Consider the following 57,671-nt stretch of genomic DNA (forward strand, 5'->3'; position numbering starts at 1 on the left):
AGGACCAGGACCGCGCGCCGTTCGAGTGGGTGATCGACGCCAACCCGCAGGACATCAACATGACCGACTACGTCCTGCCCGACGGCACCAAGGTCCCGATCACGATCGGCGACTACCGGCAACTGTCCGACGCGCTCTTCCACGCCGGCACGAACTCCGGCAGCGAGTACGAGTACGTCGACGAGGCGAACCGGCTGCACTTCTACGTCACCAACGTGAAGCGCGACGGCAAGGGCATCCTGTCGTACACGGTCGCCGTCCGCTCGCTCGACGGCTCCGGTCCCGCGAAGCGCGGCGTCCGGCTGCTCCCGACGGTCGGCCTGCCCAGCCGCAGCGGCCTCGCGACCTGCAACTTCCCGCTCACCAACACCGGCAAGGCGGCCGCTCCCCAGGGCCAGCACCCCGAGGACGTCAGCAAGTACCTGAACAGCGACGTGTACCGCCTCACCGCCAAGATCGAGGGCCGCGGCTGGTCGGTCAACCTCCCCAACGCCCTCACCACCGCCAAGGCCGGCGCCAGTGTCGCCGTCCCCGTCCAGGCCAAGTACGACGGCCGCTCGGCCTCGATCGCCAAGGTCACCCTGACCGCGGTCTCCGAGTCCGACCCCACCAAGAAGTCCACCACCCACTGCGTGGCCCTCGCCAAGTAGCCCGCTCTTCCGGCCGGGGTGGGAACCACTGGTTCCCACCCCGGCCTTTCTCTTGCGGGTCCTGTGAAGAGCCTTTGACAGGGTCTCGGCTTTCCCTCAGCGCTCCGGATCGACCCTGACCGGCCCCCCACTTCTCCGGAAAGCCGTTGTGGTGCCCGGTGAGCAGGAGCAGACTCGGCGCAGGGACGGGGACGAACTCGGCTGGGGGCCGCTGATCAGCCGGGAGGGGCACATGATCGGCACGGAAGAACCGACGAACCAAACCACCGGAGTCGTGCAGGCGGACGAACTGGTCCGCGTGTACGGCGAAGGCGACACCGCGGTCCGCGCGCTGCACGGGGTGAGCGTACGGATCGAGCCCGGGCAGCTGACGGCGGTGATGGGACCGTCCGGCTCGGGCAAGTCGACGCTGATGCACATCCTGGCGGGGCTGGACAAGCCGACGACCGGCTCGGTCCGGATCGCCGGTACCGAGATCACCACCCTCGGTGACGACGACCTGACCAAGTTGCGCCGGCAGCACATCGGCTTCATCTTCCAGTTCTTCAACCTGCTGCCGATGCTGACCGCGCGGGAGAACATCCTTCTCCCGTTGACGATCGCGGGCCGGAAGGCCGATCCCGAGTACTTCGACGCGCTCGTCGCGCGGGTCGGGCTCGCCGACCGGCTGACCCACCGGCCGGCCGAGCTGTCCGGCGGCCAGCAGCAACGCGTCGCGATCGCCCGCGCGCTGGTGTCGCAGCCGACCGTGGTCTTCGCCGACGAACCGACCGGCAACCTCGACTCCCGCACCAGCAAGGAGATCCTCGACCTGCTGCGGCAGTCGGTCGAGGAGTACGGCCAGACCACCGTGATGGTCACCCACGACGCCCGCGCGGCCGCGATGGCCGACCGGATCCTGTTCCTGGCCGACGGCATGATCGTCAAGGAGACCGGGCGGATCAGCCAGCACGACATCCTGCAGGTGATCGACACCCTGGACCTGCAGTGATCCGGTTCGCGCTGGCCGGGATGCTCAGCCGCAAGCTCCGGACCGCGCTCACCGCGATCGGCGTCGTGCTCGGCGTCTCGCTGATCTCCGGCACCTACGTGCTGACCGACTCGATCACCAGCGCCTTCGACACGATCTTCTCCGAGAACTACAAGAACACCGACGCCACCGTGACCGGCAAGACCGCGTTCGACACCACGTCGGACTCCGCCGGCGGGGTCGCGCCGCCGTTCGCCGCCAGCGCCCTGTCGGCGATCGAGAAGCTGCCCGAGGTCGACGCGGCCGACGGCAGCGTGTTCGGCGAGGTCCAGATGATCGGCCGCGACGGCAAGGCGATCGTCTTCGGCGGCGCGCCCAACCTCGGCTACAGCGTCAGCCCGGACAAACCGCAGTTCAACGCGCTCACCCTCGTCGGCGGTAGTTGGCCAGGGCCGAACGAGATCGTCATCGACACCCAGACGGCCGAGAAGAAGGGCTTCGCGGCCGGCGACGAGATCGCCGTCCAGGCCCGCGGCCCGGCCCAGCGGATGCGGATCTCCGGGCTGGTCGAGTTCGGCGAGGTGTCGTCGATCGGCGGCGCGACGCTGGCCGGCTTCGACCTCGGTACGGCGCAGAAGCTGCTCGGCAAGACCGGTCAGCTCGACCAGATCCTGATCTCCGCCAAGGACGGGGTGTCGCCGCAGCAACTGGTCGATGCCGTCGGCAAGGTTCTGCCCACCGGCACGCAGGTCCGTACGGCGCAGGAGCAGGCTGCCGTGGACGCCGAGGACACCAGCGGGTTCCTCGACTTCTTCCGGACGTTCCTGCTGGTGTTCGGCGGGATCGCGCTGTTCGTCGGCTCGTTCGTGATCGCGAACTCGCTGTCGATCACGATCGCCCAGCGGACCCGCGAGTTCGCCACGCTGCGGACGCTCGGCGCCTCGCGCCGGCAGATCCTCGGCTCGGTCGTGCTCGAAGCGCTGATCACCGGCGTACTGGCGTCGATCGCGGGGCTGCTGTTCGGGCTCGCGATCGCGACCGGGCTGTTCAACCTGTTCGACGCGGTCGGCTTCACGCTGCCGAACAACGGGCTCGTGCTCCAGACCCGCACTGTCGTGGTGGGCCTGCTGGTCGGCATTCTCGTCACCGTCTTCGCGAGTCTGCGGCCCGCGTGGCGCGCGACGCGGGTGCCGCCGATCGCCGCCGTACGGGAGGGCGCGAAGCCGATCCCGGGGCGTTTCAACCGGTACCGGCCGCTCGGCGCGGCGTTGCTCGCGATCGCCGGGGTCGCACTGGTGGTCGTCGGGCTGTTCGTCGACGGGCTGCCGACGTCGACGCTGCTGACGATGCTCGGCGGTGGCGTGCTGCTGCTGTTCGTCGGGGTCGCGCTGTTCTCGTCCCGCCTGGTCAAGCCGCTGGCCGCGGCGTCCGATCCGGTCGCGCGGTGGTCCGTGGTGACGTTGACGATTCTGGTGTGGCCGCTGCTCGTGCTGTCCTGGCTGATCAAGCGGGCGTTCCGCCGTACGGCGGAGTTCCCGCGCGTGCTGCCGGACGGACCGGCGACCGCGATCGGCGGGCAGAACAGCCGACGCGACCCGGCCCGGACCGCGTCGACCGCGGCCGCGCTGATGATCGGGCTCGCGCTCGTGACGCTGGTCGCGACGCTCGGGGCCGGGATCATCAAGCCGTTCGAGGACGCCGTCGACGGCATCTTCAGCGCGGACTACGCGATCACGGCGCAGAACAACTTCAGCCCGCTGCCGCCGGACGTGGCCGCGGCGGTCGCCGCGACGCCGGGCGTCTCGGCGGTGACCAGCGTGCGCGGTGGGCAGGCGTCGGCGTTCGGCGAAGGGATCCAGATCACCGGGGTCGACGCCGCCGCACCGGAGCTGCTGACCTTCGACTGGCGGTCGGGCTCGCAGCAGGCGCTCGCCGATCTGGGGTCCGACGGCGCGATCGTGGACGCGGACTATGCCGACAAGCACGCGCTCTCCGTGGGCTCGCAGCTCGCGCTGACCACGGTGACCGGCAAGTCGCTGCCGCTGAAGGTGCTCGGGGTGTTCCGGCCGCCGGCCGGCGGGTCGCCGTTCGGCAACGTGACGATCTCGACGCCGACCTTCGACGCGAACAACCCGCAACCGCTGAACGTCTACACGTTCGTCAACCTGACCGGTGGCGTCACGGCGGCGAACACGGCCGCCCTCGAAGGTGCGCTGAGCACGTTCCCGAACGCGAAAGCACTCGACCGCGACGCGTTCAAGAAGTCGCAGACCGACGGCATCAAGAGCATCCTCAACGTGCTCTACGTGCTGCTCGCGCTGTCGGTGCTGGTCAGCCTCTTCGGCATCGTCAACACGCTGGTGCTGACCGTCTTCGAACGCACCCGCGAGCTCGGCATGCTGCGCGCGGTCGGTCTGACCCGCGGCCAGGTGAAGAAGATGATCCGGCACGAGAGCGTGATCACCGCGCTGATCGGCGCCGCGATCGGCATCGTCCTCGGCCTCGGTCTGGCCCTGCTGCTCGCGGCGCGGCTGGAAGAGGTCGCCTTCGCCGTACCGGTCGCCCAGTTGGTGATCTTCGGCGTCTTGTCGATCGTCGTCGGCATCCTCGCCGCCATCTGGCCCGCCCGCCGAGCCGCCCGGCTCAACCCCTTGGAGGCTTTGCAGTACGAGTAGTACGCCCTCAGCGTTCGGCGATGCCTCGGAGTGCGTCCTTGTCCCAAGCCCCGGCGACTCCCCTGGCCTCACTCAGGTAGTCGGCGATCTGCGCCGGATCCCAGCCATGTGCTTCGTGCAGGCCGGTTGCGATCCAGCGCAGGTAGGCGGCGCTCGGAGCGGACGGCTCGAGGTCTGCGGCGTTCACGTCCGTCACGGTGAACATCGGTACGCCGTCCCGCTCCCCCAGGCGCGCGATCGTCTCGTACCGGCCCGGGCCCATCACGCGGACCTGGTCGACCTCGTCGAGCGCCTCGGCGAGATCCTCCGCGAAAGCGCTCCCCGGCTCGCGGTACATCTCCTGCGCGGCGACGTCGCCCAGCTGTTCGACTGTCACCAGGTAAGCCCGCCCGGCGACAACACCCGGCGCCGCCAGGTCGTAGAACGCGCGACCGCCACCCCATGCCGCCGACTCGCCGGAGAAGATCAGACCTCCGGGCACCTCGACCGCGGCAACTCGGCGAGGTTCGCGCGGATCGCGGCAGCCCGGGTAGATCCGGCGTCCACCGGCCGGCTGACCGCCGGCGAGGTAGCACCGGAACCGGTCGCCGGCGAGGTTCGAGCCGTAGGCGACGTACCAGGTCAGCTCGTTCGATCTGCGGCGCGCGACCTGACTCCGCTCCACCATCAGTTCAGGCCGAAGACCCGGCGGGCGTTTCCGGCCAGGAACAGCTCGGTGGTTTCGGTGTCGAGGTCCAGGGAGTCCAAGTCCGCCAGGGCTCTCTCGGCCGTGATCATCGGGTAGTTCGTGCCGAACAGGACCTTGCGACGGCCGTTGGTGCGCAGGTACGCGACCAGCTCGGGCGGGTAGCGTAGGACGGTGTACGCCGAGGTGTCGATGTGGACGTTCGGGTACTTCGTCGCCAGCGCGATCATCTCCGCGGTCCACGGATACCCGATGTGTCCGGCAACGATCGTCAGCTCCGGGAACTCCAGCGCGACGTCGTCCAGGTACGGGATCGGCCGCCCGGTCTCCGACGTCCGCAGCGGGCCGGTGTGGCCGACCTGGGTGCAGAACGGGATGCCGAGCTCCACGCACTCGGCGTACAAGGGGTAGTAACGCCGGTCGTTCGGCGGCAGGCCCCACACCCAGGGCACAATCCGGAGAGCGCGCAGACCGCGCTCTCTCACCGCGCGCCGCAGCTCGCGCACGGCCTTGACCGGCTCCCGCAGGTCGACCGACGCGACGCCGACCAGGCGGTCCGGGTACTGCGCGACGAAGTCCGCGACCTCGTCGTTCGACACGAGCGGGCCTTCGGCGGCGTACCAGGCGCTGATCAGCCCGGTGGTCACACCGCCGGCATCCATCGCCGCGATCGTGCGCTCCAGCGGGAGCGCGGTCGACAGTTCCTCGGTGCCGACCCATCGCCGCAGTGAGGCGAGCCAGTCCTGGGCCAGCATCCGTTCGGTCGGGTGCTGCATCCATGCGTCGACGATGTCCACGACCTCACCGTACCCAGCGACCGGCCGACCAGCGGGTCTGCAATTCACTGCACGTTTAATCTTGTTAACGGACAGTTTCGCGCGTAGCGTCCTGCGCGGCGCTCGTTCACGTGCCGTCCTTCGACTGTTCGTGAGCGGGTGTCTGCGACGCAGTGCTGATGGTGAAAACTCCGACCCGACCCGCCCACGAGGAGATGCAGCATGGCAGAAGTCAACCGTCGCAGGTTCCTGCAGCTGGCCGGTGGCTCCGCCGCCCTGGCCGCGATGTCGAGCAGTATCGAGACCGCCGCCGCGATCCCGGCGTACCGCCGGCACGGCACCATCGAGGACGTCGAGCACATCGTCGTCCTGATGCAGGAGAACCGGTCGTTCGACCACTACTTCGGCTCGCTGCAGGGAGTCCGCGGTTTCGGCGACCCCCGGCCGGCGAACCTGCCGAACGGCAAGTCGGTCTGGCACCAGTCCGACGGCACCCGCGAGGTCCTGCCGTTCCGCCCGGAGGCGAACAACCTCGGCCTGCAGTTCATCCAGGACCTCGCGCACGGCTGGAACGACGGGCACCAGGCGGTGAACAGCGGCAAGTACGACCAGTGGATCCAGGCCAAGACCGCGACCACGATGGCGTACCTGACCCGCGAGGACATCCCGTTCCACTACGCGCTGGCCGACAAGTTCACGATCTGCGACGCGTACCACTGCTCGTTCATCGGCTCGACCGACCCGAACCGGTACTACCTGTGGTCCGGCTACACCGGCAACGACGGGACCGGCGGTGGCCCGGTGCTCGGCAACGACGAGCTCGGCTACGACTGGACGACGTACCCCGAACGCCTGGAGCGCGCGGGCGTCTCGTGGAAGATCTACCAGGACGTCGGCGACGGCCTCGACGCGGACGGCAGCTGGGGCTGGATCGACGACGCCTACCGCGGCAACTACGGCGACAACTCGTTGCTCTACTTCAACAAGTACCGCAACGCCCAGCCCGGGGACCCGCTCTACGACAAGGCCAGGACCGGGACGAACGTCGCCGCAGGCGACGGTCTGTTCGACCGGCTGCGCGCTGACGTCAAGGCGAACAAGCTGCCGCAGATCTCCTGGGTCGCAGCGCCCGAGGCGTTCACCGAGCACCCGAACTGGCCGGCCAACTACGGCGCCTGGTACATCTCGCAGGTCCTCGACGCGCTCACCTCGAACCCCGAGGTCTGGAGCCGGACGGCGTTCTTCGTCACGTACGACGAGAACGACGGCTTCTTCGACCACGTGGTCCCGCCGTTCCCGCCCGCCTCGGCGAACCAGGGTCTCTCGACCGTTGCCGTCGGCCCCGATCTGTTCACGGGCAGCAGCAAGTACACCGCCGGCCCGTACGGGCTCGGCCAGCGCGTGCCGATGATCGTCGTGTCGCCGTGGAGCACCGGTGGGTTCGTCAACTCCGAGGTCTCCGACCACACCTCGGTGATCCGGTTCATGGAGCGCCGGTTCGGCGTCAAGGAGCCGAACATCTCGCCGTGGCGGCGGGCGATCTGCGGCGACCTCACCTCGGCGTTCGACTTCGCCACCGAGCAGGCCCGGCCGGCCCGGCTGCCCGACACCTCGGCGTACCAGCCGCCGGACGGCGACCGGCACCCGGACTACAAGCCGACGCCGCCCGCCGTCGGCAATCTGCCGGTCCAGGAGCCGGGTCGCCGCAAGACCAGGCCGTTGCCGTACGCACCGATCGTCGACGGCACGGTGACGCCGAGCACCGGCAAGTACACGCTCTCCTTCGCGTCCGGGCCGGCCGCGGCCGCGCAGTTCCACGTCGCCGCGCCGAACCGGACCGACGGGCCGTGGACCTACACGACCGGCGCCGGCAAGACGCTCGCGGACAGCTGGAACACGACGTACTCGCACGGCGTCTACGACCTGGACGTCTACGGGCCCAACGGTTTCCTGCGCGGCTTCCGCGGCAAGCCGGTCCCCGGCCCCGAGGTGAAGGCGCGGCACAACGCGCGGACCGGCGACCTCGATCTGACGATCACCAACTCGTCGGCGGTCGACCACCACGTCACCGTCACCAACGCGTACGGCGGCCTTCCGAAGCAGCTCAACGTCCGCGCCGGCACGTCGGCCAAGTACACGGTCGACCTGTTCCACAGCCACAGCTGGTACGACGTGGAGCTGACCAGCAGCGCCGACGACACCTGGCACCGCCGCCTGGCCGGCCACGTGGAAACCGGCAAGCCGGGGCTGTCCGACCCCGGCATCCACACCCGCTGACGCCGATCCCGCCGCACGGTTCCCAACGCCGTGCGGCGGGGTCGCGGCATTACGGATCCACCAACGGACCCAGATCACGTCGGGAGCGGATCTTCAGCTTCCGCATCGCGTTGGTCAGATGGTCCTCGACCGTACTCACCGACACCGACAGCTCCGCCGCGATCCGGCTGTTGCTGAGCCCGCGCGCCGCCAGCCGGGCGACCTCCGTCTCCCGCGGAGAGAGCGCGTTCCCGTACCCTCGCCGGCCTCGCTTCGAGGCCACCGTGACGCCCGCTTCGCGCAACGCGTCCCGGCAGCGGCGCGCGTCCCACCGCGCCCCGAACTTCTCGTACGTCGACGCCAGCGCAACCAGCTGCGCCGGCTCTCCTTCGTCGAGCGCCCGCCGCGCCTTCTCCTCCAGCGCCAGGCACTCGTCGTACGGCCGTCCGATGGCCCGGTACGCCGACGCCACCTCGTCGAACCCGAGGTCGCCGATCACGAACGCCCGCACCAACTTGCTCGCGGCAACAGACGCCGGAGCGTCCCGACCAACCAGGCCGGCTTCGAACTCGGTCAGCAGCCCGAGCGCGTCCTCCCGCCGCCCCACCGCAGCCAGCGCCAGACAAGTCGTCGCCACGAACTCGCTAGCCCACGCCCACCCGTCCTTGCGCCGGACCACCTCGACGAACTCCTCGATCGCCTCCAGCGCCAGGCCACCCTGCTCCGCCGCAAGATGCAACCGCCCCACGGTCGCCAACGCCGCCGCGCGCACCGGCAACTCCCCGCCGACCGACAGCAACAACTCCTTGGCCCCGGCAACATCTCCGTGAGCCAACCGCATCCGCCCGCTGATCAGGTCGAGCTCCGCCTGCACCAAAGGCGCCGACTTCCCCACGGCGGCTGCCCGCAGCAACCTCTCCGGCAACAACTCCCAGTCCCCCGCGAGCCACGCCTGCCACAACCGCGTCCCCACACCCGCCGGCAGCGCGGCACTTCGCCGGTCATGCCCGAGCCACAACAGTCCCCGCGCCGAGTACGCCGAGTCGTCCACCTCCGAGAGGTCCCCCAACGCCAGGCCCAGCCGCACCCGGTTCCGCCGCACCATCGTGCGCGCGACCGCGCTGGAACCGTCGCCTCGGGTCTGTCGACCATCGCCGTCCGCGTCGCCGACCGGCCGGCCGTGAACAGCGCGGTCATTAGCGTCGCCCGCCCGGGCAACGGGCCGAGCGCGGAGGTTGCCGTCCCCCTGACCGACTTGGCCTTCCAGCAACCGCGTCGCCCGGTGCATCCACGCGCGGTGCTCGGCGATCTCCTCCATCCCCGACGTCGGGACCGCCAGCGCCGACATCGCCCAGGCCGCGCTCGCCGGATCGTCCGCGAGCTCCGCGACCGCCGCCGCGAGCTCGCGTCGCGCCGTACCGAGCTCCCCCGCGCGGTCGTGCAGCAGCACGCCCAGCGCCAACCGCAGCCGCCCGCGATCGGCACTTGGTTCGAGCGCCTCGTCCAGCACCAGCCGGATCGCGACCACTGCCTCGGACCACAACGACGACTCGACCGCCGCATGCCCGAGCCGCGTCGCCAGCCGCGCCCGGTCCGTCCACGGCAGCACCTCGACCCGCAGCATCTCCAGCAACTGCGAGATCGCGCTCTCCGCCTCTCCCGCCGCGACCAGCTGCCCGGCCGCGAGCTCGGCCTGCGCCAGCCACACGTCGATCAAGCCACCGCGCCTCGAGTGCTCCGCGATCCGGGCATGCGCCCCGGGCTCGCGCGCCGCCAACGCCTCCGCCGCCCGCCGGTGCAGCCGCCGCAACTCGTCCGGCGGGATCGTCTCGTACACCGCTCTCTGCGCCAACGCGTGTCGCAGGTCGTACAACCCGGGCCGCACCTGCCCGAGCAGCCCGCGCGCCAACCCGACGTCGACCGCCTCGGTCAGTTCCATTCCGTTGACCTCGGCAACCGCTCCGATCAGGCTGTCCGCCGCCGGCGAGTCCAGTACGGCGGCCGCCCACACCACCCGCCGGCAAGCCTCCGACACCTGCTCCAGCTTGATGGTCACCGACGCCCGCAGCGCGACCGGCGCCCGCGTCTCGGCGAGAGCACGCTCCACCGCCGAGATCAGTCCCTCCGGCCCCACCACCACATCCCGCAAGAATTCCTCGACGACGAACGGCAGGCCGCCCGTCCGCTCGAACAACTCACCAGCCAACGCCTCGGGCAACGCGTCCACACCGAGCAACTGCGTAGCCAAGTCCCGTACGGCGGCCGCCGGCAACGGCTGCACCCGCACCTCCGTCGTCCGCGTCCCGGCGCGCACGCACCCAGCGAGCGCCGTGATCTCCGCGGTCGACCGCAGATCCTCCGGCCGGTACGTCGCCACCAGCCGAACCTCGCGCGGCAACCGGCTCGCCAGAAACCGCAGCAACTGCAAGGTCCCCCGGTCGGCCCACTGCAGGTCCTCGACGAACAGCACCGCCGGCCCGAGCGCGCCGAGCACCTCGGTCACTCGCGCGAACACCGAGTGCCGCATCCCCGGCACCAGCTCACCACGCCACGGCGTACCGGTCCCCGGCCGGGCGTCCAGCACCGGGGCCAACGCCTCGAGCACCGGCGTCAGCGGCGCCTGATCCTGCACCGGATGGCACTGACCCGTCAGCCACCGCGCCGGATGGTCCCGCGCGAGCTCGGCGACGAGCCTGCTCTTGCCGGTCCCCGCCTCCCCCACCACCAGCACCAGACTCGGAGCCGCCGCGAGCGCGGCCCGCAACAGCCGCGTCTCGCGCTCCCTGCCGACCAGCCGCGAACCCTCCGGCCGGTCCCCACTCGCCGTACGCACCGCCACTCGCCTAGTACGTCCCCGCCGGGCGACCGATGGCCACCCTCCGTGTCCGTACGCCGGTCCGGTGGCCTTTTGTGTCGTTCAAACTACTCTCAGTCAACCGCATCACGCACATAGTGTGACCGCTCCCTGTTTCCGAGCCCCGCCGACCCCCAGTCGAACTGAGCCGGTTTCACCTTCAATCTCCCCGCCAGTCGCTCCCTCATGCGACCCGATCGCAGGACCTCCTCATCGGCGCATCCGGCGTTGGGCGGCCATGGCGGCGCCGCTGCTGAGGATCACCAGGAGCGTGGCCATCGACCAGCGGCGGAGGACCTGGACGGTGCGGTCGTCCTCCTTCGGCATCGACGCCATCTGGGGCTCGATGCTGATCACTGGCGGGGTGGGTTCCGGTGGCTTTGGTCTCGGCGTTGGACGAGGTGTCGGCGTCGGTATCGGGGGCGGCGGCAGCTCGATCGCCTGGGTCGGTGTTGGCGACGGTGTCGGGCGCGGCCTGGGCGTAGGGGTCGGCGTCGGCCTCGCCGGGCGAGGGACCGGCGGGCGGACCGTCGGCGGGGGCGGCGGCTCGGGGGTCGCCTTCGGTGGGCGCGGAGTCGGCCGCGGTGTGGGCGTCGGGGTCGGAGGTGGTGGCGGCGGCGAAGGAGGCGGGGGTGGAGGTGGAGGAGGAGGCGGCGGAGCTGCTTGCTGGAAGCAACCAGCTGAGTCGCCGGTCCAGGCCGACGGCAGGGTGCTCACCTCGCGCGCTTCGCCGGAGAGCGTGATCCGGACGATCCGGCTCTTCAGCCCGGGGTGCGTGTGGACGGCGTACAGAGTTCTCCCCGACATCACCACCGAGGTGTACGACGCGATCGAGGGCACGCCGCGGACGGCGGCCACCGCTCGAATCACCCCGCTGCCGGGATCGATGCTGACCACCTTCGCCGGCCCAATCCCCAGCGTGGACACGCCGTACAGCAGCCCGCTCGACGGATCGGCGGCGAAGTCGTCGAGCGTCAACGTGCCGATCAGCGTCTTCAGCCGGACGACCCGCAGCACACTCTTGTACGTCGGGCTGCCGGGGTCGATGTCCAATGTGTAGAGCCGCAGCGCGTCCCGCAGGTACAGGCGATTGCCGGAAACCGCTCCCGCCGCCGGGTCCGCGATCCCGCCGACCCCACGCCGTACCTCGCCCAGATCGGTGACGGTCCCCCGTCGAGTGATCGACACCAGGTGCGGCTTCCGGTGCAACCAGCCGTGCCGATCCCGCGAGGCGATCCCGTAGACGAGGTCCTGCCCACGGGAGTAGCCCATCGCGTCGACCTGGTAGTCGAGCTTTCCCAGTTCGCTGATCCGCCCCGACGGCAACTCCACCCGCCGCAGCCGCGACAGCGAAACCGGCCCGCTGGAATCCACCTGCAGCACCGAGCAAACCGCCTCAGCCGAAGACTCGTCCACCACCAGCACAGCAGGCGCGACCGCAAGCCCAGCCGCCACCAGCATCGCTCCAGCCCGGCGGGCGCGCAGGTGCTGCCGCCGACGGGCAGCGGCGAGCGCGTGGCCGCGCCCGGCCTCCAGAGGCCATCGGCCGGTCGGGATCGGGCCGCCCGGCCCCACCCCCTCAAACCCCCCTCGCATCCGCGCTCACCCTCCGCGGCTCAGGCGGGACAGCGCTGCCACGAACGCATCCGGCCCGATGTTCGCTCCCCCGCTGAACGGGTTCTGCAGCTGGTAGATCGCGAACAGCAGCAGGGCGATCGCCCCCGACAGCATCGACACGATCACGGCGTACGAGTACACGCCCGGTCCGCCGAACATGAACATCAACCCGATCGACATCACACTCCCGACCAGGATCGCGAACCACACCACCGCGCTCACCCCGCTCCCCGCGGAGTTCAGCCGCACCTGGCGGGCCTGGTACACGTTCCACAACTGGTTCGACGCCTCGACCCGGCTGTCCTCCTCGCGGTCGCTCTTGGTCGGAACCGCCTCGATCTCGTTCTGCAGCTGGGTCAGCAGCTCCCACCCGCGGTCGTTCACCGGCGTACCGGAGCGCAGGTCCGGCCACTCCTGCTCGGCGACCTCCGTCGCGTACGCCCGGGTCAGTTCACCGATCTTGGTCCGAGCCGGCTCGGCCAGCGAGTCGCTCGCCCACTGGACCGCGACCAGCGAGTTCGCCTCCTGGTAGTTGTTCTCGTCCGCCTTGTCGGTCGCGTCGAACAGCGAGATCAGCACGAACGCCGCGACCACGACGTTCACCCCACCGACGATCGTGAACACCTGCCCGGCGACCTCGTTGTTCGCCTCCCGGCCGAACTTCTGCCGCGCCTTGCGCAGGATCACCGCCAGGACCGCGGTGACGATCATCAGTCCGACCACCCAGAACAGACCGTTGAAGGTCATCGTCATGCGTGTGCTCCCCACTCACGCCCGAGCGCCTCCTCGAGCAGTGCCTCGACGATCTGGCTTTCCGGTACGGTCCGGACCACCTCGCCCCGGACGAAGATCTGGCCTTTCCCGTTGCCCGACGAGACCCCGAGATCGGCCTCTCTGGCCTCTCCGGGCCCGTTCACGACGCACCCCATGACGGCGACCCGCAGCGGCACCGGGAAGCCTTCGAACGCCGCGGCGACCTTCTCGGTCAGCGTGTACACGTCGACCTGCGCCCGCCCGCACGACGGGCACGAGACGATCTCCAAGGTCCGCGGCCGCAACCCCAGCGACTCCAGGATCCCGGCGCCGACCTTGACCTCCTCGACCACTGGCGCGGACAGCGAGACCCGGATCGTGTCTCCGATGCCCTCGGCCAGCAGTACGCCGAATCCGACCGCCGACTTGATGGTTCCCTGCAGCGACGGCCCGGCCTCGGTCACGCCCAGGTGCAGCGGGTAGTCGCAGCGCCGGGCCAGTTCGCGGTACGCCGCGATCATCACCAGCGGGTCGTGATGCTTGACCGAGATCTTGAGATCGCGGTACCCGTGCTCCTCGAACAGCGAGCACTCCCACAACGCCGACTCGACCAGCGCGGCGGCCGTCGCCTTGCCGTGCTTGGCCAGCAGCCGCTGGTCCAGCGAGCCCGCGTTCACGCCGATCCGGATCGGTACGCCGGCCGCCGACGCGGCCCGCGCGATGCCCCCGACCTGGTCGTCGAACTTGCGGATGTTGCCAGGGTTCACCCGCACTCCGGCACAGCCCGCGTCGATCGCGGCGTACACGTACTTGGGCTGGAAGTGGATGTCCGCGATCACCGGCAACTGCGACCGCGCCGCGATCGCGGGCAGCGCGTCGGCGTCGTCCTGCGACGGTACGGCGACCCGCACGATCTGGCAGCCGGCCGCGGTCAGCTCGGCGATCTGCTGCAGGGTCGCGTTCACGTCGGCGGTCGGCGTGGTCGTCATCGACTGCACCGACACCGGCGAGCCACCGCCGACCGGCACCGACCCGACCATCACCTGCCGCGACTTCCGCCGTACGACGGGAAGCGGCGGCATCCCCAACGACACCGCGGTCATGCGTTCCTCACCGCCACCGGCAACGTGAAGTGGATCGTCTCCTGAGCGACTTCCCGCTCGACCACCTCGACCGGACCGCGCTCGCGGATCGCCGCGATCACGCCCTCGACCAGCCGCGGCGGCGCCGACGCTCCCGCGGTCAGGCCGATCACCTCGACGCCGTCCAGCCACTCCTCCCGGACCCCGGAAGCGTCGTCGATCAGGTACGCCGGAGTGCCCCGGCGTTCGGCCAGCTCGACCAGGCGCACCGAGTTGGACGAGTTCACCGACCCGACCACGAGCACGAGATCGGCCTCCTCCGAGAGCGCTCCCAGCGCTTCCTGCCGGTTGGTGGTCGCGTAACAGATGTCCGCCGAGTCAGGTCCGCGCAACCCCGCGAACTTGTTGCGCAGGGCATCGAGGATCGCCGTCGTCTCGTCGACCGCCAGGGTGGTCTGGGTCAGGTAGGAGACCCGCGAAGGATCCTCGACCTCCAGCGCCGCGACGTCCTCGACACTCTCGACCAGCACGGTCTGTTCCAGGGCCTCCCCCATCGTCCCCTCGACCTCCTCGTGACCGGCGTGCCCGATCAGTACGACGGTGTCGCCGCGCGCGGCGTACCGGCGGGCCTCGGCGTGCACCTTCGTCACCAGCGGGCAGGTCGCGTCGACCACGTCCAGCCCGCGCCGCTCCCCCTCGGCACGGACCGCGGGCGCCACCCCGTGGGCCGAGAACACGACCGTCGCGCCGTCCGGGACCTCGTCCAGCTCCTCGACGAAGACGGCGCCACGGCTCTCCAGGTCAGCCACGACGTGCTTGTTGTGGACGATCTGCTTGCGGACGTAGACCGGTGGCCGGCGTTGCTCGAGCAGGACCTCGACGATCTCGATCGCCCGTTCGACGCCGGCACAGAACGACCGCGGCGACGCCAGCAAGATGGTGCGTTTCGGCATAGCTCCCCCAACTCATCGGTCCCGGCGGGTCGCCAATCGCGCCAGCCGCTCCAGGTCGTCCGCCGGCCGCCCGGTCGTCGCCGACCGGAGTTCCCCCAGGGCCGCGGTGAGCAGGGCGTCGGCCTGGGCCTGGCTCTGCGCGCGCGATCCCGCGTGCTCGATCAGGTCGGCCGCACGGATCAACTCGTCGGCGGACAGGTCGTGCGTCCCGCTGTACAGGTCGCCGAGTGCCTGCCCGGCCTCCGTGCCCGAGCTCAGCGCGGCGACCACCGGCAACGACTTCTTGCGCCGGCGCAGATCGGAGTGCACCGGCTTGCCGGTGACCCGGGGATCACCCCAGATGCCGAGCAGGTCGTCGACGTACTGGTAGGCGAGTCCGAGGTCCTCGCCGAAGAGCCGCAGGTGCTCGACCTGTTCAGGGCGGCCTCCCCCGAGCAGCGCCCCGAGCGCGGTCGAGCAGCCGAGCAGCGCGCCGGTCTTCAACTGCGCCATCCGGACGCACTCGGAGAGCGCGACCTCGCTCCTGGTCTCGAAGTGCGCGTCGGCCAACTGCCCCTCGACCAGCTCCTGCACGGCCTGACCCAGCATCTTCGCGGCCTCGTCGGCGGCATGGTGGCCGCTGGCAACCAGTACGTCGAACGCCAAGCTGAGCAGGGCGTCCCCGGCCAGGATCGCCGGCCCGAGACCGAAGACCGTCCACGCCGTCGGCCGGTGCCGGCGGGTCGTGTCGCAGTCCATCACGTCGTCGTGCAGGAGCGAGAAGTTGTGCACCAGCTCGACCGCGACCGCCGCCGGTACGCCGTCGGCCGCCGTACCGCCGACGGCCTGCGAAGCGAGCAGGGCGAGCGCCGGGCGGAGCGCCTTCCCGCCGTCCGCGCGGGTCGGCGTCCCGTCCTCGTCCTCCCAGCCGAAGTGGTAGTTCGTGATCCGCTGTGTTGCCAGTGGCATCCTTCCGACCGCTGCTCGCAGCGCCGGCTCCACCTGGTCCCGCGACCAGGCCAGCAGCTGCTGAGCCGGGATCGCCGTGCGCTGGACCGGTGGGTCCGTGGACGGACCGGTCTGTTCGACTGTCGTCATCGCAGGCTCCTCATCCGCCGAGTTCGACGTGCTCGAGAACGCCGAGGGCGTCAGGGACCAGGACCGCGGCGGAGTAGTAGGTGCTGACCAGGTACGACGTGACGGCCTTCTCGTTGATGCCCATGAAGCGGGCGTTCAGGCCGGGCTCGACCTCGTCCGGCAGACCGGTCTGACGCAGGCCGATGACTCCCTCGTCCTCGAGCCCGGTACGCATCACCAGCACCGACGTCGTGTTGTCCGCGGTGATCGGGATCTTGTTGCAGGGCAGGATCGGGACGCCGCGCCAGGACTGAACGCGCTGTCCCTCGACGAGCGTGCTCTCCGGGTACACGCCGGCCTTCGTGCACTCCCGGCCGAACGCCGCGATCGCGCGCGGGTGGGCCAGCAGCGCCCGCGGCTTGCGGCGCCGGGTGAGCAGCTCGTCGAAGTCGTCCGGGGTCGGCGGACCGCTGCGCGGGTACAGACACTGCTTGAAGTCCACGTTGTGCAGCAGCCCGAAGTCGCGGTTGTTGATCAGCTCGTGCTCCTGGCGTTCGCGGAGCGCCTCGATGGTCAGCCGCAGCTGCTGCTCGGTCTGGTTCATCGGGTGGTTGTAGAGATCGGACACCCGGGTGTGCACCCGCAGGATCGTCTGCGCGACGCTCAGCTCGTACTCCCGCGGCGCCGGGTCGTAGCCCACGAACGTCCCCGGCAGGTCGTCCTCGCCGGTGTGCCCCGAGGAGAGCGCGATCTCCGCCTCTCCGTTCTTGTTCTGCGGCGGGCGCGGCCGGGACCGGACGTCGTCCAGGTAGGTCCGCAGGGTCTCGGACCGGTCCTTCAGCTCGTCGAGCGACTGCCGGGTCAGGCGCAGTACGGTGCAGCGCGTCGTCGTCCGGGCCGTGTACTCCCAGATGCTCTCCGGCGGGTCGAGAAAGAGCTGCTCGCCCAGGTAGTCGCCGTCCGCCGAGGTCCCGAGATCGGTCCCGTCGCCGTACTGGCCCACACCGACCTTGCTGATCTTGCCGTGGGCAAGCAGCAGGACGTCGTCGATCCGGCTGCCGAACTCAGTGAGCGAGTAGCCGGGCTCGTACTCCTCCACGCCGAAGCGGTTCGCCAGCTCCTGCAGGAGATCGGGGTCGCCCAGTCCACGCAGCGGCGGCAGCTCGGTCAGCTCCTGCGGGATCACCCGGACGTCGGCGCCGGTGACGGAGAAGCTGAGCCGGCCGTCGCCGATCGCGAAGCTGGTCCGGCGGTTCACCCGGTACGCGCCGCCCTTGGTCTCCACCCACGGCAGGACCCGCAGCAGCCAGCGCGGCGAGATGCCCTGCATCTGCGGGACGGACTTGGTCGTGCTCGCCAGCTGCCGCGCCGCCGCGGTTCCCAGGCTGAGCTGCGGCTTGATTTCGGTGTCAGACGTCGTCACAATGCACCCTCCAGTCGCTTCGCACTGGCCGGCCGCGGGATCCGCGACGCCGACCGACCCAACCCAGTCGTGCCGCCGAGCAGCTTGCGCGGAATGTGCAGCTGCTCGGCCTCGTCGTACCGGCCGCAGCCCTGGTGCCAGACGAGAATCCCGGACATCCAGTTCTGCAGCTCCTCGGCGTACCCCGTGAGCACGCGCCGGGCGTCGTCGTCGAGGTCGTAGTCGTCGAACAGCACCGGCAGATCGACGGCCACCAGTTGCTCGAACTGCCGCATCCGGGCCGTCATCAACGCGTTCACCGTCTCGAACGCCGTCGGCAGGTCGCAGTCGAGGAAGTTGCGGACGACAAGGACGCCGTTGTGCAGCTCCCCCTCGTACTGGATCTCCTTGCGGTACGAGAAGACGTCGTTCAGCAGGCACGCGTAGTCCGCGGCCGCGTTCTCCAGGGCCCGGATCGGCCGGGTCCGGTAGATCCGCGGTGGGACCGTCCGCCCGTGACCGATCCGGCACAGGCTCATCGTCAGGTCCGAGCCGAACGTGCGCCGGCGCATTTCCAGGTAGTCGACCGGATCGGGGATCCGGTGCTGGGCCTGGTTGGCCAGCTCCCACAGCCAACTGTCGGTCATCGAGTCGATCGCGGCTTTGAACGACGACCGGGCTTCCGGCGTCATCGGCCCCGCGGTCCGCTGCCAGAGATCCGCGAGAGCGCGTTCCAGCCCGTTCACCGGGACGATCCCGGGGCTCAGGTCCAACGGCATCAGCGCCGACAACCGCTGGTTCGCCGCCTTCGCGCCGGCCAGGTCGTGGGTCCGCCCGTAGACCACCGGGTAGTAGTCGTCGGCGTACGTGCCCCACGCCAGCCACTGCGTCGACACGTCCAGCGCCTCCGGATCGGCGTCCGGATGGATCCCGCCCGCGCACAACGCGAGGTCCGCGATCTCGAGCAGGCGCCGGTCCCAGACCAGCCCGTCCGTGATCCCGACCCGGTCGCCCCACTCGAGAACGTTGGCCCGCGCTCGCGCCAGGTGCGGGCTCATCTTGGCCCGGTACGGCATGTACAGCTCAGGCGGCGTGTACGGCTCCACCACCTCGTACGGCCGGTGCGTGTGCGTCCGGGTCCGGTACGGCGCCGACGTCACCATCGACTGCAGGATCCGGACCGCGGACGTACCCATGCCCTTCGGCCCGTCGAGGAACGCGCTCGGCCCGAGCGTCGCCGCCTGACCGCCGTCGTTCATGTAGCGGCTCGACCGCAGATGCCACTCGTGACCGCCGGACTGCCAGTCCTGCAGGCCTTTCACGTAGCTCAGGACGTCGAGCCGTCCCTGCGGGCTGACCGCGTGCTCCTCCAGCAACGGCGGCACCTCGGTGAGCGCCGTGTTCTCGAACTGGTGCAACCGCGAGGTGAGGATGTCGTTCACCAGGTCGGCCGCGCGCTGCGGAGAACAGCCGAGAAAGCGCTCCACGACCAGGACGCCGTTGTTGAGCTCGCCCTCGGTCTCCACCTCGCGCTGGTAGGAGAACAGGTCGTTGCGCAGGTGCACCGCGTCGGAGAACGTGTCGCTGAGCACCTTCATCGGCCGCAGGTGCGCGACCTCGTCCGGGACCTCGGCCTGGACGGCGTACTCGACGAGGTTCGCCGACCACGGCGCGCCACCGACCTTGCGGCGCATCTCGACGTACTCGATCGGGTTGGCCAGGCGGCCGGCGGTGATGTTGGACAGCTCCCACAGCGACTCGGCCAGCAACGCCTCGGTGGTGTCCACGAACCGGCGCCGCCAGCCCGCCGACATCGACGGGATCGTCCGGTTCCACAGGTCGGCGAGACCGCGCTCCACCGGGTTCTCCGGTGTTTGCGTGATCGGTCCCTCGACCGGCATGAACGCGTTCAGCCGGTCCAGGTACGCCTTCGCCCCGGCGGTGTCTTTCGTCTTCTTGTACAGCTCGAGGAAGTGGTCGTCGAAGTAGAAGACCCATACGTACCAGTCGGTGACCAGGTCGAGCGCGGCCGCGCTGGCGTCCGGATGGGTGTACGCGCAGAGCAGGGCGTAGTCATGGGACTCGAAGTCGTGCAGGTCCCAGATCGCCTTGCCCTGCTGGGGTACGTCGATCATGTCGAACGCGTACGCCCAGGCGCGGCTGTGCTCGCGCGCTTGTTCCAGGTGCGGGTTGAGCCGCGCCGGGTAAGGAACGTAGAAGTCAGGGAGTTGGTACGGCTGCTTCTTGGCCCCAGGTGGTGGGCCGCCCGGCTCGTCTGTCGCGTCCCGCCCGACGCGGGAGACGAGCCGGGCGGCGGCTCCCGGTGGTGACGGCAGTCTCATCGCGAGCCTAGCCCTCGCGCCCGATCTCGACGCCCTCGAGAATGCCGAGCGCGTCCGGGACGAGGACGGCGGCCGAGTAGTACGCGCTCACCAGGTAGTTGATGATCGCCTTCTCGTTGATGTTCATGAAGCGCACGGACAGCCCCGGCTCGTACTCGTCGGGCAGACCGGTCTGCTGCAGACCGACGACGCCCTGGCTGTCCTCCCCCGTGCGCATCAGCATGATCGAGCTGGTCCGGGTCTCGCTGATGCCGATCTTGTTGCACGGGAAGATCGGCACGCCCCGCCAGGCCGGCACCCGGTGCCCGCCGAAGTCCACGCTGTCCGGGTAGATCCCGGCCTTCGTGCACTCCCGCCCGAACGCCGCGATCGAGCGCGGGTGGGCCAGGAAGAAGGCCGGCTCCTTCCATACCATCCCGAGCAGCTCGTCCAGGTCGCCCGGCGTCGGTGGCCCGGTGCGGGTCGGGATCCGCATGCTCAGGTCCGCGTTGTGCAGCAGGCCGAAGTCGCGGTTGTTCACCATCTCGTGCTCCTGGCGCTCGCGCAGCGCCTCGATGGTCAGCCGCAACTGCTGCTCGGTCTGGTCCATCGGGTGGTTGTAGAGGTCGGCGACCCGGCTGTGCACCCGCAGCACGGTCTGCGCGACGCTCAGCTCGTACTCGCGCGGCGTCGTCTCGTAGTCGACGTACGTCCCGGGCAGGTCGGCCTCACCCTCGTGCCCGGCCGAGAGCGCGATCTCGGCCTCGCCGTACTCGTCGGACTCGGGCTGCGGGTTGGCGCGGAACGCCTCGATGTGCGCGCGCAGACTGTCCGACCGGCCGACCAGCTCCTCGAACGAGTCCTGCGACAGCGTCAGCAACGTGCAGGGCGTGATCGCCTTGACGGTGTACTCCCAGTAGTCCTCGGACTCCAGGATCGCCCGGTAGGTGAAGTGGTCGCCGTCGGCAAGGGTCTCCAGCACGGTCTCGTCGCCGTACTTGCCGGCGCCGATCTTGTTCACCTTGCCGTGCGCGATCAGGCAGATCCGGTCCGCGGAGTGGCCGCGCTCGACGATCACGTCGCCGGGCTGGAACTCCTGCTGCTCGAACCGGTCGGCCAGCGCGGTCAGCACCTCGACGTCGTCGAAGCTGCGCAGCAGCGCGAGCTCGCACAGTTCCTGCGGGATCACCCGGACCTCGGCACCGCTGGTGGTGAAGGTGACCCGGCCGTCGCCGACGGCGTAGCTGAGCCGGCGGTTCACCCGGTACGCGCCGCCGTTCACCTGCACCCACGGCAGCATCTTCAGCAGCCACCGCGAGGTGATGCCCTGCATCTGCGGCTCGGACTTGGTCGTGGTCGCCAGGTTCCGCGCGGCGGCGGTCCCAAGGCTGAGTTGCGGTCGCTGCGCTGGGGCGTCGGACGACGCCGGTTCGGTCAGGGTCACGCGAAATGCACCACCATTCGGTTGGACCGGCCGAGCGCAGCACGCAGCGCCCCGAGAGGTCCCGGGGTCTGGTCGGCGATCGGACGGACAGCTCTACTCGGGCATGCAGAAACGCTTCGTGAGCAGGCGGCAGTCACCAGCTCGTCGCGGATGGTTGACGTGGTCCAGCCGACAGCCCGGCCGTGCTCGTCGCAGGCATCGGCGGCAACACCGACGCGGGACGGACGGCCGACGGACGACCGCTCGGGGCGCCCAGTTCGCCCCACGCCCGACCGGTCCGGCTGGATACGCACTCACCGTAACCGAGCCCTCACCTCACGCGTCAAGAGACGCACACGGTGACGATCTTGCAAAGCCCTGGCGACCCCGAATTAATGGCCGCCGGACCCCGACTCAATACGTCGTTCAGATGATCGGGGTCTCCGGCGCACTGGCTTTCGGCGTCCCGGCCTCGGCCGTGCCGGACCATTCGTCGACCTCGATCCGCCCGGTCCAGCGCAGGTCGGGGTCGGGTTGTGGAATCGAGTCCAGCAGCAGCCGCGTGTACGGGTGGGACGGTTCGTGCATGACGGTGTCGACGGGGCCTCGTTCAACGATCCTGCCGCGGTTGATCACCATCACCTGGCCGCCGAGGTAGTAGACCGTCGAGAGGTCGTGGGTGATGAACAGCGTCGTCATGCCGTGCTCGCGCTGGAAGTCCAGCAGGATGTCGAGGAACAGCCGGCGGACCTGGGCGTCGAGCATCGACACCGGTTCGTCGGCGATCACGAAGGCGGGCCGGAGCATGTGGATCCGGGCCAGCATCACCCGTTGCCGCTGGCCACCGGACAGCTGGTGCGGGTACCGGCCGAGAACGCGTTCCGGCTCCAGCTTCACGGCCTCCAGGGAGCGCTCGATCAACGCGAGGCCCTCGGCCTGGCTCGTGGCCAGCTTGAACTTCTTGACCGCCTTCCAGAGCACCCGGTCGACCCGGTAGAAGGGGTTGAAGATCGCGTACGGGTCCTGGAAGACCGGCTGCACGTTGCGGCGGTAGTCGTCGTACTCGGCCCGGTCGAGCTTGAAGATGTCCTTGCCGCCGTACGTGATCGTGCCGCTGGTCGGCTTCTGCAGGCCGAGCACGTTGCGCGCGATGGTGCTCTTGCCGCTGCCGCTCTGGCCGACCAGGCTGACCACCTGCGGCGGTTCCGGGGAGAGCGTGAAGCTCGCGTCCTCGACGGCGGTCAGGTAGCCGCCGGCCGCGCCGCGGGCGTGAAACCGTTGCTGGACGCCCCTGAGCTCGATCGTCTTGGTCACGATGCCCTCCTGCCGAGCCGCGGAATCGATTCGATCAGCTGCCGGGTGTACTCGTGCTTCGGCTGCTTGTAGACCTGCCGTACGTCGCCGACCTCGACCAGCCGGCCCTCGTACATCACCGCGACCCGGTCCACCAGCTGCGCGTGCACGCCCATGTCGTGCGAGATCACCACCAGCGTGACGCCGAAGTCGCGTTGCAGGTCGACCAGGCTCTGCAGGATCACCCGCTGGATCGTCACGTCGAGCGCGGTGGTCGGCTCGTCGGCGATCACGAGGTCGGGTTCGAGCGCGACGCAGATCGCCATCAGCACGCGCTGCTTCATCCCGCCGGACAGCTCGTGCGGGTACATCCGCGCGACGTCGGCGTCCAACCCGACCTGAGCGAGCAGCCGCGGGACCAGCTCGGAGAGCGTGCTCTTGCGCTCCGGCGCGTGCTCCAGGATCACGTCGCGGAACTGGTCGCCGATCCGCATCACCGGGTTCAGCGAGTTCATCGATCCCTGCGGCAGGTAGGAGAGCGCGCTCCAGCGCAGTACCCGCAGCTCCTCGCCGTCGACCTTCAGCAGGTCGACCGGAGAACGCCCGCGGGGACGGAAGATCGCGCTCCCCGCCGTGACCTTGCCCGGCGGCTTGAGCAGCCGGAGCAGCGCGACGGCCAGCGTGCTCTTGCCGCTGCCGGACTCCCCCGCGATGCCGAGGATCTCTCCTCGCCGTACGGCGAGGTCGAGGCCGGAGACGGCCTTCACCTCGCCCTTGGTGGTGGAGTACGCGACCTCCAGGCCCGAGATCTCCAGCACGACGTCGTCGTCACTCACCGGCCACTCCTCTCAGCCGCGGGTTGTAGACCTCTTCGAGCCCGATGTTGATCATGTTCAGCGCCGCGAACAGCAACGTCAGCAGCACGATCGGGACCACGAACATCGGCCAGGCGCCGAGGGTCAGCGCGCCGGTGTTGATCGCGTTGAAGATGATCTGCCCGAGGTCGATCACGCCACCGGGTCCGAGCCCGATCACCTCCAGGCCGACCAGGCCGAAGATCGCGCCGAGCGCCGACGAGGCGAACCCGACGCCGATGAACGGCAGCAGGTTCGGCAGCAGCTCGGTGACGATGATCTCCAGGTCGCGGGCCTTGCTCACCCGCGCCAGGTCGACGTACGGGCGTGACCGCAGGCTGAGCACCTGGGACCGGATCGTCTTGGCCGCGAACGGCCAGCTGAAGATCGAGATCATCACCCCGACCTGGAACAGGCTGACGTTCTTGGCGTACGCCGAGAGCGCGATCAGCAGCGGGAACGTCGGGATCACCAGCAGGATGCCGGTGAAGGTGGACAGCACGCCGTCCACCCAGCCGCCCTTGTAGCCGGCCACGAACGCGACGATCACGCCGACCACGGTCGAGATCACGCCGGCGATCGCCCCGATCTGCAGCGAGACCGAGGTCGCGCTGACCACCATCGCCAGCACGTCCCGGCCGAACTGGTCGGTGCCGAGCAGGTGGCCGGGCCCCGGCACCAGCCACTTCTCGTACGCCGCGAACTCCAGCGGGTCCTTGCCGTTGCCGACGGCATCGACGATCAGCGGGCTGAAGACGGCCAGCAGGATCATCGCCGCCAGCAGGGCCAGGCCGGTCGCCAGTCGCGGGCTGTGCCGGATCGTGTGTCCGGTCGCGGTCAGTAGTCTCATCGCGATCACTTCCAGTACTTGACGCGCGGGTCAAGCAGGGGCAGCAGGAGGTCGAGCAGCAGGACGGCGGTGAGCACGGAGAAGATCGCCATGTCGGTGACGCCCAGGATCGTGTTGAAGTCGAGCTGCTGGATCGCCGTCACCAGCGTCGATCCCAGGCCCGGGTAGTTGAACAGCTGCTCCACCAGCACGTTGCCGTTGAAGATGAAGCCGAGCGAGATGCCGAACGCGGTGATCTGCGGCAGGTAGCAGTTGCGCAGCGCGTACCGGGTCAGGATCCGCCACGGCTTGAGGCCCTTCGCCTCGGCGTACACCAGGTAGTCCTCGCCGAGCACCGGGACCATCAGCATCCGGGTGGACAGGATCCAGCTGAACGTCCCGATCAGCACGATCGACATCGCCGGCAGGAACCCGTACTTGATCACGCTCCCGACGAACTCCGGGCTGAACCCCGGACTGATCGTCGAGTCGTACGCCGACCGCGCGGGCAGCCAGCCGAGGCTGTAGGCGAACACGTAGACCAGGATCAGCGCGACGAAGAAGAACGGCACGTGCGACAGCGCGATCGACAGGTTCGTGATGATCGTCGACCCGAGCTTGCCGCGCCGCCAGCCGGCGATCGCGCCGATCAGCACCCCGAGCACCCAGCTGATCACCGCGGCCATGCCGAGCAGGCCGATGGTCCACGGCAACGACCGCAGGATCACGTCCTGGGCCGGGGTCGGGTAGTTGATCAGCGACGGCCCGAGGTCGCCGTGGAAGATCAGGTTCTGCATGTACTTCAGGTACTGGACGAAGATGTTGCCGTCGAGCCCGAACTCGGCCTGGTAGCGCGCGATCACCTCCGTACTGGCCGCCTGGTTGTACACGTAGTTCTGCTGCAGGGTCTGGATCAGCGTCTGGATCGGGTCGCCCGGGATCATCCGGAAGAAGAAGAACGCGATCGTCAGCGCGCCCCACAGCTCGACCAGGTACAGGCCGAACCGCCGGATCGCGTACGCCGCCAGCGGGTGCCGCGCCAGCCAGGGCCGCAGACCGCGGGAGGGAGCGCTCTCGGCGCTCTCCTCCACAACGGTCGCGGACGGCGCGGTCGCGGTCACGCCGGGCCCTTCTGGCCGGTCGCCTTCAGCCTCCCGAGCACGAAGATGAAGTGCGACCACCAGTTCAACGGCACCTGGTACAGGTCGTCGTCGGTCGGCCAGCCGGTCCAGAACGTGGTGTTGAAGTACGACGGGTAACCGGTCTGGATCACCGGCATCAGCGGCAGTTGCGTGAAGTAGATCTCCAGCGCTTTGTCCAGCAACGGCTTGGCCTCGGCGCTCTTCGGGTCCAGCACGGCGAGCTTGGCCGACACCTCGTCCAGCTCGGGGTTCTTCAGGCGCTGCTTGTTCTTGCCGGCCGCGTTCTTGCCGATCGGCTGCGCCTTGTCGCTGGTCCAGTTGGTGTACAGCTGCTGGGGGTCGAAGGCGAAGCCGTCCCAGTTGGAGTCCAGGTCGTACTCGCCGCGCTCGAACTTCTCGCTGTGCACGGGACCGCTCAGGCTGCGCAGGGTCGCCGGGACGCCGGCCTTGCCGAGGTCGGTCTTGATCACGTTGGCGATCGCGTACTCGGCACCGTCGACCGGCGAGGCGGTGATGATCTCGAGGTTGATCTCCTTGCCCTTGTAGGTCCGCTTGCCGGCCGCGTTCTTCGGCGCGATCTCGTCGAGCAGCGCGTTGGCCTTGTCCGGGCTGTACTCGAACTTGTACTTCTCGGCCAGCGCGTCGTTCTTCCACGGGTCGTTGCTCGGGTAGTCCGCCCACGGGTAGATCGCCGGCGGCACCTTGACCGGCCAGATCGAGTTCCCGATCTTCTCCCGGTCGATCAGGTAGTTGATCGCCTGGCGCATCTTGGGCTCGGCGATCACGCCCCGGGCCGGGTCGCAGTTGGGCCAGATGATCCGCGGGTTCGGGTCGTGGAACTGGGTGGTGACCATCGCCGGGTAGCCGGTGTTGCGCAGCTGCTTGGCGTGCTGCTCGTCGATGGAGCCGACGTCGAACTCGGCGCGCTCGAAGGCCAGCGCCGCCGAATCCAGCTGCTTGGCCGTGCTCTGGTACACGACGTACTGGGGCGCCGGGTCCAGCTGCTCCTTGGCCCAGTACTCCGGGTTCTTCTCCCAGACGAACATCCGCTGGCTGCGGATCGTCTGCTTCAGCTTGTACGGGCCGCTGCGGGTCGGCGGGTTCTCCTTGAACTTGGTCGGATCCTGACCCTTCCAGACGTGCTCGGGCAGGATGTCGAACGCGCTCGCGATCGCCGCGATGAAGTTGTAGTGCATCCGCGGACCGGGCTTCTTCAGCTTCATCACCGCGGTCTGGGCGTCCGGTACGTCGATCGACTGGACGAACTCGGCCAGGTCCCCGCCACCGCCGAACAGGTCCTTGCGGTCCTTCAGCAGCAGCACGGTGAACTTGAAGTCGTTCGCGGTCAGCGGCTTGCCGTCGCTCCACTTGGCCTTCGGGTCGAACTTGAAGGTCAGCTCGGTGTGGTCGGCGTTGTACTCGTAGCCCGTGCACAGCCACGGTTTCAGCTCGCCGTTGGCCAGGTTGAGGTAGAACATCGCCTCGCGGCAGATCGACTCGAACCCGGCGCCGGACTGCCAGCCGTTCGGGATCATCGTGTTGAAGCTGTCGAAGACGTTGTACTCGACTTGGCCGATCACGACCGTCTGGTCGCGCGGCGTGGGAATGTTCGCCTTGCCGATCTGCACCGACTTGGTGGCGGCCGGCTTGTTGGCGGGCTTGTCGGAGTACGAACCGCCGCCGCCGGAACAGGCGGCCAGCAGACCGGACAGTCCCAGGGCGGCACCTCCCCCGACCAGACTGCGGCGACTCAGCTGGTGCCGCACGACCTCGGCGACGTCCTCGAACTGCGGGCGGGGTGCTTCGTTCACGATCGGATCTCCTTCGATCCGAGGGTGGCTCGGCCTCGGCCGGCGCGCTGCGGCGCGTCCGGCCGGTGTGACGTAAGGCATCTCCGTTTCGCTTGCCCGACAGCCGATGTCACCGATTGAAACGTTTCCCGGACTATAGGTAGCGATGACAACGATGGCAAGACTTCGCTGCCCAGCTTGGCGAATTGACCGGTTTCCGCTGCTCAGTGGATATACCAACCGCTGACAACGATGGTTCGCGCTCCGTAAATCGTCGGGGCCTGCGCGCTGTCACACGCGTCGTCACACGGTGGCTGGGTTGTCTGGGGTCACCACAACAGTTCTGGGGACGATCCAGGGGGAACGCATGACGAGTACCACCGTCGATTTCGAGGCGATCAAGGACAAGCAGCGCGCAGGGTGGCAGACCGGCGACTACCCGCGGGTGGGCAACACGCTGCAGATCATCGCCGAGCTGCTGGTCGAGGCGGCCGACGTACGGGCCGGGCACCGCGCGCTGGACGTCGCCTGCGGTCAGGGCAACGCCGCACTCGCGGCCGCTCGCCGGTTCGCCGACGCGACCGGCATCGACTACGCCACCAACCTGCTCGAGCAGGGGCGCGACCGCGCGGCCGCCGAGCACCTGCCGGTCACCTTCACCGAGGGCGACGCGGAGAACCTGCCGGTGCCGGACGAATCGTTCGACCTGGTGCTCAGCACGGTCGGCGTGATGTTCGCGCCGGACCACCAGCGCGCCGCGGACGAGCTGGTCCGGGTCACCAAGCCCGGCGGCAAGATCGCGCTCTCCTGCTGGACTCCGAGCGGGATGGTCGGGCAGATGTTCAAGGTGGTCGGCAAGTGGGCGCCGCCGCCGGCCGGCGTCAAGCCCGCCGTGCTGTGGGGCACCGAGGAACACCTGGCCGAGCTGTTCGGCGACCGGGTCGAGTGGACCGCGTTGGAGAAGCGGGAGTACGTGTTCCGCTACCACTCGGCCGAGCACTTCTCGGAGTGGTTCCGTGAGTTCTACGGCCCGATCACCAAGCTGGCGGCAACGCTGTCCGAGGCGGACCGCGCGCAGTTCGCGGCGGAGTTGGCCGACGTACCGCGCAACTTCAACCAGGCCGACGACGGCACGATCGCCGCCCACGCGGAGTACCTGGAAGCAGTCGGCGTCCGCCGCTGAGGCGCCGTCGACCGGCGCCGGTCTGAGGGGGCACGGCGCCGGTCGGTGACACGGGTGGGGGTGGGGGTTCACACTGAGGCTCGGGGGTGGGTCATGGAGGGGACGATCAGGCTGCTCGGGCGGCCTTCGATCGCGTACGACGGCGTACCGGTGCGGGCGCCGCGGGGGCGGAAGAGCTGGGCGCTGCTTGCCTACGTGCTGCTCGCGGAACGTCCGCCGACGCGCAAACGCCTGGCCGAGATGCTGTTCGCGGAGGCGGAGGATCCGCTCGGCGCGCTGCGCTGGACGCTGGCGGAGCTGCGCCGGGCGCTCGGCGTACGGGAAGCGCTCTCTGGTGATCCCGTGGCGAGCGCGCTCGACGGCCTGCTGCGCGTGGACGTGCTCCAGGTGCTCTCGGCAACAGATCCCGCCCAGTTGCTGGACGTCGACGGTGAGCTGCTCGAAGGCGTCCAGCTGGACAACTGCCCCGACTTCGAGGCGTGGCTGATGGTCGAGCGGCACCGGGTGGCCTCGGCGGTCGAGTCCCGCCTGCGGGAGGCGGCCGTCGGGCTGGTCGCCGCGGGTCGGGCCGAGGACGCGATTCCCTTTGCCAGCAAGGCCGTTGCAGCAAATCCTCTCGAGCAGGGCAATCACGAGTTGCTCGTACGGAGCCTCGCCGTGTCGGGCGATCGGCCGGCGGCTCTGCGGCAGGTCGCGGTCTGCGAGGACATGTTGCGTCGCGAGCTGGGCATCGAGGCGTCGGCCTCGCTGCGGCAGGCATCGACGGTGGAACAGCGGCCGACGCTCGGTCTCGTCGGGAGCCGGGCGGCAGCGTTGAGCGCGTTCGAGGCCGGTCGCGCGGCGGTCGCCGCCGGGGTGGTCGAGTCCGGGCTGGAGTGCCTTCGGAGAGCGGTCTCTGAGGCGGCGCGGTGCGGCGACACCGAGTTGCAGGGACGCGCTCTCGTCGCTCTCGGCGGTGCTCTCGTGCACGCGGTCCGCGGGCAGGACGAGGAGGGCGCGATCACGCTCCAGGAGGCGATCCTCGTCGCCGAACGAGCCGGCGACCGTTCGACCGTGGTCACGGCGTACCGGCAGCTCGCTTTCGTCGAGGTGCAGGCCGGGCGTCGTACGACGGCCGAGAGCTGGCTCGCCCGCGCCTCAGCGTTGGCGGAGACGGATGCGGAGAACGCGGCCGTCCTCGGCGTCCGGGGGATGAACTCGTCGGACCTCGGCGACTACCCGGCGGCGTTGCAGCAGCTCGCGGAGTCGGCCGCGTTGGCCGCCCGGTGCGAGGATGCGCGGCAGCAGGCGTGGTCGTTGTCGATCCTCGGGCGGGCGCATCTGCTGCGCGGCGACTACAGCCAGGCCCGTGCGGTGGTCGATCAGTCGCTGGACTTGGTCAGGCAGCAACGATGGGTCGCGTTCCTGCCGTGGCCGCAGGCTCTGCTCGCCGAGCTTGACCTGTACGCCGGGGAGGTGGGCGCTGCGGCGGAGGGGTTCGAGCAGGCCTGGGCGCTGGGGTGCCAGGTCAATGACCCTTGCTGGGAAGGGATTTCGGCGCGCGGACTCGGTCTGCTCGCCGCCGAGCGTGGGGACTATCAGGGCGTCGTGCACTGGCTCGACCAAGCGGCTCGGCGCTCCAGCCGGGAGCCGGATCGGTACCAGTGGGTCCACGCGCACGTGCTCGACACGGCCGTTGGTACGGCGATCGACCAGGGCGATCATGCGCGGGCTCGGCCGCTGGCGGTCCAGCTGGCCGGGCTGGCCGCACGCTGCGACCTGCGGGAGCTCGTCGTACGGGCCCAGCTGCATCTCGGCCGGCTGGGCGATGCCCAGGCAATCAACTCGGCGCGCCTGATGGCCGCCGAGATCGACAATCCGAATCTCACCGAACTCTTCGAGGGACTATGAGCTTCCTACCGTTTCCCGAGCCGGACGACGCAACCCTGGCGGGCTTCGCGGCCCAGCGTGACGAGCTCGGGTTCGTGATGAACCTGACCCGGTTGTGGTCGTACCAGCCGGGGCTCAAGGACGGGCTGTTCGCGCTCGTCGACTCGGTCGTCAAGGAGCACGACCTCGACTTCCGGACCCGGGCGGTGCTGATCACCGCGATGGCGTCGACGCTGGGCGACAGCTACTGCTCTGTTGCCTGGGGCACCAAGCTCGCGGGTGAGAGCTCGGCCGAGCACGCGGCCGCCGTACTGACCGGTGACGACGCTCAGCTCTCCCCCGCGGAGGTCGCGCTCGCGACGTGGGCGCGGCAGGTCACGCGGGATCCGAACGCGACTGCGGCCAAGGACCTCGAGCCGTTGCGGCAGGCCGGGTGGACCGATCGTCAGATTTTCGGTCTGACGGTCTTCGTCGCGTTACGGCTGGCCTTCTCCACCGTCAACGACGCGCTCGGGGTCCGGCCCGACGCTGCCTACCACGAGCTGGCACCCGCGTCCGTACTCGATGCGCTACCGACGGGGCGCCCGCTGGACGAGGCCTGACCGCCGGGCCTGGGCGCGGGCGTCCGGTGCCGGACGGGGCCGCCGGGCCGCCGTTCGCTGCACCGGACGGCATCCGGCCACCTGGCGCTCGCCTTCGCCGCCGGCGCCGCCTCGACCTGTTCCCCCGGCGACCTCAGCTTGCCGGCGGTGGATCGAAGGTCGCGTCGATCCTCAGTTCGGACGCGCGGGTCGGGTTGCTGAGGATCGCCAGGATGACGTGCCGCTGGTCCCAGCGACCGGCGGACCAGGCGAGCGCCTTCGCGAGTCCGTTGAACGTCGCCGCGTGGGGAGCGCCGTCCTCGCTGACCCACCACGAGACCTCGATTCCGTCGACGGTCAGCTCCTCGTGCTCCCACCAGGTGTCCGGAACCTGCGGCACCAGCTCCCGGACGATCGCCGGTACGTCGGCCGCCGTACCGACGCCGTCGACCTTGCCTGCGGCAACTTCCCCGGCCATCGGCACCTCGAGCAGGTCGCTCAGCCCGTCGGCGACCACGCCGTACGCGACCACGAACCCGCCCAGATCCTCGCGCTGCAACCACATCGGCGCATCCGCGACCACGGCGTCGCCGGCCGCGACCACCAGGCTCAGCACCTCTTCTGGAGCATCCGCGAATCCGCCGTCCGGAGCATCCGCGACTCCGCCGTCCATAGCGTCCGCGCTCCCGCGGGCGTCGTCCGGCGCATTTGCACTCCCGCGGGCATAGTCCGGAGCGTCCGCGCTCTCGCCGGCGTCGCCTGCTCGCGCATGCTCCGCCTCGGACGGCCCGCCGAGGACTCGCACCTGCTCCGGCGCCGAGTCCGGGAAGACGGTCAGCGTCCCCAGCTGCTGCCAGAGGCTCAGGATCGCGCTCTCCCCGATCTCCCGCCGCGGATCCGCCAGCCTATCGAGCAGTTCGCCGACCCCGTCGACGTCCAGGTCGGCCACCGTCCGCACCAACCCGACCGCGGTCCGGACCTCGGGATCCAGCCGCGCCGTCCACTCCGGCGCCGGATCGAGCAGACTCGCCAGCACCGGGTCGACCTCGGGATCAGCCCGGCCGGCCAGCGGCTCGCCGTCCTCCAGGAGAACGCGCTCTCTGATCCACCACGCCGCGTACGACGGTACGCCGTACGCGCGATCGTCCGGCCCGACCACGCGCGGCCGGTCGACCAGCGCGCGCCGCAGCTCGGGCGATGTGCCGAACAGCTCCAGCACCCGCGGCCACGCGTCGTCGGTGATCCAGTCCAGATCCCGTACGGCGACCAACTCGCCCACGGTCACGCCGTACCGCGAACCGTCCGGCGCCACATCGTCGGCCCAATCCTCGATCCCGTCGAGGTCGGCCAGCACCTCCGGCAACTCGTCGAGCACGACGTCGGAGGCCGCGACCACGCCCAGCGAACTGAGGACGCCGACCGCGCCGAGCGCCTCGACGCCGTACCGGTCCAGCAGGTCGTGGTGGATCGGTGCGACCTCGTCCGCGTCCAGCACCGCCTCGGCCTCGGAGCCGGGGATGACCAGCGCGTTGGCCGGGACGAGTTCGCCGTCGGCGTCGCGCAGGACGAGGTCGGACAACCACCACAGCCCGTCGGCCTGACTCGGATCGACAGCGACGACGCCAAGCACCGCCGCGGCGATCAGCTCGGGATCGTCGGCGTCGGCCGAGTGCTCCACAACGGTCCGGACCGCGCTGTCCTCGAGCAACGTGCGCGGAGTCGCGGGGAGCGCTCCCAGGCGCTCCAGCGTTTCGTGCGCGGCGTCCGGGTGCACGACGCGTACGCCGTACTCGCCGAAGGTCGCCAGTACGTCGCTCGGCAGCTCCCGTCCCGGCAGCAGCAGCCCACGGACGCCGCGGACGAGTCGGCCGTCGGCCAACGGGACCGGCAAGGTCCCGAGAGCCTCACGCAGCAAGGGATCCGTGACCATCCCGGAGAGCGCTCCATAGGTTTCGCGCCACCACTCGGGCGACTCCCCCGCCGCACCCAGTTGATCGACGACCTCCGCCAGGTCCAGGCGACGTACGCCCAGGGCCTCCAGCGCCGTCCGATCCTGCCGGCGCTCGCGCACCAGGCCCGGCACCATCGGGGCAAGCACCACCTCGAACGCCTCGTCGACCCCCGGCACCACGACCGCGTCCCGTGGTCTTACCAACTCAGAGGGCTCAAGTCCCTGGAGGAGTGGTGTGGTGGGCAGAATCTTCAAAATCTCGTCGCGCAGAGCACCATCCAATGCGCCGGCGGCCAAGCCCGTCGGCACCAGCGGGAGGACGTTCACGCCCGCCTCGGCCTGCGTCTGCAGCAACCGCGCGTACGCCTGCGCGGCCTTCTCCACCAGGTGATCGGTGAGCGGGCCCTTGGCAACGTGCCGCCGGGACGGATCGAGCGGGAAGGTTGCCAGCAGCAACACCGGCAGCGACAGCGCCTCGTCGGTCGGCGTCGGCGCGAAGACCGTTCGCGGTACGTCGGTGTCGGCGGAGCGCGGCAAGGCCCAGAGCACGGACCAGTACGGCCGCGCTCGTTCCTCGGTCGGCCGATCCGCCAGCAACCGCTCTCTCGCGTCCTCGTCGAGCACGCCCGCGGCCCGGCGTACCGTCCAGCGCTCGGTGACGTCGGCGAGCAACCGCTCCTCGCCGTCGACGTCGATCTCGATCCGCTCCAGCCCGGGCAACGCCAGCAGCAGCGGATCCCCGGCGTCGGCGAGCAACCGCCGTACGAGCTCACGCGCGGCGTCGTCCCGCAGCGGCAGGATCACCGCGGTGTCGAACCCCGCCGGCGGCTCACCCTCGGCCGCGAACGGCAGCCGCAGCACCGGCACCTGCCCGTCGCGCCGCCGTACCTCCAGATCCAGCCCGTCCGACGCCAATGCCGCCACCGCGGCCGCCGTGTCAGCGCGCGAGAACCGAACCCCGCCGCTCCGCGACAGGATCACCGGCTCGTCGGTCACCGCGAGCACCGCCGAGAACCCGACCCCGAACCGCCCCACCGCAACAGCCCGCGGGTCCAACTGCCGCAGATCCCCGCCCGAGCGCTCCAGGTCGTCGTCCCGCTTCGCCGACGCCCGCAGCGTCGCCAGCGACTCGACCCCCGCCGCCGTCAACGGCGTACCGGTGTTGGCAACAACCAGCGTCTGGTCCCGCAACGAGAACCGCACCCGCCCCGGCACCCCGGCCCGCACCGCCGCGTCCGCCGCATTCTGCGCGAGCTCGACCACCACCCGGTCCAGGTACCCACCGAGCGCCAGATCCTCCTCGGCGTTCGCATCCTCCCGAAACCGCACCGGCGCCGCCACCCAACCGGCCAGAACGCGCTCTCTGATCTCGGCACTCCCGAAGTCTTCACTCACGGACGGGAGCCTATGCGTCTGCGGACCCGCGCGCGGAATTGCTGTGCCGAAGTGGGTGGGGAGCACGTACGTTGCTCGCATGGACTTTCAGGATGTGGTGCGGCGGCGGCGGATGGTTCGGCGGTACGACGTGGGGCGGGCGGTGCCGGAGGAGATCGTCGAGCGGATTCTCGACAACGCGCTGCGGGCGCCGTCGGCGGGGTTCTCGCAGGGGTTCGGGTACCTCGTGCTCGACAACCAGGAGGACATCGCGCGGTTCCGGGACTCGGCGCGGCCCGACGTCGAGCCGGAGAACTGGCTGGCGGCGAACGTCGAGACGCCGTTGCTGATCGTCGTGCACTCGAACAAGGACGCCTACCTCGACCGGTACGCCGAGCCGGACAAAGGGCACGACGACCGGTCCGAAGACTGGTGGCCGGTGCCGTACTGGGACATCGACGCGGGCATGTCGGCGCTGCTGATCCTGCAGACCGCGGTCGACGAGGGGCTCGGCGCGTGCTTCTTCGGACTGCCGGCCGACCGAATCCCGGTGTACCGCGAGCAGTTCGGCGTACCGGACAACTTCATGCCGATCGGCGCGATCTCGATCGGCTACTCCGACGAACCGCCGCGCAACCTGAGCAAGCGCCGCAAGCCGGTCGACGACCTGGTCCACCGAGGCCGCTGGACCAGCTGAGAGCGGTAGGTTGGCGGGTGTGATCTCACCTGGGAGTCGGTACGTCGCGCTCGGCAGTTCCTTCGCGGCCGGGCCGGGCATCGCGCCCGTGCTCGACAAGGCCGCGGGCCGGTCCGGGCGCAACTACCCGCACCTGGTCGCCGAGCGGCTCGGGCTCGACCTGGTCGACGTCACGTACTCCGGCGCGACGACCGCGCACCTGCTCACCGACCGGCAGGACGACGCGGCACCGCAGATCGATGCCGTCGGCCCCGACACCGCGCTGGTCACGGTGACGGCCGGCGGCAACGATCTCGAGTACATCGGGTCGTTCGTGCGCGGCAGCATGATGAACACGCTCGCCAAGCCGGCCACGATCCTCGGCCGCCGCGTCGCGAACCGGATCCGCGCGCGGGTCAGCTACCTGCGCGACGACAGCGCGTACGACGCGGCCGCCGGCCGGCTGGCCGAGATCGTCCGCGAGATCCGGGATCGCGCTCCCTCGGCCCGGATCCTGCTCGTCGACTACCTCGCGGTCGTCGGGCCCGCGACCCGCCCGCGGCTCGACGTACCGCTGAACGAGGAACAACTCCCGAGCATCGCCCTGATGGCCGACCGCTTGGCCGGTGTCTTCGCGACGGCCGCGGAGAAGTCGGGCGCGGAACTGGTCGCGGTCTCCGCGCTGAGCAAGGAACACGCGGTCGGCTCGGCCGAGCCGTGGACGACCGGCTTCACCCTCCGCCCGCCGAGCCTCGGCGGCGTCGTCCCGTACCACCCGAACGAGGCCGGCATGGCGGCCGTCGCCGAGCACGTCGTACAGCACTTGCAGGCTCAGTAGGCTGTTGGGCATGGGAGCCCAGATCCGGCTTGCTGAGGACAGTGATGTCGAGCCGATCGTCCAGACCTTGGTCCGCGCGTTCGAGGACTACCCGATGTCACGCCTGGCCATCGCCGCCGACGGGTACCTCGATCGGCTGGAGCGCTACTACCGGTTGTTCGTCACCGGGATCGGGCTCGAGCACGGCCGGGTCTGGACCAGCGCCGACCACAACGCCGTCGCCGTCTGGACGACCCCGCGGACACCGCGTGAGGTCTTCGCGCCGTACGCCGAGCAGTTCCGCGAGATCGCCGGAGATCGCGCTCTCCCGATGGAAGCGGTCGGCCAGGCGATGGCGATCCTCCGCCCGGCCGAACCGCTGTGGATCCTCGGCATGATCGGCGTCCACCCCGATCACCAGGGCCAAGGCCTCGGCCGCGCCGTGATCGGCCCCGGCCTGGCCCACGCCGACGAGGAGCGCTCCCCCGTCTACCTCGAGACCCAGACGCCCGAGAACGTCACCTTCTACGATTCCCTCGGCTTCACCGTCCTCGGCGAGGTTGAGCTTCCCGGCGACGGCCCGACCCACTGGGCGATGTACCGCAAACCCCAGCCCTAGAAGGGCCGCCGCGCCCAGAACAGCATGTGCCCGCCCGCACCTTCCGGCACGAACTCCTGCTCCTCCACCACCAGACCGCTTCCCGTGATCCACCCGCGGTTGGTGTCGGCATCCGCGTGACTCCACCACATGCTCACTCCACTGTCGAGCCAGTCCCCGTCGACACCGGTCCAAGCCTGCTCGCCCGTCGTACAGACGAACCAGCCACCCGGCCGCAACCACCCAGCGACCTTCCGCAGCAACTCCTCCTGCTCGTCCTGCGGCAGGTGAATCAGCGCGTAGAACGACACCACGGCGTCGAACGACTCGGCCGGAAAGTCGAGCGAGGCCGCATCGGCTTGGACGAACTCGGCCTCCGGCACCAGCTCCCGGGCTCGCCGGATCTGCACCTCACTGATGTCGACCCCAGTGACCGCGTGCCCGGCGCGCGCGAGTTCACGAGCGAGCGGGAGACCGCTCCCGCAGCCGACGTCGAGGACGCGGCTGTGGGCGTCGAGCTGGTCCAGCAGCCGGTCGATCCAGGCCCGGTACTTCGACTCCCCGCCGTACGCCTCGTCGTACCGCTCCGACAACGCGTCGTACCCACGCCGGACGATCTCCTTCGGGTCCATGGACGTCGACGCTAGCCACGCTCAACCACGAAGGCGAGCGAGTTGTCAGGCGGGAGCTTGGCCCTCGGGGTGGACCTCGACGTTCTGGTTGGTGGGACGGCCGCCGGGGCCAGGCGCCTGGGAGATCCGGAGAGCGATCTCCAGCGCGCGCTGCTCGCTCGCGACGTCGACCACCCAGTAGCCGGCCAGGACCTCCTTGGTCTCGGTGAACGGACCGTCGGTGACGATCGGCTCGCCGTCGTCGCCGGCGCGGACGTTCTTCATCTGGTCGGGCCCGGCCAGCCCGCGGCCCTCGACCATCTCGCCGGCCTCCTGCAGGTCCCGGTTGAGGTCGTCCATGTAGCCGACCATCGCCTTGACGTCGTCCTCCGTCCACTGCCCGGGCATCTCGTCCCAGCCCTGCTTGTTCGCGTGGATCAGCAGCATGTACTTCATCCCAGCTCCTCCTGATCAGACGCCACTCGGCGCCTCCGTCAGCAACGTCGGAGCCACTCTCCCATTCTCGACAGGGCAAGATATTCGTTGACAAGAATATTCCGATCAGTGAATACTCCAGGCATGGAACAGATCGCGGCAGTTCTCGGAGACGGCGCCCGCTGGCGCCTGGTCGAACTGCTGGCCGAGCGCCCTCGATCGGTCGGCGAGCTGGCGGAGCTGACCGGGCTGCGGCAGCCGCAGACCACCAAGCACCTCCAGACGCTGGCCAAGGCAGGGCTCGTGACCGTCTTCCCCCTCGGCCAACGCCGGGTCTACGCGCTCGAGACCGAGCCGCTGCAGCTCCTCGTACGCCGCCTGAACGAACTGGTCGACACCACCGTCGCCCACTCCGGCGAGCGGGACGTGATCGCTCGCTACCGCGCCGCCATCGAGGCGGAGACCGCGATCGCCGACAGCGACCGCTGGGCCGACGGCAGGGTCTTCTCGTTCGAGCGGCTGCTGCCCGCGCCGGTGGACGTCGTCTGGCAGCACTGGACCGATCCGGCTCTCCTCGCCTCGTGGTGGGCGCCGCCGTCGATGAAGGTGGTCGACTGCGGCATCGAGCCGACGGTCGGCGGGCGTTCCGTCCTCGAGTACGCCGACGCCGCAGGCCGGCGGTACCGCTCCGAAGGCACCGTCCACGCCGTACGGGAACCCGAGCAGCTCGGCTTCACCCTCTCCGTTCTCGACGCGGAGAGCGCGATCTCCTTCAGTTCCGACTACGCCCTGACGCTCGCTGCCGACCCGCGGGGCACCCGGCTGCGACTCGACCTGCGCATCACCGAGACGACCGTCGAGGCCGTCCCGTACATCGCCGGCATCGGCACCGGCTGGGGACAGGTGCTCGATCACCTGGACGCCGCCGTCTCTTCCGCCACCACGACGAAGGACTGACCGACATGACCCGAACCGTCACCGCGAACCTGGCCCTCACCCTCGACGGGCGCTACCACGGCGCCGGCGGGCCCGCCGACTTCGCCGCCATCGCGCCGTACGTGACCTCGAACGTCGCCCGCGACCAGATGAGCCGGATGTGGGAGAACGCGACCACCGCCGTACTCGGCCGGCTCAACGCCGAGGGGTTCCTCGACTTCTGGCCGTCGGTGGCCGCCGACGAGAACGCCGACCCGCGCGACCGCGGGTACGCGAAGTGGCTGACCGACGTGGAGAAGGTCGTCTTCTCCACCACGCTGGCCGAGGCGCCGTGGGAGCGCACCCGGCTGGTCAACGCGCCGGCCGCGGAGGTGCTCACCGAGCTGAAGGCGAACGGCGAGGGCGACATTCTCGTCAACAGCAGCTCCAGCATCATCAAGCCGCTGCTCGCGGCCGACCTGATCGACCGGCTGTACCTGACGGTCGTGCCCGAGATCGTCGGCGGGAGCGCGCGGCTGTTCGACGACGGGCTGCCGGCGACGAAGTGGAAGCTGTCGTACCACGAGGCCGGCGACCTCGGCGAGCTCGCGGTGGTCTACGACCGGATCCGCTGAACCGTTGCCTCTGGCATCGACCGTTCCGACGATCCCGGGTCAGAGCCAGTTCTGCCGCGAAGCCTGAACGCCGAGCTGGAAACGGGTCTGGGCCCCCAGCACCTCCTGCAGCCGGCTGATCCGGCGGGCGATCGTCCGCTCGCTGACACCGAACTCGCGCGCGATCGACTCGTCGGTCAGCCCGGCGCTCAGGTAGGTCAGCAGGCGCTTCGTCTCCAGCGCGGGCGCGCCGATCGCCTCGGTGTTCTCGGTACCGCCGGTGATCGGCACCGACACGCGCCACAGCGCGTCGAAGATGCCGACCAGGCCGGTCAGGAACGGCGAGTGGTGCACGACCATCGCCGCGGAGTTCACGATCTCACCGACCGTCGTACGGGCCGCGAGCAACGCCCAGCGGTCGTCCACGATGGTCAGGTTGAGCGGGATGTCCGGGAAGACGCGGGCCTGTTCACCGGCGTCGACGCACTGCTGGACCATCCGGAGCGCGTCCGGGTCCTGCAGCACGCGGGTGCCGTAGATGACCTCGTACGTGACCCCGCGGGCCAGCGCGTCGAACAGGCCGCCGACGATCTGCGGGTTCGTCGGTGCGGCGATGTTGCCCACCGTCATCGCGCGCACGCGCTGCTCCGCGTCGACCTGGACGGAGTTGATCACCGACCGGGTGACCTCCAGCGACGGCAGCAGTTCGACGTACGTCTGCTGTCCGATGCCCGCGGTCCACAGCTCGGAGAGCAAGGAAGCGCTCTCCCGCGCCAGCTCGGCCTCCTTGGTACGCCGCTGCGCGACCGCTTCCATCGCCAGGTGTGGCGGCTGCGGCAGGACCTTGTCGTCGGAGCGTTCGACCAGCCCGATCGCGGCGAGCTCGCTGAGCGGGATCTCCAGCTCGGCGCCGTGGCGCTCGACCAGGTCGGCATGGTCGAGCGCACCCCGCGCGATCAGATCGAGGTAGATCGCCTCGGCCTGACCAGAGATCCCCAGCGCGCGGAGTTGGTTCACCTGTCCTGTTTATCAGTTGAACGCCGTACCAACGTAGACCTCCGGCTGCCAGGCTCAGAAGATCTCCGGCACCCGCCGTACCGGCTACTGGCCGTGACCAGCCGGGGTGAAGACGTACGGCGTGGTCGTGGTGACCGGCAGGAACCCGAGCCGCTGCAGGATCGGCGAACTGTCGTCGGAGGCGTCGACCTGGAGGTAGCGGTGCCCGAGCTCGACGGCCCGAGCGGCCCGTACGGCGACCAGCGCCTTGTAGATCCCGCGGCCACGCCACTCCGCGAGCGTCGACCCACCCCACAGCCCGGTGAAGTCCGTGTTCGGTTTGTGCACCGCCCACGCCGCGGACACGACCTCACCGTCGGCCTCCGCGACGTAGATGTCGGTCTGGCCGGCCGCGTTCCGGCTGACCAGGTCGCCGGTGAGCCAGGACCAGTCCTCACCCCACACCGTCGACTCCATCGCGGCGATCCGCTCGAAGTCGCTCAGCTCGGTCGTCCGGCGGATCGTCACGCCGTCGACCGCGTCGCGGCCCTGCAGGCGAGCGGCGATGGTCGCGCTCTCCGCGATCACGACCGTCTCCCGCTCCTCCGGCACGAAGCCGGCCTTGGTCAGCCGCTCAGGCAGGTCGGCCGGGAGGTCGTGGCCGCGCGTCTTCCACTCCATCGCCTGGCCCTTGGCGGCGAAGAAGTCCCGCTGGCGGGCGATCAGCGCGTCCAGCTCGGCGCCGTCGAGACCCTCGAGAGAGCGGTAACTCACGAAGCCGCGGGTCGGGTACTCGACCCGGATCACCGGGCCGTCCGTCGTACTCGGAACGCCCGAGGTCTCCGCGCCACCGCGCAACTGGTCGTCGTACGCCGCCAACAGCTCGGCGATCTGTTCGTCTCGCGTCTTGTCCGTCACCGCAGGACTGTGACACGCCGCCGGGTCGCGGCGCTCCCGATTTCCCGCGCGTGCCTCCAACGGACGGCCAACCGGTGCCACCAACCGACCTGTACGACGGGACCGTGCTTCCCGTCTTTCGCCGGTTCGCACCGGTCCTTCGGCTTCCCGCTCTCAGCGGTCTCCCGGACCTGATCGGCGGCGTTCTGTCGTGCGACCAGCAGGTTCAGCGGATCCATCGTCCGGCCCTCCAGCTCAGGGCGCCGTGGCGGCGCCTTCACTGGTACGTCGGAGCAGGGCGCGCGTTCTTGACGTCAGTCCTGCTCGGTGGACTTCACGAGTCGCCGCAGCAGGTCCTCCAGCACGTCCTGGTCCTTGACCGGCAGCGCGCGGACCAGGTCCTGCTCCAGCTTCTGGATGTCGTCGATCCCGCGCTCCCAGACCTCCCGCCCGGCCTTGGTCAGCGTCGCGACGACCTTGCGCCGGTCGTCGGGATCGTGGCCGCGGACGACGTACCCGTGCCGCTCCAGCGCGTCGAGCCGATTCGTCATCGCGGCCGGCGACATGCTCAACTGCTTGGCCAGCGCTCCGGGCGTCGCTCGGTACGGCGTACCGCCGCGACGCAACATGTGCAGCGTCTTGAACTCCCACCACTGCAGCCCGTACGACGCCAGCACCGCGTCCCGCTTGCGGTCCAGGTGCCGCGTCAGGACCTGCATGCGGACGACGATCCCCTCGACCCGCGCGTCGAGATCGGCCTGCTCGCGGGACCACAGCGCGACGTGGTCGTCGATCGAATCCTTCACCCGTCGGATTGTTCAGCCGGTGAAGCTTAGTTGTCAAACCTTTCGACATCGAAATACTGTCGCGACCTACTCTTCCGGAAGTGAGGCCCATCCCATGCCCGAAACCCCACTCGCCCACCTCCTGACCTCGGCCACCCTCTTGGCCCGAGCCGCTCAGTGGGACGCGGCCCGCGCCCTTCTCCAGGCCACCGAGGTCAGTCCCGCCGAGCGGCCTCAGTTGCAACTGGCTCTCGCCGAGATCGCCGTGGACCAGGACTTTGCCCAATCCACCACCCACTCCCCCACGGCCCTGGCCGACCTCGCGGACGCTCTTGCCGCCCACCCCGACCCCACCCTCAAGTGGGACCGCGCCATGCTCCGGCTCCGCAACACCTACTTCACCAAGCTCGTCACCGCCGCAACCACCGACGGCGGCCTCGCCGTACAAGCCGAAGCCCTTCAGGCGGAGGCCCCCGACGACGCACGCCGTGCCGCCGTCCTCTTCTACCGAGGCCTCATCGCCGACAACCTCAACACCCTCCCCGACGAAGCCTTCAAGCACTACACGGACTCCCTCGCCCTCTGCGAGTCCACCGGCGACACCCTCCAGGCCTCCTACGCCCACCGCCACCTCGGCGACCACGCCCACACCGCCGGCAACCTCACCGAGGCCCGCCGCCACTGGCAACTCTCCACCGAACAACGCCAAGCCGCCGGCCACGTCCCCGGCACCCTCGCCCAGCAAGCCCTACTAGCAGTCCTGGCCAACGACGAGGGCAACCCCACAGCCGCCCAAGCCATAGCCACCGAAACCAACCGCTGGGCCCAGCAGCTCAACCTCACCTACGTAGCAGCCCAAACCAACGCCCTACTGCACAAGCAGTAGCTCACCCCAAGGCACTAGTCTCGAGCCCACCTTCTCCAAGACCTCCCGCCTCACAACAACAACAGCCGCGCCCCGCTCCACCGACAACTTTCCTGTGCTGTCCTAGCGACATGACGAGCGCGCAGCGGTTACAGGCCTACGAACGCCGATCCGCCGGGATCCTGACCGCCGCGGCCGTCGTGTTCCTGGCGGTCTACGCGTGGCCCATCCTCGATCCGGGCCTGAACTCCGGTCTCGTCCGGGCCTGCTCGATCACGAACATCGTCATCTGGTTCGGCTTCGGCCTCGACTACCTGCTGCGGCTCGGCCTCGCGCCGGGCAAGGCGCAGTTCGTCCGAAGCCACCTCCTCGACCTGGCGGTGCTGGTCCTACCGCTCCTCCGCCCGCTCCGGGCGGTCCGGGTGGTGACAGCACTGGCCCGACTCAACCGAATGTCGGTGTCAGTCCGAGGCCGGACCACGACGTACGTCGTCGGCGCCGTCCTGCTCCTCGGCTTCGTCTCGGCCCTCGCCGTGCTCGACGCCGAGCGACTCAGCGCGGGATCGAACATCAAGTCGTTCGCGGACGCCGCCTGGTGGGCCGCCACCACCATCACCACGGTCGGGTACGGCGACCAGTTCCCGACCACCGCGCAGGGCCGCTTCGTCGGCGTCGGCCTGATGATCGGCGGCATCGCCCTCGCCGGCACCATCACAGCCGCACTCGCCTCGTGGTTCGTCGAACAAATCAACACCGCCGAACAAGCCGAGTCCGACACCCGCGACGAACAACTCACCACCCTGATCACGGAAGTACAAACCCTCCGCACCGAACTCGCCAACCGCCTCCCACCCCGCGGCTGACGTAGATGTCACGCCAAGCCCTTCCCTCAGCCCGAAAGACTGCAGCAAGGTGTTCTTCTGTTCAGGCTGAGTCTCGTTCGACCAGGTGGGGGTCGAAGATGGTGCATTGGGGGTCTTGGCCTGGGGTTTCTATTTGGTCTGCCAGGAGGCGGGACATCTCGGCGGCCATCTCCTCCAAGGGCTGGGCGATGGTGGTGAGGGGTGGGACGGCGGTTCTTGCCGGGGCGCTGTCGTCGAAGCCGATGACTGCTACCTGGGCGGGGACCGTGCGGCCGGCGTCTCGGAGGGCTCGGAGGGCGCCGGCGGCCATCAGGTCGTTGGCGGCGAAGACTCCGTCCAGGTCGGGGACGCGGGCCAGCAGCTGCAGCATGGCGGTTTCGCCGGAGTCTCGGGTGAAGTTGCCGTAGGCAACTGGGATGTGGGGGTGGCCGTGTCTGGCCATGGCCTTGCGGAAGCCGGTGAGGCGGTCCTGGGCGGCGGGGACGTCCGTCGGGCCGGCGATCGTGACGACCTTGCGGCGGCCTCGGGAGACCAGGCGATCGGCAGCGAGGGAGGCGCCGACCTCATGGGCCAGGTCGACGTAGCTGATCGGGGCGTGCAGCGCGGGGCGGGCGAAGAGGACGGCGGGGAGGCCCGCCTCGACGAACAGGCCGGGGAGGATGTCGTCGGCGTGGGTGGAGACGAGCAGCGCGCCGTCCGAGGCGCCTCGGCGTACGTGGTCGACGGCTTCCAGGCGGGTGGCCTCGGAGTCGGCGAGGAAGAGCGTCGGGTGGTTGCCCTGGGTGCGCAGGTGTTTGACCACTCCCCCGGTGATCCGCCCGAAGAACGGGTCGCTCAGGACCTCCTCCGCCGACCCGTCGGAACCGGACAGGACGAGAGCAACCGTGCCGGTACGTCGCCCGGCCAACTGCCGGGCCGCGTTGTTCGGGCGGTAGCCGATCTTCTCGACGGCGGCGAGCACCTTGCGCCGCAAGGCGACGTCGACCGACGCCTGCCCGTTGATCACGCGGGACACCGTCGCACGCGAGACGCCCGCGACCTGGGCGACGTCTTCCAAGGTGGGCGTACGAGTGGGTGACTTCATGGCAACGGATCGTAGCTCTGACAACGGCCGGGCCCCTGTTCTTCGTCCACAGGTACGGCGGCCCGCCCCGCGGACCGCCGTACCCCCGTCAACTCAGCGCCGGTAGACGCCGAACTCGTACAGCGAGTAGCCGAACCCGGTCCCCCGCTGGGTCCCGGTCAGCCGCACGTAGCGGCCCGAGCCGGCCACGCCGAGATCGTCGACGTCACCGTTCCCGTCGGCCGTGGTGTAGACCTGCCGCCAGTTCGCCCCGTCGTCGGACGCCTCGATCCGGTACGACCGCGCGAACGCGCCTTCCCAGATCAGCTGCAGCCGGTCGAAGGACTGGACCGAGCCGAGATCGACCTGGATCCACTGCGGGTCGGACCAGTCGCTGGCCCAGCGCGTCGTGTTGTTCCCGTCCGTCACGTTCGACGGTGGGTACGGCGCGCCGTTGCCGACCTGCTGGTACGACGACGCCGTCACGGGCTTGCCCCGGGCAACGTTCGTCCCGGCCACCGGCGGCGCGACCACCCGGAAGGACCGCGTCTCGATGCCCACGTTGCCCTTGCCGTCGCGCACGTAGTCGTACAGCTTCCACACCCCGAGCCGCTGCGGCACGGTCACCGTGAACGGCCCGTTGCCCGACGACGGCGTGGTCACCAGCGACCCGTTGTTGTCGATGTACTTGCCACCCACCTTGAACTCGTGCGTCAGCGGGTCCCCGTTGGGATCCGAGACCGCGACGTCGACGGTGAGAGTCCCACCGGCCGGCACATCGGTCGTCCGGCTGAGGTTCATCGCCGTGATCACCGGCGGCGTGTTGCCGCCCGACGGACCGCCGTACGCCTGCCGGATCGCGTAGTACGACAGCCGCTTCTCGCCGCCCGGCGCGATGTTGAACCAGACCGCGCCGAAGTCGTTCTCGTTGCCGTAGTGGAACAGCGTCGCACCGAGCGCGACCCCGCTGTGCCCGGTGATGCAGTTCCAGGCCTGCAGATACCCGTCGCGCTTCTGGACGTCTGTCGGCTCGTTCGGTACGCCGTTCGCGTCGTTCGGCACCTCCCACTCACCGGCTGGTCCGCCCTCGGTCAGGATGTACGGCTTCGTGTACCCGCCGTTGATCCAGTCCTGCTTGACCTGACAGACGTTGCCGTAGGAGTTCACCGCGAGCAGGTCGAGGTCCGGCGAGTACTGCTTGAAGTACGGCCAGGCGCCGGTCCACGCGTCGGTCGAGGTGACCGGGTGGTTCGGGTCGATCGCGTGGATCGCCTTGGCGCCCTCGTTGACGAACTTGGCGTACTCGATCCGCTGCGTCTCCAGCTCCGCGCCGGAGTAGCAGTTCTGCAGCCCGAGCACGGACTCGTTGCCGACGTTCCACAGCAGGACGCCGGGGTGGTCCTTGTACTCCGTGGTCCAGCGCCGGATCTCACCGAGCATGTTCTGCTTGTACGTCGTGTCCGTGACGTAGTTGACGCAGCCGCCGCTGCCGGGTCCACCACCAGGTTGGAGCCAGTAGCCGGCGATCACGCGCATCCCGTTCGCGGCCGCGGAGTCGAACAGCGGCTTGGAGCTCGCGTCCGTTCCCCAGGTGCGCACGGTGTTGACGCCGATCGACTTCAGCTGCGGGAGGTGCTGCGGAGCGTCTGCCGCGGCCGGTCCCCAGGTCAGGCCCTTGACCTGCCAAGGCGCGCCGTTGACCAGCAGCTGCCAGTTGCCTTGGCTACCGGCGACCTGGACGGTCCCGTTGCCCTGCGGCGGTCCACCGGTGCCCGGCGTGCCGTGCACCTCGAACTCCCAGAGCGAGTAGCCGTAGCCGCCGACGCGCTGGGTGCCAGTCATCCGGACGTACCGGCCGGACCCGTTGACGGTGAGCGAGTCGGTGCCGCCGTCACCGGTCGCAGTGCTGGCCAAAGGTCGCCAGGCCTGGGCGTCGTCCGACACCTCGACCCGGTACGCCGTCGCGTACGCGGCTTCCCACCGCAGCACGACCTGACTGATCGTCGCGGCCGAGCCGAGGTCGACCTGCAGCCACTGCGGGTCGCTGAAGACGCTGGACCACCGGGTGTTCAGGTCGCCGTCGACAGCGGCCGACGCCGGCGTACCGGCTCCTTCGGACGAGGAAGCGGTGACCGGGCGGCCCTGCGAGAGCAGGGTCGCGGCCTGGGCGGGCGCGGCCTGCAGGACCAGGTTGCCGAGCAGAAGGGTGGACGCGGCAACGGTCGCCGCGAGCAACGAACGCACCCGCCCGCGCCGTCGAACGCGGCGCCCGGCGCCGGCGCGGCCTTCCGGTGGGGTGGGTGGAGTGGGGGAAATCATCGGGGCGTGCTCCTTCGCTGTGTGCGTTAGGGCGGGACAGCACAGCGACCGGAACCCGGCGCGAGCAGCGGCGGGGAACGGTGCGCGAGAGTCAGAGAGCGCTCTCTCGCGAACTGATCGTGGAGGCTGCCGGGCGGCTTGTCAACGGCTCGCCCACGCTCAGCGGGTTCCGGAACCGGGCGGCTCTTGACAGCGCGGACGGCCCCGTCGACGCTGTTTCAGAGAGCGCTCTCCCGCGAATTCCAGACCGCGGGCCGCGTAGTACATGTTCCTGCCCACCGCCCCGCGGAATCCCCCGACAGGAGGAGATCCGTGTTCAGCAGAAGGAAGAAGATCCTGTTCGCCGGCGGCACCGCCGCCCTGACCCTCAGCGCTGTCCTCACCACCGTCGCCGGCACCCAGGCACAAGCCGACGACCTGGTCACCCACCACGAGTTCCAGGTGAACTGCACGGTCAACCACCGTGCCAACGACGACCCGATCGTGTTCCCCAACCTGCCCGGCGCATCCCACGAGCACAGCTTCGTCGGCAACAAGACGACGAACGCCGCGACCACGCTCGAGAGCCTCAACGCGCCTGGCCCGTACGCGACCACCTGCCTCAACCCCGACGATCTGTCGGCGTACTGGTGGCCGACGATGTTCCGCGGGCCGGGCACCGGCCAGCCCGTACAGCAGACCTGGCACCAGGTCATCTACTACAAGTCGGGCATCCTCGACTACCAGGCCGTCCGGCCGTTCCCGCCGGGCCTTCGGTACGTCGTCGGCAGTCCGACCGCGACGCTCGACCAGTTCCGGACATCACCGGGCGCCGTCGAGGGCTGGGAGTGCGGCGACAGCACCCACAACTGGGACTTCCCGTCGAACTGTCCCGCCGGGACCCAGCTCAACATCCGCTACCAGGCCCCGAACTGCTGGAACGGACGTGACCTGGACACCCCGGACCACAAGAGCCACATGGCCTACCCGGTCAACGGTTCCTGCCCGGCCAGTCACCCGAACCCGGTACCGATGCTGGAGTTCAAGATCGCGTTCCCGGCCGACGGGGACGTGACCGACGTCCGGCTGGCGAGCGGACGCGGCTACACCTGGCACTACGACTTCTTCAACGCCTGGGACGTCCCGACCCTGGCGGCGCTGGTGAGCCACTGCATCAACGGTGGCCTGCAGTGCAACTCGAAGGGCTTCGACCTCTACAAGCCCAACCGCGGGCAGGTCCTCGGCGACAACTACCGGTTGCCGGGACGCCCCTAGAACACCTGTGGTGCCGGGTCTGGGCAGGACCCGGCACCACAGGCGCGTACTACGAGGGGCAGCCGCCTACGAGGAGAAGGCCGCGTCGAACGACGCGGTCGGCGGGTCGAAGGCCAGGCGCTTCACGAACTCCAGGGCCTCGGCGGCACCGACCAGGCGGTCCATGCCGGCGTCCTCCCACTCGACCGAGATCGGCCCGGCGTACCCGATCGTGTTGAGCATCCGGAAGCACGCCTCCCACGGGACGTCGCCGTGCCCGGTCGAGACGAAGTCCCAGCCGCGCCGCGGGTCGCCCCAGGCCAGGTGCGAACCCATCCGGCCGTTGCGGCCGTTGCCGACCTGACGCTTCGCGTCCTTGCAGTCGACGTGGTAGATCCGGTCCTTGAAGTCCCACAGGAAGCCGACCGGGTCGAGGTCCTGCCAGACGAAGTGGCTCGGGTCCCAGTTCAGGCCGAACGTCTCGCGGTGCCCGATCGCCTCCAGGGCGCGGGTGGTGGACCAGTAGTCGTAGGCGATCTCCGACGGGTGCACCTCGTGCGCGAACTTCACGCCCACCTCGTCGAAGACGTCCAGGATCGGGTTCCACCGGTCGGCGAAGTCGGCGTACCCGGCGTCGATCATCGACTCCGGGACCGGTGGGAACATCGCGACGGTCTTCCAGATCGCCGAGCCGGTGAAGCCGACCACGACGTCGACGCCCAGCCGGCGCGCGGCGCGCGCGGTGGTGCCCATCTCCTCGGCCGCGCGCTGCCGCACGCCCTCGGGATCGCCGTCGCCCCAGATGTGCGCGGGCAGGATCGCCTGGTGCCGCTGGTCGATCGGGTCGTCGCAGACCGCCTGGCCGAGCAGGTGGTTGGAGATGGTCCAGACCTTCAGGTTGTGCTTCTCGAGGATGTCGAGCCGGTTCTGGACGTACGCGTCGTCCTCGGCGGCCTTGCGGACGTCGAGGTGGTCACCCCAGCAGGCGATCTCGAGCCCGTCGTAGCCCCACTCCGAGGCCAGCCGCGCCACCTCCTCGAACGGCAGGTCGGCCCACTGGCCGGTGAACAGGGTGATCGGTCGAGCCATCTCTCCACTCCTTCAAGTGCTCAGGACTACAGGGGGTGTGTCCCCGGCGCCACGGCCGGAGCGCCTGGCCGGGGCGCCGGGGACGAGGACCACTGGGCGGTCCCCCGGCGCTGTGCGAAACCGCTCTCCCGGACGTCCGGGTGGGGCCGAACCACCAGGGCGATCGAGAGCTCCTGCACGCCTCTCCGCGTCGGACAGGGTGCGGTCTCGCACAGCGACGTGTTCATCGGGTCAGATCTTCTTCCTCAGGTCCAGCCCGACAGCTGTCAGCAGGGTCCGGGCGGGAACGTCCCGCACCGTCCGTGCCTTGGCGAGGTACAGGTCCAGCGCGACGGTCGCGACGAGCTTGAGACCCTTGCGCTGCGCCTGCTCGGCCACGCCGAGCTGCACCTTCATCACCGTCGCCGTTGCCTGCGGCAACGTCTTGGCGACCCGGTACCGCTCGACGAGCTTCTGTGCCTCGGCGTACGTCGCCACCACGGTGAACGGCACCTTGGTGATCGACGTGTTGCCGGCCTTGTCCGTGGCCGTGGCCGCGAGCTCGTGCGCACCGAGCCCGAGCGCGACCCCGTCCAGCTTGCCGCCGGCCGGGAGCGCCTTCCCGTCCACCGTCAGCGTCACCGCGCCGAGCCCGGAGAGCGCGTCCTCGGCCGTGGCCGCGACCACGACCGTCGACGCCACGCCGAGCTTGCCGCCGGACGCGAGCCCGGTGACCGTCGACTTCGGAGCCGTCCGGTCCACCTTGACGGTGACCGACTCCGGCGCCGAGACGTTGCCCGCGGTGTCGGAGGCCCGGACCTGGATCGTGTGCGTCCCGTCGGTGCCGAAGCTGACCGGAGCCGTGTACTCCGACCAGTCGCCGTCACCGACCTTCTGCTCCAGGTACACCTGGCCGGGCTGGTTGTCGGTCGCCATCGCCGTCGCGACGACCGCGTCGGTCCACCAGCCGTTCAGGCCGGACGGCGCCGACGGGTTCAGCGACAGGCTGACCTGCGGGGCGACCGTGTCCCGGACGATCTTGAAGTAGTCGAACTTCGCCGTCTTCGAGGCGACCTGGTCGACCCCGAAGGCGTAGATGCCGAAGCTCGCCGACGCCAGGGCCGGGTTGCTCACCGCCGGCAGCGCGGTCCAGGTCAGACCGTCCGCGCTGTACGACCCGGTGAAGGTCGTCCCGCTCTTGGCCAGCCGCAGGTACCAGACTCCCTGCGTCGGCGTCGGAGCGTTCGGCTGCGGCGACACGAGCGCGTCGTTCACCTCGCTGCGCAGCTCGATCCCCCGCGTCACCGCGGAGCCCGGAGCGTTGCTCGTGAGGTAGTCCAGCTTCACGTAGTTCGCGTCGTCGCCGTACACCATCAGCCCACCCTGCTGGTAGGCCTCGTTGAACGCCGAGCCGTCCACCTTGGTCTCGATCGTCCAGTCACCGTCGGGAGCCGGCTGCAGCAGCAGGTTCTTCGGGTTCGTGGCCGTGCCCTGGTAGATGTCGCCCTTGCTGGTGTCGATCTCGACCGCGCCACCGGTCACCCGGTACGCCGCCGGGTCGGGCCGGACGATCGCGGACCAGCGGCACGCGTCCAGCGTCGTCCCGGTGAACTCGTCGTCCGGGGTCGGGACCTCGGCCGTGTCGTCCGGCGTGATGCTGAAGTAGTCGAACTGAGCCGCCAGCGGCAGCGCCTCGGTCCGGTTGGCCAGGCCGAACAGACCGATCCGGGGGTTGCTGATCCCGGCCAGCTGCTTGGTCTCCGACATCTCGGTGAAGGTCGCGCCGTCCGCGCTGTACGCCGCCTTCAGGTTCGCGCCGTCACTGGTGAACCGGACCCAGACCGTGTCCGGGTACGCCGCGCCGAGGTTGGGCGTGTTCGACGCGGTCACCTCGTTCGGCGTACCGGCTTCCTCCCGGATGAACTGGAAGATCCGGTCGGCGGCCGAGGGAGCACCGGTCGAGCGGCCCTGCAGCACCATCTTGGCGTAGTTGTCGTCGTCGCCGTACACGATCAACCCGGCCTGCTGGTAGGCCAGGCGGGCCGGCATCGTCAGCTTCGCGGTGGCCTGCCAGGCTCCGGCGGGCAACGGCTGCAGCACGATGTTCGGCGTACCGGTGTTGCCGGTGCCGTAGATGTCGGTCGCCGTCAACGGCAGCACCAGGTTGCCACCGGCAACCGACAGCTCCTGGTTGCCCCGGACGACCGCACTCCACCGGCCGGTGTCGAGCGTCGTGCCCTCGAAGCCGTCCGAGCGCCCGGTCAGACACGTCGGCGGCGCCGGGGTGTCCACCTTGATCGCGATCTTCGCGGTGCCCTTCGCACCGCGCGCGTCGGTCACCGTGACGGTCGCCGTGAAGGTGCCGGCGGTCGTGTAGGTGTGGCTCGGGTTCTCGCCCGTCCCCGTCGCGCCGTCGCCGAAGCTCCACGCGTACGACAACGGAAGGTCGCCCTCGGGATCGGTGGCCGAGGAGGTGAAGTCCACCTTCAACGGCGCCTTGCCCTGGACCGTCGACGCGCTTGCCGTCACGGCCGGCCGCTGGTTCTCGGTGACGCCCTTGCCGACGAACTTCACCCAGTTGACGTTCAGCTGCCCCGTCGTCTTGACGAAGTACAGCGGACCGCTGGTCAACGAAGCGCCACTGACCGCTGCCGAGAAGTTCCCGTACGTCTGCCAGGCACCGGTCGGCGTGACCTGGATAGTCGCGACGATCGGCCCGTCGGTCGGTGAGCCCTGCCGGACCTGCACGGTCGCGCCCGCGTCCGGCGAGGCCGCCCGCAGCTCGATCCGGTCGATCCCGGTCAGGTTGGTGGGCTTCCAGCCCCACCAGTCGCCGTCCTCGATGAACCCGATGTTCTTGCCGCCACCGGCGGTGTCACCGGTGTCCTCGACCTGTACGCCGGGCGCGTCGCCCGGGCCGCCGGTCTCGTCGAAGTACTCCGCCTCGCGGGTCTTCGGCTGCAGCTGCACGACCTTCTCGGTCGTGATCGCGCCGGTGCCGGGAGCACCCTTGTCGGTGTACTTCACCGTCACGATGCCGAAGATGTTCGCGCCGACGTGCCCCTCGTCACCAGGAAGCGGGAACGTCCCCTCGCAGCCGTGGTACTGCTCGTACCCGTGCGCGTGCTCGTCGTGGCCCAGCGCCGGCTGGGTGATCACGTCCTGGCAGTTCACCGTCCCGTCCTCGGGATCGGTGACGGTCACCTTGTACTTGATGGTGTCGCCGAAGTCGAAGAAGCCACCGTCGAGCGGCGCCTCGATCGAGATCGTCGGAGCCGTGTTGCCGGCGGTGATGGTCCGGTTCGAGACCGCCGACCGGCCGTCGCTGTCGGTCACCGTCAACCGGGCCGTGAACACCCCGGCGGTGGTGTAGACGTGGGTCGGCTTGGCCTCGGTCGAGTCGGTCGTCCCGTTGCCGTCGAAGTCCCACGCCAGCGTGATCGGCTGCCCGTCGGGATCACGCGATCCCGTGCTGTCGAAGGCGACCGTCAACGGCACCGGCCCGGACGTCTTGTCGGTGCTGAACTGGGCGATCGGCGCCCGGTTGCCCTGGACGTAGTCGACGCGGTAGACGCCGGAGTCGGCGTTGTTGCCGCCGAACCCGCTCCCCCACTCGATCACGTACAGCGCGCCGTCCGGGCCGAACTGCAGCGCGTGCGGCCGGATGAAGTTCAGCTTGCCGAGCATCCGGGACACGTCGGCGACCTTGGACCGGTCGTCGTTGAGCTGCACGGAGAACAGCCGGCTGTCGTTCCAGTCGGCGAAGACCGCCTTGCCGTCGAAGTACTGCGGCCACTTGCGGTCGGAGTCGCTGTCCGGGTCGAACTGGTACGCGCCGCTGGTCATCGGCGCGCCACTGCCACCGATCTCCGGTACGCCGGTCGTCGACTTGCCCATCCACAGGCTGGCCGGGATCGCCGCCGGCAGCTGGGTGATGCCGGTGTTGTTCGGCGAGTTGTTCACCGGCGCGCTGCAGTTGAACGTCGCACCGGAGGTCCCGGTGGCGAAGTCGTGGTCGTTGTACGGCGTGTTGTTGCCGACGCAGTACGGCCAGCCGTAGAAGCCCGGCTTGTCCAGGATGTCCCACTCGACCCGGCCGTCCGGGCCGCGGGTCGGCGAGACCTGCCCGGCGTCCGGACCGTAGTCGGCGACGAACAGGTGGTTGGTGGTCGGGTCGATGCCGATCCGGAACGGGTTGCGGAAGCCCATCGCGTAGATCTCGGGCCGCGTCTTCGCCGTACCGGCCGGGAACAGGTTGCCGTCGGGAACGGTGTACGAACCGTCGGCCTCGATGTGGATCCGGAGCACCTTGCCGTTCAGGTTGTTGCTGTTGGCAGCGCTGCGCTGGGAGTCCCAGGCCGCGCGGCCGGCCCGCTCGTCGAGCGGCGAGTAGCCGTCGGAGTCGAACGGGTTGCTGTTGTCACCGGTGGCGACGTACAGGTTGCCGTTGTTGTCGAACTCCAGCGCGCCACCCGCGTGGCAGCACTGGTCCCGCTGGGTGTCGATCCGGATGACCTGTTTCTCGCTGGCCAGGTCGAGCGAATCGCCGTTCACCTTGAACCTCGACACCCGGTCGAAGGCCTCGGTGCCGGCCGGCGAGTAGTACAGGTACAGGAAGCCGTTGGTGTCGAAGGCCGGGTCGAGCGCGATGCCGAGCAGGCCGAACTCCTGACCGGTGTAGACGTTCAGGGTCCCCGCGGTGACCACGCTGCCGTCGGTCTTGACGATCTTCACGGCGCCGTTGCGGTCGATGTAGAAGACCCGGCCGTCCTTGGCGATGGTCAGTTCCATCGGGTTCGACGTGTCGTCGTCGAGGGCGACCTTCTGGTAGCTGTCGCTCAGCGACGCGCCGCAGTCGGCCGGCTGGACCCCCGCGGCGGTCTTGATGCCGCCGAGCAGGTGCTCACGGAACACCGGGTCGGCGTACGACTCGATCGTATGGCCCATGCCGGTGTACCACGCGCGGCCGCCGTCGTAGTCCTGGCACCACGCGATCGGGTGCTCGGCGCCCATGTTGCCGCCGGTGTACGACGTCTCGTCCATCGAGGCGAGCACGTGCACCGAGTCGCGCGGGTTGGTCCGGTAGTTGTACCACTCGTCGGTGCGGTTCCAGGTGGTCGGCGCCTCGGCGGTCGAGGGGTGTGCGTGGTCCTCGACCTTCACGTTCGCGTTCGGCGTGCCCGGCGGGTGGCTGTCGAAGTACGCGCCGACGAGCTTGCCGTACCAGGGCCACTCGTACTCCGTGTCCGAGGCCGCGTGCACGCCGGCGTACCCGCCGCCGCCCTGGATGTAGCGCTCGAACGCCGCCTGCTGGTCGGCGTTCAGCACGTCACCGGTGGTCGACATCCAGATGACCACCTCGTACTTGGCCAGCTCGGTGTCGTTGAACATCGCCGCGTCCTCGGTCGCGGTGACGGTGAAGTTGTTGGCGGCCGCCAGGTCCTTCACGGCCTGGATCCCGGCCGGGATCGCGTCGTGCCGGAACCCGGCGGTCTTGCTGAAGATCAACGCGTTGAAGGTCTCGTCGCCGTGGCCCGGGTGGGCGCGCGCCGGTAAGGCACTGAGCGGGATCGCCAGGGTGGCGATCAGCGCCAGCAGCACGGCACGGACAACCGTGCCGTGCAGACGCCTGCGTAGCTGGTGCATGAGGGTGCTCCTTATGGGTCGGATAAGGTGCGCGCTCCATCGGTTTCCGGGGCGGGTCCCCGGGCGTCGGCCCTGGTACAGCTACTGCGTGGTGGTGGTCAGCGGACGCCGAGCAGGTGCTCCATCGCCAGCTGGTCGAGCTTCTCGAAGCCGAGGCCACGAGCCGCCAGTGCTTCGGGGTCGTAGGTTGCCTTGCGCAACTCGTCGAGGGACTCGCCCGCGCCGAGCGTCGGCTGGGACAGGTCCGCGACCCGGGCCGCGGCCAGGGCCTCCTGGACCTCGGGGTCGGCCCGGAACGCGGCCACCTTCTCGCGCAGGATCAGGTAGTTGCGCATGCAGCCGCGCGCGGTCTCCCAGACACCGTCCAGGTCCTCGGTGCGCGGCGGCTTGTAGTCGAAGTGGACGTAGCCGTCGTACCCGGGCTGCCCTTCGGCCCCCTGCAGCACGTCGACGGTCCAGAACGCCTCCCGCAGGTTGCCGGCGCCGAAGCGCAGGTCCTGGTCGAAGCGCGGCCCGTGCTGCCCGTTCAGGTCGATGTGGAACAGCTTGCCGTGCCACAGCGCCTGGGCGATCCCGTGCGCGTAGTTCAGGCCGGCCATCTGCTCGTGCCCGACCTCGGGGTTGATCCCGACCAGTTCGGGGTGCTCGAGGTCGTTGATGAACGCGATCGCGTGCCCGATGGTCGGCAGCAGGATGTCGCCGCGCGGCTCGTTCGGCTTCGGCTCCAGAGCGAACCGGATGTCGTAGCCCTGCTCACGCACGTACGTCGTGAGCAGGTCCATCGACTCCTTGTACCGGTCCATCGCGGCCCGGACGTCCTTCGAGCCGCCCGACTCCGCGCCTTCGCGGCCGCCCCACAGCACGTACGTCGTGGCGCCGAGCTCGGCGGCCAGGTCGACGTTGCGCAGGATCTTGGCCAGCGCGTACCGGCGGACGTCGCGGTCGTTGGCGGTCAGGCCACCGTCCTTGAACACCGGGTGGGCGAACAGGTTCGTGGTGGCCATCTCGACCACCAGGCCGGTGTCGGCCAGTGCCTTGCCGAACCGCGCGAGCACCGCCTGGCGCTGCGCGTCGTCCGGGACCAGGTCGTCGTCGTGGAAGGAGACCGCGGCGGCGCCCAGCTCGGCGAGCTTCTCGACCGCCAGCACCGGGTCGAGCGGTGCGCGGACCGCCGTACCGAAGACGTCGACGCCTTCCCAGCCGACCGTCCACAGTCCGAACGAGAACTTGTCGGCCTTGCTCGGGGTGTATGCGTTCACTCTGGAATCTCCTGCCATTGTCGGGAGTTCGAGCTGTCCTCGACGGCCGCCAGGACGCGCTGGACCTGCAGGCCGTCGGCGAACGACGGCTCCGGGTCCTTGCCCTCGGCAATCGCCGTGACCAGGTCGACCACTTGGTGGGTGAAGCCGTGCTCGTACCCGAGCAGGTGACCCGGCGGCCACCAGGCCGCGACGTACGGGTGCACCGGCTCGGTGGCCAGGATGCGCCGGAAGCCCGCGGTCTCGGGGTCCTCGGTCGCGTCGTAGTAGTGCAGCAGGTTCATGTCCTCGAAGTCGAAGGCCAGGCTGCCCTTCGACCCGTTGATCTCGATCCGGATCGCGTTCTTGCGGCCGGTGGCGAACCGGGTCGCCTCGAAGACGCCGAGCGCGCCGCTGCGGAAGTTCGCGATGAACACCGCCGCGTCGTCCACGGTGACCGGACCACGCTCGGTGCTCGCCGTACCGGACAGGCCGCTGTGCGCCTCGGCCTTCGGACGCTCCTTGACGAACGTCTCCAGCCGGCCGCTGACCTCGGCGATCCGGTCGCCGGTGATGAACTGGGTCAGGTCGACGATGTGCGCGCCGATGTCGCCGAGCGCGCCGGAGCCGGCTTTCTCCTTGTCGAGGCGCCACGACAGCGGCGCCTCGGGGTCGGCGATCCAGTCCTGCAGGTACTGCGCCCGGACGTGCCGGACGGTACCGACCTTGCCCTCGGCCACGAGTTTGCGGGCCAGCGCGATCGCCGGGACCCGCCGGTAGGTGAACCCGACCATCGACCTGACCCCGCCGGCCGCCGCCTTGGCCGCCGCGGCGGCCATCGCCTCGGCTTCCGCGACGGTGTTGGCCAGCGGCTTCTCGCACAGCACGTGCTTGCCGGCCTCGAGCGCGGCGATCGCGATCTCGGCGTGGCTGTCGCCCGGCGTACAGACGTCGACCAGCTGGACGTCGTCACGCTCCAGTAGCTTGCGCCAGTCGGTCTCGGTCGTGCTCCAGCCGAGCTTGCCCGCGGCCTCCTGCACCGCCTCGGCGTTGCGGCCGCACAGGACGTTCAGGTCCGGGTGCAGCGGCAGGTCGAAGAAGCGCGGTGCGTTGCGCCAGGCCTGCGAGTGGGCGGCCCCCATGAAGGCGTAGCCGATCAGGCCGATGCCCAGGTTCGTCATACCGTGTTGTCCCTTTCTCAGCTTTCGCGGTGTTGGTCAGCTTTCGAAGGCGGTCGGGAGGTACTGGTCCACGTTGTCCTTGGTGACGACCGGCGCGTACAGCTGGACGGTGCGCGGGACCTCGACCTCGACCAGGTCACCGAGCGACTTCTTCTGCACCAGCAGGCGGGCCAGCCGGACGCCGTCGGCGCCCTGGGTGGACGGGTAGATGACCGTGGCCCGCATCACCGTGTTGCCGGCCTTGATGTCGCGCATCACGTTCGCCGAGCCGGCGCCGCCGACCATGAAGAACTCCTTGCGACCGGAGTTCTTGATCGCAGCCAGCACGCCGACACCCTGGTCGTCGTCGTGGTTCCAGATCGCGTCGATCTTCGGCGCGGCCTGGAGCAGGTTCGCGGCGGCCTTCTCACCGGACTCGACGGTGAACTCGGCCGGGACGCGGTTGCTGACCTTCAGGCCGCAGTCGGCGAGCGCTTCCTTGAAGCCCTGGCTGCGGGCCTGGGTCAGCGGCA

At 69.6% G+C, this 57,671-nt stretch carries 44 protein-coding genes (2 of these 44 only partly in view); 15 read left to right on the top strand and 29 right to left on the bottom strand.

Annotated features, from left to right (window positions below; translation table 11 throughout):
* The 3 genes from ABD235_RS12010 to ABD235_RS12020 all read left to right on the top strand — a co-directional run.
* Positions 1-650 carry the end of a M6 family metalloprotease domain-containing protein gene (locus ABD235_RS12010; RefSeq protein ID WP_344173137.1) on the top strand. The gene continues 1,483 nt to the left of window position 1, outside the view, so 650 of the gene's 2,133 nt are visible here — the last part of the coding sequence; its start codon lies off the left edge, out of view; the stop codon is at positions 648-650.
* Positions 651-882: 232 nt separating this feature from the next.
* On the top strand, positions 883-1,641 hold the full coding sequence (locus tag ABD235_RS12015; protein WP_344173139.1) for an ABC transporter ATP-binding protein: 759 nt from the start codon (positions 883-885) through the stop codon (positions 1,639-1,641).
* A complete protein-coding gene (locus ABD235_RS12020) occupies positions 1,638-4,295 on the top strand; it encodes an ABC transporter permease (protein ID WP_344173142.1) in 2,658 nt (885 codons plus the stop codon). The genes ABD235_RS12015 and ABD235_RS12020 overlap by 4 nt, the downstream gene beginning before the upstream one ends.
* Before the next feature lie 7 nt (positions 4,296-4,302).
* Here the strand turns inward: ABD235_RS12020 and ABD235_RS12025 are convergent, their stop codons facing one another.
* Entirely contained in the window at positions 4,303-4,962 is a 660-nt protein-coding gene (locus ABD235_RS12025; RefSeq protein ID WP_344173145.1) for a histone deacetylase, read from the bottom strand.
* Complete coding sequence (locus tag ABD235_RS12030; protein ID WP_344173147.1) at positions 4,962-5,777, bottom strand: amidohydrolase family protein; 816 nt, start codon at positions 5,775-5,777, stop codon at positions 4,962-4,964. Before ABD235_RS12030 ends, ABD235_RS12025 begins: the two co-directional genes overlap by 1 nt.
* A gap of 201 nt (positions 5,778-5,978) precedes the next feature.
* Between ABD235_RS12030 and ABD235_RS12035 the strand changes: the two genes are divergently transcribed.
* A complete protein-coding gene (locus ABD235_RS12035; protein ID WP_344173149.1) occupies positions 5,979-8,033 on the top strand; it encodes a phosphocholine-specific phospholipase C in 2,055 nt (684 codons plus the stop codon).
* Between the two features lie 49 nt (positions 8,034-8,082).
* On the opposite strand, the gene ABD235_RS12040 is transcribed toward ABD235_RS12035, so the two are convergent.
* The 14 genes from ABD235_RS12040 to ABD235_RS12105 form a co-directional block, all read right to left on the bottom strand.
* Positions 8,083-10,845, bottom strand: a complete 2,763-nt coding sequence (locus ABD235_RS12040) for an ATP-binding protein (RefSeq protein ID WP_344173152.1) — start codon at positions 10,843-10,845, stop codon at positions 8,083-8,085.
* A gap of 231 nt (positions 10,846-11,076) precedes the next feature.
* Positions 11,077-12,462 (bottom strand): DUF6923 family protein, encoded by a 1,386-nt coding sequence (locus ABD235_RS12045; protein WP_344173154.1) that lies wholly within the window; start codon positions 12,460-12,462, stop codon positions 11,077-11,079.
* A gap of 6 nt (positions 12,463-12,468) precedes the next feature.
* Positions 12,469-13,236 (bottom strand): bestrophin-like domain, encoded by a 768-nt coding sequence (locus ABD235_RS12050; protein WP_344173156.1) that lies wholly within the window; start codon positions 13,234-13,236, stop codon positions 12,469-12,471.
* Entirely contained in the window at positions 13,233-14,339 is a 1,107-nt protein-coding gene (gene ispG / locus ABD235_RS12055; protein WP_344173158.1) for a flavodoxin-dependent (E)-4-hydroxy-3-methylbut-2-enyl-diphosphate synthase, read from the bottom strand. The genes ABD235_RS12050 and ispG overlap by 4 nt, the downstream gene beginning before the upstream one ends.
* On the bottom strand, positions 14,336-15,271 hold the full coding sequence (gene ispH, locus ABD235_RS12060; protein WP_344173159.1) for a 4-hydroxy-3-methylbut-2-enyl diphosphate reductase: 936 nt from the start codon (positions 15,269-15,271) through the stop codon (positions 14,336-14,338). Before ispH ends, ispG begins: the two co-directional genes overlap by 4 nt.
* A 12-nt stretch (positions 15,272-15,283) precedes the next feature.
* Complete coding sequence (locus tag ABD235_RS12065) at positions 15,284-16,348, bottom strand: family 2 encapsulin nanocompartment cargo protein polyprenyl transferase (RefSeq protein ID WP_344173161.1); 1,065 nt, start codon at positions 16,346-16,348, stop codon at positions 15,284-15,286.
* 10 nt (positions 16,349-16,358) lie between these two features.
* Positions 16,359-17,750: a family 2B encapsulin nanocompartment shell protein gene (locus ABD235_RS12070; protein WP_344173163.1), complete on the bottom strand. Its 1,392-nt coding sequence runs from the start codon at positions 17,748-17,750 to the stop codon at positions 16,359-16,361.
* Positions 17,747-20,071: a terpene synthase family protein gene (locus ABD235_RS12075; protein ID WP_344173165.1), complete on the bottom strand. Its 2,325-nt coding sequence runs from the start codon at positions 20,069-20,071 to the stop codon at positions 17,747-17,749. The genes ABD235_RS12070 and ABD235_RS12075 overlap by 4 nt, the downstream gene beginning before the upstream one ends.
* A gap of 7 nt (positions 20,072-20,078) precedes the next feature.
* Positions 20,079-21,494, bottom strand: coding sequence for a family 2B encapsulin nanocompartment shell protein (locus tag ABD235_RS12080; protein ID WP_344173166.1), 1,416 nt, complete (start codon positions 21,492-21,494; stop codon positions 20,079-20,081).
* A gap of 405 nt (positions 21,495-21,899) precedes the next feature.
* Positions 21,900-22,787 (bottom strand): ABC transporter ATP-binding protein, encoded by an 888-nt coding sequence (locus tag ABD235_RS12085; protein ID WP_344173168.1) that lies wholly within the window; start codon positions 22,785-22,787, stop codon positions 21,900-21,902.
* On the bottom strand, positions 22,784-23,602 hold the full coding sequence (locus ABD235_RS12090; RefSeq protein WP_344173170.1) for an ABC transporter ATP-binding protein: 819 nt from the start codon (positions 23,600-23,602) through the stop codon (positions 22,784-22,786). The genes ABD235_RS12085 and ABD235_RS12090 overlap by 4 nt, the downstream gene beginning before the upstream one ends.
* Positions 23,595-24,470: an ABC transporter permease gene (locus tag ABD235_RS12095; protein WP_344173172.1), complete on the bottom strand. Its 876-nt coding sequence runs from the start codon at positions 24,468-24,470 to the stop codon at positions 23,595-23,597. Before ABD235_RS12095 ends, ABD235_RS12090 begins: the two co-directional genes overlap by 8 nt.
* A 5-nt stretch (positions 24,471-24,475) precedes the next feature.
* Positions 24,476-25,570: an ABC transporter permease gene (locus ABD235_RS12100; RefSeq protein ID WP_344173174.1), complete on the bottom strand. Its 1,095-nt coding sequence runs from the start codon at positions 25,568-25,570 to the stop codon at positions 24,476-24,478.
* Positions 25,567-27,402: an ABC transporter substrate-binding protein gene (locus tag ABD235_RS12105; RefSeq protein ID WP_344173176.1), complete on the bottom strand. Its 1,836-nt coding sequence runs from the start codon at positions 27,400-27,402 to the stop codon at positions 25,567-25,569. The genes ABD235_RS12100 and ABD235_RS12105 overlap by 4 nt, the downstream gene beginning before the upstream one ends.
* Before the next feature lie 346 nt (positions 27,403-27,748).
* On the opposite strand from ABD235_RS12105, the gene ABD235_RS12110 reads away from it, so the two are divergent.
* The 3 genes from ABD235_RS12110 (at position 27,749) to ABD235_RS12120 (ending at position 31,035) form a co-directional block, all read left to right on the top strand.
* Positions 27,749-28,564, top strand: coding sequence for a class I SAM-dependent methyltransferase (locus ABD235_RS12110; protein ID WP_344173178.1), 816 nt, complete (start codon positions 27,749-27,751; stop codon positions 28,562-28,564).
* Between the two features lie 93 nt (positions 28,565-28,657).
* Positions 28,658-30,454, top strand: coding sequence for an AfsR/SARP family transcriptional regulator (locus ABD235_RS12115; RefSeq protein WP_344173180.1), 1,797 nt, complete (start codon positions 28,658-28,660; stop codon positions 30,452-30,454).
* Positions 30,451-31,035 (top strand): carboxymuconolactone decarboxylase family protein, encoded by a 585-nt coding sequence (locus tag ABD235_RS12120; RefSeq protein WP_344173183.1) that lies wholly within the window; start codon positions 30,451-30,453, stop codon positions 31,033-31,035. The genes ABD235_RS12115 and ABD235_RS12120 overlap by 4 nt, the downstream gene beginning before the upstream one ends.
* A 133-nt stretch (positions 31,036-31,168) precedes the next feature.
* Here ABD235_RS12120 and ABD235_RS12125 read toward each other — a convergent pair whose 3' ends face one another.
* Positions 31,169-34,360, bottom strand: coding sequence for a sacsin N-terminal ATP-binding-like domain-containing protein (locus tag ABD235_RS12125; protein ID WP_344173186.1), 3,192 nt, complete (start codon positions 34,358-34,360; stop codon positions 31,169-31,171).
* 79 nt (positions 34,361-34,439) lie between these two features.
* Between ABD235_RS12125 and ABD235_RS12130 the strand changes: the two genes are divergently transcribed.
* The 3 genes from ABD235_RS12130 to ABD235_RS12140 are packed head-to-tail and all read left to right on the top strand — an operon-like array spanning position 34,440 to position 36,451.
* Positions 34,440-35,036, top strand: coding sequence for a nitroreductase family protein (locus ABD235_RS12130; protein ID WP_344173187.1), 597 nt, complete (start codon positions 34,440-34,442; stop codon positions 35,034-35,036).
* A gap of 19 nt (positions 35,037-35,055) precedes the next feature.
* A complete protein-coding gene (locus tag ABD235_RS12135; RefSeq protein WP_344173189.1) occupies positions 35,056-35,853 on the top strand; it encodes an SGNH/GDSL hydrolase family protein in 798 nt (265 codons plus the stop codon).
* A gap of 10 nt (positions 35,854-35,863) precedes the next feature.
* Positions 35,864-36,451, top strand: coding sequence for a GNAT family N-acetyltransferase (locus ABD235_RS12140; protein ID WP_344173191.1), 588 nt, complete (start codon positions 35,864-35,866; stop codon positions 36,449-36,451).
* On the opposite strand, the gene ABD235_RS12145 is transcribed toward ABD235_RS12140, so the two are convergent.
* Both ABD235_RS12145 and ABD235_RS12150 read right to left on the bottom strand, forming a co-directional pair.
* Positions 36,448-37,062, bottom strand: a complete 615-nt coding sequence (locus ABD235_RS12145; protein WP_344173193.1) for a class I SAM-dependent methyltransferase — start codon at positions 37,060-37,062, stop codon at positions 36,448-36,450. The two genes, ABD235_RS12140 and ABD235_RS12145, sit on opposite strands and share 4 nt — an antisense overlap.
* Before the next feature lie 45 nt (positions 37,063-37,107).
* The gene (locus tag ABD235_RS12150; protein WP_344173195.1) at positions 37,108-37,497 is read right to left on the bottom strand and encodes a YciI family protein; all 390 of its coding nucleotides are present in this window, start codon (positions 37,495-37,497) and stop codon (positions 37,108-37,110) included.
* A gap of 123 nt (positions 37,498-37,620) precedes the next feature.
* On the opposite strand from ABD235_RS12150, the gene ABD235_RS12155 reads away from it, so the two are divergent.
* Together ABD235_RS12155 and ABD235_RS12160 are read left to right on the top strand one after the other, a co-directional pair.
* Positions 37,621-38,433 carry a metalloregulator ArsR/SmtB family transcription factor gene (locus ABD235_RS12155; protein WP_344173197.1) on the top strand — a complete coding sequence of 271 codons (813 nt, stop codon included), beginning with the start codon at positions 37,621-37,623 and terminating at the stop codon, positions 38,431-38,433.
* A 5-nt stretch (positions 38,434-38,438) separates the two neighbouring features.
* Positions 38,439-39,026: a dihydrofolate reductase family protein gene (locus ABD235_RS12160; protein WP_344173199.1), complete on the top strand. Its 588-nt coding sequence runs from the start codon at positions 38,439-38,441 to the stop codon at positions 39,024-39,026.
* A 39-nt stretch (positions 39,027-39,065) separates the two neighbouring features.
* Here ABD235_RS12160 and ABD235_RS12165 read toward each other — a convergent pair whose 3' ends face one another.
* The 3 genes from ABD235_RS12165 to ABD235_RS12175 form a co-directional block, all read right to left on the bottom strand.
* Positions 39,066-40,022 (bottom strand): hypothetical protein, encoded by a 957-nt coding sequence (locus ABD235_RS12165; RefSeq protein ID WP_344173201.1) that lies wholly within the window; start codon positions 40,020-40,022, stop codon positions 39,066-39,068.
* Positions 40,023-40,106: 84 nt separating this feature from the next.
* Complete coding sequence (locus ABD235_RS12170) at positions 40,107-40,919, bottom strand: GNAT family N-acetyltransferase (protein ID WP_344173203.1); 813 nt, start codon at positions 40,917-40,919, stop codon at positions 40,107-40,109.
* A 293-nt stretch (positions 40,920-41,212) separates the two neighbouring features.
* On the bottom strand, positions 41,213-41,704 hold the full coding sequence (locus ABD235_RS12175) for a MarR family winged helix-turn-helix transcriptional regulator (protein ID WP_344173205.1): 492 nt from the start codon (positions 41,702-41,704) through the stop codon (positions 41,213-41,215).
* 94 nt (positions 41,705-41,798) lie between these two features.
* On the opposite strand from ABD235_RS12175, the gene ABD235_RS12180 reads away from it, so the two are divergent.
* Together ABD235_RS12180 and ABD235_RS12185 are read left to right on the top strand one after the other, a co-directional pair.
* Positions 41,799-42,569 carry a hypothetical protein gene (locus ABD235_RS12180; RefSeq protein ID WP_344173207.1) on the top strand — a complete coding sequence of 257 codons (771 nt, stop codon included), beginning with the start codon at positions 41,799-41,801 and terminating at the stop codon, positions 42,567-42,569.
* Between the two features lie 110 nt (positions 42,570-42,679).
* The gene (locus ABD235_RS12185; protein ID WP_344173209.1) at positions 42,680-43,411 is read left to right on the top strand and encodes a potassium channel family protein; all 732 of its coding nucleotides are present in this window, start codon (positions 42,680-42,682) and stop codon (positions 43,409-43,411) included.
* A 61-nt stretch (positions 43,412-43,472) separates the two neighbouring features.
* Here the strand turns inward: ABD235_RS12185 and ABD235_RS12190 are convergent, their stop codons facing one another.
* On the bottom strand, positions 43,473-44,495 hold the full coding sequence (locus ABD235_RS12190) for a LacI family DNA-binding transcriptional regulator (RefSeq protein ID WP_344173211.1): 1,023 nt from the start codon (positions 44,493-44,495) through the stop codon (positions 43,473-43,475).
* Between the two features lie 93 nt (positions 44,496-44,588).
* Positions 44,589-46,793, bottom strand: coding sequence for a discoidin domain-containing protein (locus ABD235_RS12195; RefSeq protein ID WP_344173213.1), 2,205 nt, complete (start codon positions 46,791-46,793; stop codon positions 44,589-44,591).
* A gap of 312 nt (positions 46,794-47,105) precedes the next feature.
* Here ABD235_RS12195 and ABD235_RS12200 point away from each other — a divergent pair, with 312 nt between their 5' ends.
* A complete protein-coding gene (locus ABD235_RS12200; RefSeq protein WP_344173215.1) occupies positions 47,106-48,047 on the top strand; it encodes a DUF1996 domain-containing protein in 942 nt (313 codons plus the stop codon).
* 66 nt (positions 48,048-48,113) lie between these two features.
* Here the strand turns inward: ABD235_RS12200 and ABD235_RS12205 are convergent, their stop codons facing one another.
* The 5 genes from ABD235_RS12205 to ABD235_RS12225 all read right to left on the bottom strand — a co-directional run.
* Positions 48,114-49,115 carry a sugar phosphate isomerase/epimerase family protein gene (locus tag ABD235_RS12205; protein WP_344173217.1) on the bottom strand — a complete coding sequence of 334 codons (1,002 nt, stop codon included), beginning with the start codon at positions 49,113-49,115 and terminating at the stop codon, positions 48,114-48,116.
* 231 nt (positions 49,116-49,346) lie between these two features.
* On the bottom strand, positions 49,347-54,740 hold the full coding sequence (locus ABD235_RS12210; protein WP_344173219.1) for a ThuA domain-containing protein: 5,394 nt from the start codon (positions 54,738-54,740) through the stop codon (positions 49,347-49,349).
* Positions 54,741-54,838: 98 nt separating this feature from the next.
* Positions 54,839-55,999 carry a xylose isomerase gene (gene xylA / locus ABD235_RS12215; RefSeq protein ID WP_344173222.1) on the bottom strand — a complete coding sequence of 387 codons (1,161 nt, stop codon included), beginning with the start codon at positions 55,997-55,999 and terminating at the stop codon, positions 54,839-54,841.
* Positions 55,996-57,159 (bottom strand): Gfo/Idh/MocA family protein, encoded by a 1,164-nt coding sequence (locus ABD235_RS12220; RefSeq protein ID WP_344173224.1) that lies wholly within the window; start codon positions 57,157-57,159, stop codon positions 55,996-55,998. The genes xylA and ABD235_RS12220 overlap by 4 nt, the downstream gene beginning before the upstream one ends.
* 36 nt (positions 57,160-57,195) lie before the next feature.
* Positions 57,196-57,671 carry the final stretch of a substrate-binding domain-containing protein gene (locus tag ABD235_RS12225; RefSeq protein WP_344173226.1) on the bottom strand. 577 nt of this gene lie beyond the right edge of the window, so the window shows 476 of its 1,053 coding nt (coding positions 578-1,053); its start codon lies beyond the right edge, outside the window — the gene reads right to left on this strand; it ends in the stop codon at positions 57,196-57,198.

The organism is Kribbella lupini (assembly GCF_039529595.1).
Taxonomy (GTDB): domain Bacteria; phylum Actinomycetota; class Actinomycetes; order Propionibacteriales; family Kribbellaceae; genus Kribbella; species Kribbella lupini.

Excerpts from the sequence above, each read along its gene's own strand:
- ABD235_RS12035 (WP_344173149.1), top strand. The coding sequence starts at position 5,979 with ATGGCAGAAGTCAACCGTCGCAGGTTCCTGCAGCTGGCCGGTGGCTCC.
- ABD235_RS12140 (WP_344173191.1), top strand. The coding sequence starts at position 35,864 with ATGGGAGCCCAGATCCGGCTTGCTGAGGACAGTGATGTCGAGCCGATC.
- ABD235_RS12015 (WP_344173139.1), top strand. The coding sequence starts at position 883 with ATGATCGGCACGGAAGAACCGACGAACCAAACCACCGGAGTCGTGCAG.
- ABD235_RS12130 (WP_344173187.1), top strand. The coding sequence starts at position 34,440 with ATGGACTTTCAGGATGTGGTGCGGCGGCGGCGGATGGTTCGGCGGTAC.
- ABD235_RS12095 (WP_344173172.1), bottom strand. The coding sequence starts at position 24,470 with ATGAGACTACTGACCGCGACCGGACACACGATCCGGCACAGCCCGCGA.
- ABD235_RS12065 (WP_344173161.1), bottom strand. The coding sequence starts at position 16,348 with ATGACGACAGTCGAACAGACCGGTCCGTCCACGGACCCACCGGTCCAG.
- ABD235_RS12210 (WP_344173219.1), bottom strand. The coding sequence starts at position 54,740 with ATGCACCAGCTACGCAGGCGTCTGCACGGCACGGTTGTCCGTGCCGTG.
- ispG (WP_344173158.1), bottom strand. The coding sequence starts at position 14,339 with ATGACCGCGGTGTCGTTGGGGATGCCGCCGCTTCCCGTCGTACGGCGG.
- ABD235_RS12120 (WP_344173183.1), top strand. The coding sequence starts at position 30,451 with ATGAGCTTCCTACCGTTTCCCGAGCCGGACGACGCAACCCTGGCGGGC.
- ABD235_RS12155 (WP_344173197.1), top strand. The coding sequence starts at position 37,621 with ATGGAACAGATCGCGGCAGTTCTCGGAGACGGCGCCCGCTGGCGCCTG.
- ABD235_RS12145 (WP_344173193.1), bottom strand. The coding sequence starts at position 37,062 with ATGGACCCGAAGGAGATCGTCCGGCGTGGGTACGACGCGTTGTCGGAG.
- ABD235_RS12185 (WP_344173209.1), top strand. The coding sequence starts at position 42,680 with ATGACGAGCGCGCAGCGGTTACAGGCCTACGAACGCCGATCCGCCGGG.
- ABD235_RS12075 (WP_344173165.1), bottom strand. The coding sequence starts at position 20,071 with ATGAGACTGCCGTCACCACCGGGAGCCGCCGCCCGGCTCGTCTCCCGC.
- ABD235_RS12025 (WP_344173145.1), bottom strand. The coding sequence starts at position 4,962 with ATGGTGGAGCGGAGTCAGGTCGCGCGCCGCAGATCGAACGAGCTGACC.
- ABD235_RS12160 (WP_344173199.1), top strand. The coding sequence starts at position 38,439 with ATGACCCGAACCGTCACCGCGAACCTGGCCCTCACCCTCGACGGGCGC.
- ABD235_RS12150 (WP_344173195.1), bottom strand. The coding sequence starts at position 37,497 with ATGAAGTACATGCTGCTGATCCACGCGAACAAGCAGGGCTGGGACGAG.
- ABD235_RS12205 (WP_344173217.1), bottom strand. The coding sequence starts at position 49,115 with ATGGCTCGACCGATCACCCTGTTCACCGGCCAGTGGGCCGACCTGCCG.
- ABD235_RS12115 (WP_344173180.1), top strand. The coding sequence starts at position 28,658 with ATGGAGGGGACGATCAGGCTGCTCGGGCGGCCTTCGATCGCGTACGAC.
- ABD235_RS12045 (WP_344173154.1), bottom strand. The coding sequence starts at position 12,462 with ATGCGAGGGGGGTTTGAGGGGGTGGGGCCGGGCGGCCCGATCCCGACC.
- ABD235_RS12050 (WP_344173156.1), bottom strand. The coding sequence starts at position 13,236 with ATGACGATGACCTTCAACGGTCTGTTCTGGGTGGTCGGACTGATGATC.
- ABD235_RS12220 (WP_344173224.1), bottom strand. The coding sequence starts at position 57,159 with ATGACGAACCTGGGCATCGGCCTGATCGGCTACGCCTTCATGGGGGCC.
- ABD235_RS12195 (WP_344173213.1), bottom strand. The coding sequence starts at position 46,793 with ATGATTTCCCCCACTCCACCCACCCCACCGGAAGGCCGCGCCGGCGCC.
- ispH (WP_344173159.1), bottom strand. The coding sequence starts at position 15,271 with ATGCCGAAACGCACCATCTTGCTGGCGTCGCCGCGGTCGTTCTGTGCC.
- ABD235_RS12180 (WP_344173207.1), top strand. The coding sequence starts at position 41,799 with ATGCCCGAAACCCCACTCGCCCACCTCCTGACCTCGGCCACCCTCTTG.
- ABD235_RS12110 (WP_344173178.1), top strand. The coding sequence starts at position 27,749 with ATGACGAGTACCACCGTCGATTTCGAGGCGATCAAGGACAAGCAGCGC.
- ABD235_RS12190 (WP_344173211.1), bottom strand. The coding sequence starts at position 44,495 with ATGAAGTCACCCACTCGTACGCCCACCTTGGAAGACGTCGCCCAGGTC.